This window comes from Clostridium sp. YIM B02569 (genome assembly GCF_022320765.1).
Lineage (GTDB): Bacteria > Bacillota > Clostridia > Clostridiales > Clostridiaceae > Clostridium > Clostridium beijerinckii.
In genome coordinates, this window is record NZ_JAKJJX010000039.1 from 1 (window position 1) to 42429 (window position 42429).

31 protein-coding genes are annotated in these 42429 nt (G+C 31.5%); 25 read left to right on the forward strand and 6 right to left on the reverse strand.

What is annotated here, in order from left to right; all coding sequences use genetic code 11:
• Position 1 precedes the first annotated feature (1 nt).
• The 10 genes from L3B96_RS25105 (at position 2) to L3B96_RS25150 (ending at position 15195) form a co-directional block, all read left to right on the forward strand.
• Positions 2 to 1003, forward strand: a complete 1002-nt coding sequence (locus L3B96_RS25105) for an electron transfer flavoprotein subunit alpha/FixB family protein (protein WP_238948902.1) — start codon at positions 2 to 4, stop codon at positions 1001 to 1003.
• Between the two features lie 72 nt (positions 1004 to 1075).
• Entirely contained in the window at positions 1076 to 1501 is a 426-nt protein-coding gene (locus tag L3B96_RS25110) for a MaoC family dehydratase (RefSeq protein ID WP_077830696.1), read from the forward strand.
• Between the two features lie 318 nt (positions 1502 to 1819).
• Entirely contained in the window at positions 1820 to 3526 is a 1707-nt protein-coding gene (locus L3B96_RS25115) for a sigma 54-interacting transcriptional regulator (protein ID WP_171781171.1), read from the forward strand.
• Between the two features lie 432 nt (positions 3527 to 3958).
• On the forward strand, positions 3959 to 5515 hold the full coding sequence (locus L3B96_RS25120) for an acyl CoA:acetate/3-ketoacid CoA transferase (RefSeq protein ID WP_238948903.1): 1557 nt from the start codon (positions 3959 to 3961) through the stop codon (positions 5513 to 5515).
• Between the two features lie 188 nt (positions 5516 to 5703).
• Complete coding sequence (locus L3B96_RS25125) at positions 5704 to 7098, forward strand: GntP family permease (protein ID WP_077856815.1); 1395 nt, start codon at positions 5704 to 5706, stop codon at positions 7096 to 7098.
• Between the two features lie 1072 nt (positions 7099 to 8170).
• Positions 8171 to 9046, forward strand: coding sequence for an AraC family transcriptional regulator (locus L3B96_RS25130; protein WP_238948904.1), 876 nt, complete (start codon positions 8171 to 8173; stop codon positions 9044 to 9046).
• 1144 nt (positions 9047 to 10190) lie between these two features.
• Positions 10191 to 10970: a class I SAM-dependent methyltransferase gene (locus L3B96_RS25135; RefSeq protein WP_343073118.1), complete on the forward strand. Its 780-nt coding sequence runs from the start codon at positions 10191 to 10193 to the stop codon at positions 10968 to 10970.
• A gap of 422 nt (positions 10971 to 11392) precedes the next feature.
• Entirely contained in the window at positions 11393 to 11890 is a 498-nt protein-coding gene (locus L3B96_RS25140; RefSeq protein WP_238948906.1) for a chemotaxis protein CheB, read from the forward strand.
• 389 nt (positions 11891 to 12279) lie between these two features.
• Positions 12280 to 14814: a CheR family methyltransferase gene (locus L3B96_RS25145; RefSeq protein WP_238948907.1), complete on the forward strand. Its 2535-nt coding sequence runs from the start codon at positions 12280 to 12282 to the stop codon at positions 14812 to 14814.
• A gap of 189 nt (positions 14815 to 15003) precedes the next feature.
• Positions 15004 to 15195 carry a YwbE family protein gene (locus L3B96_RS25150; protein ID WP_238900846.1) on the forward strand — a complete coding sequence of 64 codons (192 nt, stop codon included), beginning with the start codon at positions 15004 to 15006 and terminating at the stop codon, positions 15193 to 15195.
• 261 nt (positions 15196 to 15456) lie between these two features.
• Here the strand turns inward: L3B96_RS25150 and L3B96_RS25155 are convergent, their stop codons facing one another.
• Complete coding sequence (locus L3B96_RS25155; RefSeq protein ID WP_238948908.1) at positions 15457 to 16038, reverse strand: TetR/AcrR family transcriptional regulator; 582 nt, start codon at positions 16036 to 16038, stop codon at positions 15457 to 15459.
• 198 nt (positions 16039 to 16236) lie between these two features.
• On the opposite strand from L3B96_RS25155, the gene L3B96_RS25160 reads away from it, so the two are divergent.
• The 6 genes from L3B96_RS25160 to L3B96_RS25185 all read left to right on the forward strand — a co-directional run bounded on the left by L3B96_RS25160 (position 16237) and on the right by L3B96_RS25185 (position 23389).
• Positions 16237 to 16416, forward strand: coding sequence for a hypothetical protein (locus L3B96_RS25160; protein WP_009170585.1), 180 nt, complete (start codon positions 16237 to 16239; stop codon positions 16414 to 16416).
• Between the two features lie 63 nt (positions 16417 to 16479).
• Positions 16480 to 17322 carry a nitroreductase family protein gene (locus L3B96_RS25165; protein ID WP_238948909.1) on the forward strand — a complete coding sequence of 281 codons (843 nt, stop codon included), beginning with the start codon at positions 16480 to 16482 and terminating at the stop codon, positions 17320 to 17322.
• A gap of 976 nt (positions 17323 to 18298) precedes the next feature.
• Entirely contained in the window at positions 18299 to 18976 is a 678-nt protein-coding gene (locus L3B96_RS25170; protein ID WP_238948910.1) for a response regulator transcription factor, read from the forward strand.
• Position 18977: 1 nt separating this feature from the next.
• On the forward strand, positions 18978 to 19979 hold the full coding sequence (locus tag L3B96_RS25175; protein ID WP_238948911.1) for a HAMP domain-containing sensor histidine kinase: 1002 nt from the start codon (positions 18978 to 18980) through the stop codon (positions 19977 to 19979).
• A gap of 135 nt (positions 19980 to 20114) precedes the next feature.
• Complete coding sequence (locus L3B96_RS25180) at positions 20115 to 20798, forward strand: ABC transporter ATP-binding protein (RefSeq protein ID WP_238948912.1); 684 nt, start codon at positions 20115 to 20117, stop codon at positions 20796 to 20798.
• Positions 20795 to 23389: an FtsX-like permease family protein gene (locus tag L3B96_RS25185; protein WP_238948913.1), complete on the forward strand. Its 2595-nt coding sequence runs from the start codon at positions 20795 to 20797 to the stop codon at positions 23387 to 23389. Before L3B96_RS25180 ends, L3B96_RS25185 begins: the two co-directional genes overlap by 4 nt.
• Before the next feature lie 110 nt (positions 23390 to 23499).
• Here L3B96_RS25185 and L3B96_RS25190 read toward each other — a convergent pair whose 3' ends face one another.
• Positions 23500 to 24438, reverse strand: a complete 939-nt coding sequence (locus L3B96_RS25190; RefSeq protein WP_238948914.1) for an FAD:protein FMN transferase — start codon at positions 24436 to 24438, stop codon at positions 23500 to 23502.
• Complete coding sequence (locus L3B96_RS25195; protein ID WP_238948915.1) at positions 24431 to 25378, reverse strand: LysR family transcriptional regulator; 948 nt, start codon at positions 25376 to 25378, stop codon at positions 24431 to 24433. Before L3B96_RS25195 ends, L3B96_RS25190 begins: the two co-directional genes overlap by 8 nt.
• Before the next feature lie 276 nt (positions 25379 to 25654).
• Here L3B96_RS25195 and L3B96_RS25200 point away from each other — a divergent pair, with 276 nt between their 5' ends.
• The 5 genes from L3B96_RS25200 (at position 25655) to L3B96_RS25220 (ending at position 32313) form a co-directional block, all read left to right on the forward strand.
• Positions 25655 to 26254, forward strand: a complete 600-nt coding sequence (locus L3B96_RS25200) for an NADPH-dependent FMN reductase (RefSeq protein WP_236898642.1) — start codon at positions 25655 to 25657, stop codon at positions 26252 to 26254.
• Positions 26255 to 26268: 14 nt separating this feature from the next.
• The gene (locus tag L3B96_RS25205; protein WP_023975709.1) at positions 26269 to 28692 is read left to right on the forward strand and encodes a flavocytochrome c; all 2424 of its coding nucleotides are present in this window, start codon (positions 26269 to 26271) and stop codon (positions 28690 to 28692) included.
• Positions 28693 to 29187: 495 nt separating this feature from the next.
• Positions 29188 to 29913, forward strand: coding sequence for a DsbA family oxidoreductase (locus tag L3B96_RS25210; RefSeq protein ID WP_238948916.1), 726 nt, complete (start codon positions 29188 to 29190; stop codon positions 29911 to 29913).
• A 220-nt stretch (positions 29914 to 30133) separates the two neighbouring features.
• Positions 30134 to 31453: an SEC-C metal-binding domain-containing protein gene (locus L3B96_RS25215; protein WP_238948917.1), complete on the forward strand. Its 1320-nt coding sequence runs from the start codon at positions 30134 to 30136 to the stop codon at positions 31451 to 31453.
• A 251-nt stretch (positions 31454 to 31704) separates the two neighbouring features.
• The gene (locus tag L3B96_RS25220) at positions 31705 to 32313 is read left to right on the forward strand and encodes a hypothetical protein (protein ID WP_077830676.1); all 609 of its coding nucleotides are present in this window, start codon (positions 31705 to 31707) and stop codon (positions 32311 to 32313) included.
• A 294-nt stretch (positions 32314 to 32607) separates the two neighbouring features.
• Here the strand turns inward: L3B96_RS25220 and L3B96_RS25225 are convergent, their stop codons facing one another.
• Positions 32608 to 32745 (reverse strand): hypothetical protein, encoded by a 138-nt coding sequence (locus tag L3B96_RS25225; RefSeq protein ID WP_238948918.1) that lies wholly within the window; start codon positions 32743 to 32745, stop codon positions 32608 to 32610.
• 368 nt (positions 32746 to 33113) lie between these two features.
• On the opposite strand from L3B96_RS25225, the gene L3B96_RS25230 reads away from it, so the two are divergent.
• Together L3B96_RS25230 and L3B96_RS25235 are read left to right on the forward strand one after the other, a co-directional pair.
• On the forward strand, positions 33114 to 34358 hold the full coding sequence (locus L3B96_RS25230) for an ammonium transporter (RefSeq protein WP_236898636.1): 1245 nt from the start codon (positions 33114 to 33116) through the stop codon (positions 34356 to 34358).
• Between the two features lie 500 nt (positions 34359 to 34858).
• Positions 34859 to 35254, forward strand: coding sequence for a hypothetical protein (locus tag L3B96_RS25235; protein WP_077829865.1), 396 nt, complete (start codon positions 34859 to 34861; stop codon positions 35252 to 35254).
• Positions 35255 to 35436: 182 nt separating this feature from the next.
• On the opposite strand, the gene ppsA is transcribed toward L3B96_RS25235, so the two are convergent.
• Entirely contained in the window at positions 35437 to 38061 is a 2625-nt protein-coding gene (gene ppsA, locus L3B96_RS25240) for a phosphoenolpyruvate synthase (protein ID WP_238948919.1), read from the reverse strand.
• 58 nt (positions 38062 to 38119) lie between these two features.
• A complete protein-coding gene (locus L3B96_RS25245; protein WP_238948920.1) occupies positions 38120 to 38707 on the reverse strand; it encodes a TetR/AcrR family transcriptional regulator in 588 nt (195 codons plus the stop codon).
• Positions 38708 to 39002: 295 nt separating this feature from the next.
• On the opposite strand from L3B96_RS25245, the gene L3B96_RS25250 reads away from it, so the two are divergent.
• Both L3B96_RS25250 and L3B96_RS25255 read left to right on the forward strand, forming a co-directional pair.
• On the forward strand, positions 39003 to 39617 hold the full coding sequence (locus L3B96_RS25250; RefSeq protein WP_238948921.1) for a TetR/AcrR family transcriptional regulator: 615 nt from the start codon (positions 39003 to 39005) through the stop codon (positions 39615 to 39617).
• Positions 39618 to 39631: 14 nt separating this feature from the next.
• On the forward strand, positions 39632 to 42286 hold the full coding sequence (locus L3B96_RS25255; RefSeq protein WP_238948922.1) for a phosphoenolpyruvate synthase: 2655 nt from the start codon (positions 39632 to 39634) through the stop codon (positions 42284 to 42286).
• Positions 42287 to 42429 lie beyond the last annotated feature (143 nt).

Consider the following 42429-nt stretch of genomic DNA (forward strand, 5'->3'; position numbering starts at 1 on the left):
TATAGCAGATTACAAAGGCGTTTGGGTCTTTGCTGAACAAAGAGAAGGCGAATTACAAAAAGTATCTTTAGAATTACTTGGTGAAGGTAGAAGAATTGCTGATGAATTAGGAGTAAATCTTACAGCTTTATTATTAGGTAGCAACATAGAAGGATTAGCAAAAACTTTAGCAGAGCACGGTGCAGATGAAGTTTTAGTTGCTGATGATAAAAACTTAGAACACTATACAACTGATGCTTACACAAAAGTTATTTGTGATTTAGCAAATGAAAGAAAACCAGGAATATTATTCGTAGGAGCTACTTTCATCGGAAGAGATTTAGGTCCAAGAATAGCTGCTAGATTATCAACAGGATTAACAGCAGACTGTACATCAATTGATGTTGATGTTACAAATGGCGATCTTTTAGCTACAAGACCAGCATTTGGTGGTAACCTAATGGCTACAATTGCTTGTCCAGAACATAGACCACAAATGGCAACAGTAAGACCAGGAGTATTTGCAAAGATTACAACTGATCCATCTAAATGTAAAATTGAAAAAGTTGATGTTAAATTAGAAGATAGCGATGTAAGAACTAAAGTTTTAGAAACTATAAAAGCTAAGAAAGATATCGTTGATATAGCTGAAGCAGATTTCATCGTATCAGGTGGTAGAGGAGTTGGAAACAAAGAAAACTTCCAATTACTTAAAGAATTAGCAGAAGCTCTAGGCGGAACTGTGGCTGGATCAAGAGCAGCTGTAGAAAAAGGATGGATTGATGGAGCATATCAAGTAGGTCAAACTGGTAAGACTGTTAGACCTCAAATATATATAGCTTGTGGTATTTCTGGAGCTATCCAACACGTTGCTGGTATGCAAGATTCAGATTTAATCATTGCTGTAAATAAAGATGATTCAGCTCCAATAATGAAAATTGCTGACTATGCAATAGTTGGTGATCTTACTAAAGTAGTACCAGAATTAATAGCTCAAGTTAAAGAAATAAAGAGCGCTGAATAATATAATTTATTAATTAAAATGATTTAATCCGTAGTTAGAATGTATAGATTAAAATAATAGGAGGTTAAAATAATGCAAGGATTAAGTATTGATAAGATAAAAGTAGGAGACAAAACTTCAGTCGTAAAGACTATTGGTGAATCAGATGTATATTTATTTGCTGGAATTACTGGAGATTTAAATCCAGCACATACAAATCAAGTTACAGCAAAAGAAACAATATTTAAAGGGAGAATTGCACATGGTATATTAGTATCAGGTCTTATTTCGACATGTTTTGGTATGCAGCTTCCAGGACCAGGTACAATTTATTTATCACAAAACCTTAAATTTACTGCACCAGTTCACTTTGGAGATACAATAACAGCAGAAATAGAGGCTATAGAAGTGATTGAAGATAGAAATAGAGTAAAGTTCAAGACAGTATGTACTAATCAGGACGGAAAAGTAGTTATTGACGGCGAAGCAATGGTTATGCCACCTAAAAAAATAGCATAAATGATTAAAGAACTGAATAAATAGAATATAATAACAAAAGTCTTTTGCATTAGTTTGCTAAAAGACTTTTGTTATTGTATATATATCAAAATTTGACGATTCTTTATAATTTTTCTTAAGTGTAGTATAATAATATTCAAATATAAGATATATTTGGATTTTCATTTCTTTTAAAAACACAAATAAACACTAGTTGAAAATTTCTTTGAAAACGTATAAAAAGTTATTGTTATAAATCAATAAAGAGAGATTTATGACTGTTTAATTGCTGTTAATGAAATGAATTATTACAAAATATAATTAAATAGGGAGGTAATTATGTTTTTAGAAGAATGTTTTGAACTAATAATTCAAAATGTAAATGAAGCTTTAATAGTGATTGATAAAAAAGGAATTATATTAGTTATAAATAAAAAGGCAGAAGACATGTTTGGAATTAGTTCAGAGAGAAATCTTGGTAAATATATAGGTGAGGTGTTACCTGAAATACAAATACCAAAAATCACAAAAGCAGGAAAAGCTGAATTATCTCAGATGGTTTTTATTAATGGAAAAGAAATTATTTCAAATAGAATTCCTATAATTAAAGATGAAAGGGTAGAAGGTTCAATAGAAATATTTACTGATATTACAGATCAAAAAAAAATGCAGAATAAGATAAACCTAGATAAGGATTATATTGATGCGCTACTTACTGTAATGGATGCTTTTAATGAATGGTTTGTGGTAATAAATGAAAAAGGTATAATTACCAGTATCAGTGATGATTATAAAGAATTTTTAGGTTGCGATAATCCTATAGGAAAAAAAGTAGAGGATATAATAGAAAATACAAAGATGGGGAAGGTCTTAAAAACAGGGATTGCAGATATAGGTGGTATTCAGGAAATAAAAGGTAATAAAATGATTGCTATGCGTGTGCCTATAAAAAAAGATGGAAAGGTTATAAGTGCTGTAGGTAAAGTAGTATTTAAAGATATTAGCGATTTTCATGCTCTAAGTAAAAAGTTGCTCGACTTAGAAAAAGAGGTTGAATTTTACAAAAGCAAAATTGCTGAAAATAAAACGGCGAAGTATTCTGTAGAAAATATTATTGGACATTCTAATAAAATAAGAAAAGTAAAAGATTTAATAGGAAAAGTTGCAAATACAAATTCAAATGTTTTAATAAACGGTGAAAGTGGTACAGGCAAAGAAATGATTGCCCATTCTATTCATAATAGCAGTAAAAGATACTTAGCTCCATTTATAAAGATAAACTGTGCCTCTATTCCAGCAGAATTATTAGAATCAGAATTATTTGGTTATGAAGAAGGTGCTTTTACTGGAGCCAAAAAAGGTGGAAAAAAAGGAAAGTTTGAACTAGCAAATGGCGGGTCAATATTTTTAGATGAGATAGGTGACATGAATATAAACATGCAGGCTAAAATTTTAAGGGTAATTCAGGAAAGGGAGATTGAGAGTATCGGAGGCAGCGGAGTAAAAAGCGTTGATGTTAGAATAATTACTGCGACAAATAAAAATCTTGAGGAGCTTGTTAAAAAAGGGGAGTTTAGAGAAGATCTGTATTACAGGCTAAATGTTGTGAAAATTGTTTCACCTCCTTTAAGAGAGCGGAAGGAAGATATTCCTGCATTGGCAAATGCATTGAGAATTAAAATAGCAAAAAGATTAGATGTATATGTAGAGGGGATATCTAAAGATGCTATAGAGTGTTTAGGCAACTATGATTGGCCAGGTAACATTAGAGAACTTGAAAATGTTATTGAAAGAGCAATTAATTTGTTGGATTCCAATATAATGATAAAAACAGAACATTTGTCTGAAAGATTTACAAGTGCTAAATACAAAAGATATAGTGATAAAAATGAATACTTGAAAACCATAGTTGAAGAGGTTGAAAAGGAAGTTATTCTAGAGTGTTTAAATAGAAACAATTGGAATAAAAATAAAACAGCTCAAATATTAGGAATAAGCAGGGCGGGGTTATATAAGAAAATAGAAGAATTTAATTTAAAAGTATAATTAAGTAGGGATTTTAAAAAGTTCCTACTTAATTGTTTTTTACCCTATATTTAAAATACTTATGCAATTAGTATTCAATAAAATAGGTTACATAATATTAGTTTAAACATTGATAGAAATTTTGAGAATAGCCTATTTATAAGCTTTTATTAATTCATAAAAAAATATGTATAAAAAAAATACATGTAAAGGAAATAAACATTAACAAAGATTATATAATATTAATCTTATGGGGGAAAATCTTTAAAAGTGTACAAAAAAAACACATATTTTTCTGATTTATTTTATTTAAGAAGGTAAATAGAATTAATAGTAAACAGTTTAAAAAAATAATATTTAAAGAGTTTAGTAGATTTGGAAAAGGTTTTCGACTTTTGGAAAGAAACTTGGCATCCTAATTGCTCTATAAAAAGGTATGAGGAGGGATTATGAATGAAATCTAAATCTAAAGTTATGTCAAAAGAGCAAGCTGTCGCTTTAATAAAAAATGGAGATACTATTGCAGTGGGTGGATTTGTTGGCTGTGCTCATCCAGAAGAAATTACAGCAGAAATCGAAAAATCATTTTTGAGTAAACAGTTACCTAGAGATTTGACATTAATATATGCAGCAGGTCAAGGTGACGGGAAGGATAAGGGTTTAAATCATCTTGGTTATGAAGGGCTGCTTAAAAGAATAATAGGTGGACACTGGAATTTAACACCAAAGCTTCAAAAACTAGCTATGGAAAATAAGGTAGAAGCATACAATTTACCGCAGGGAACAATATCACAGATGTACAGAGATATTGCTGCTGGAAAACCAGGGACATTAACTCATGTTGGATTGAAAACCTTTGTAGATCCTAGAATAGAAGGTGCAAAGCTTAATAAACTTACAACAGAAGACATCGTAAGTTTAATCAACATAGATGATAAGGAATATTTGCTTTATAAAACTTTTCCTATAGATGTTACCATTTTAAAAGCAACATACGCAGATGAGGATGGATATGCAACAATGGAAAAGGAAGCACTAACACTTGATGCAACTGCAATGGCTCAAGCAGCTAAAAATTCTGGTGGAATAGTAATTCTTCAGGTTGAAAAGATAGTTGCTAAAGGATCCCTTGATCCAAGAAAAGTCAAAATTCCAGGAATATATGTTGATGCAGTAGTTGTTGGTTCTCCTGAAAATAACATGCAAACATTTGGTGAAGCATTTAACCCAGCATATTCTGGAGATGCTAGAGTGCCAGTAGATTCAATAGTACCATTAGAGATTAATGAAAGGAAAGTAATAGCAAGAAGATGTGCTATGGAGCTTGTACCTGATGCTGCAACAAATCTAGGAATTGGTATGCCGGAAGGAATAGCTATAGTTGCTAGTGAAGAAGGTATTGGAGATAAAATGACTCTAACTGTAGAGCCGGGAGGAATAGGCGGAGTACCTGCAGGTGGCTTAAACTTTGGAGCTACAACTAATCCATTATGTATAATGGACCAAGCTACTCAGTTTGATTTTTATGATGGCGGTGGTCTTGACGTAGCTTTCTTGGGATTAGCACAATGTGATAAAGTTGGTAACATAAATGTTAGTAAATTTGGTCCTAAGATTGCAGGTTGTGGTGGATTTATAAACATAACTCAAAATTCTAAAAAAGTTATATACTGCGGCACATTTACAACAGGGGGACTAAAACTAAAAATAGATGAAGGTAAGCTAACAATACTAAATGAAGGTAAGGTTGATAAGTTCGTAAATAAAGTTGAACAAATTACTTTCAGTGGTGAATACGCATCCAATATTGGACAGCCTGTACTTTATGTTACAGAAAGAGCAGTATTTAGATTATCTAAACATGGCTTAGTTCTAATAGAGATAGCACCAGGAGTAGATTTGGAGAAGGATGTATTGGCTCACATGGAATTTAAACCAATAATATCACCAGATTTAAAACTTATGGATAAAAGTATATTCAAAGCAGAACCGATGGGATTAAAAATTTAAATATTAAGTTAGTATGTTATGGACTGATAGATAAAATTAGTTATAGGGTTCTGCAATGAGAATTAAACAAAAGAATATCATTGAGTTCTAGTTAGTGAATATATTCACAATATAAATTTAATCATCCATGAGGAACCCTATATGAACATATAGGAATAAAGAAAAAATATATATGGAGGTATTATAATATGGCGGTTTTAGGAATTTTCTTAGCATTAGGACTACTAATTTTTTTAGCGTATAAGGGCTTCTCAGTTGTAGTTATGGCTCCAGTGTGCGCACTAGTAGCTGTTTTATTATCTGGAATGTCTATTTTACCAAGTTACACAGAAATATTCTTACCTAATTTAGCAAACTATCTAAAAGTTTATTTCCCATTCTTCTTATTGGGAGCTATATTCGGTAAAGCAATGGAGGAATCCGGCGCAGCAAAAGCTATTGCTAAAGCAATAGTAAACAAATTAGGTAAGGAGAGAGCAATTTTAGCAGTTGTTTTATCTTGTGCAATTCTTACTTACGGTGGCATAAGTCTTTTCGTTGTTGCTTTTGCTGTATATCCATTTGCTGCTTCTGTTTTCAAAGAAGCAGATATACCAAAGAGACTTCTCCCAGTAACTATTGCATTAGGAGCATTCACATTTACTATGGATGCTTTTCCGGGAACACCACAAATACAAAACTCAATACCAATGAAGTTCTATAACACAGACCTTTATGCGGCTCCAGTTGTTGGTATCATAGCAACAATTATCATTTTATGCGGAGGTTTGGCTTATATAGAGTGGCGTAAACGTACAGCTCAGGCAAAGGGAGAAGGATATGGTACAGGGCATAAAAACGAACCTGAATTTGATGAAAATGAAGCTTTACCAAGCTTTGGTATGTCACTATTACCGTTGGTATCTGTGCTTATAGTTACTTTAGTTCTTCAAAAAGTAGTTTTTCCAAATTGGAATATCGCATCTTGGGCAACTCAAGCGCCATATAATATGGCTGAAGGCGGAATTACAGGAACAATGAATAACTGGGCACTTATTATCGGGCTTCTTGTTGGTAGTATACTTGCATGTTTATCAAATCCAAAAACTATGAAAGTTACTATACCTAAAGCTATCAACTTAGGTGCGATTGGTTCATTCTTAGCTATACTTAACACATCTTCAGAAGTTGGTTTTGGTAATGTTATCAAATCACTTCCAGCATTTAAATCTATAGCTAATGCTTTAATAGGAATTAATTCTAATGGTAGTCCGCTTCTTTCTGAAGCAGTTGCTGTAAATGTTCTTTCAGGGACAACTGGTTCAGCATCAGGCGGTATGAGTATAGTTCTTGACATGTTCGGTGAAAAATATATGGCATGGGCAGCAGCTACAGGTACGAGTCCTGAATTACTTCACCGTGTAGCTTCAATGGCTTCAGGCGGTATGGATACATTACCGCACAATGGAGCTGTTATTACACTTTTAGCAATTACAGGGTTAACTCATAAGCAAGCATACAGAGACATTTTCTTTATAACTGTATTAAAAACAGGGACATGTTTCATAATGATATTCCTTCAAAGTTTCTTACACTTTGTATAAAAATTGAAAGCAGAGAGGATTACGAATATTGTAAACCGTATTTTTAAGTTTTCATAAGATCAATATAAAGAGACAATTATAAGTGATGGTGTTACAATAACAAGCATAAGAGTAGAGGCTTAATAATAAATAGTTCTATAGAGTAGTGTGAAATCTACTCTTTTTTATTCTCTAGGAATTTATATTCAAATTAAATAGGTGGATAAGTTATGGAAAAGACAGATTAAGAAAGTTATGAGTTGTAAAGAGAATAAAAAGGAAAATATATTCGCCTGCCAAATTTTTCTCACATTCGTTCGAAAAGGCAGATGCGTAAAAAAAATCTACACCTATGAAAAGAGTTCGGAGCACAATACGGAACTTAACCACAGTCGCCTGCGATTTTGTTCTTTTTATATAGGAGTGTTTTATTATTCTATTAGTATATAGTGTGAGAAAAAAGTCATCTCTACATTAAGTACATGGGGTAAAAAATCATACATCTCCAACGTAGGTGTATAAAAATGAAAAATTTTATTTACAAGAGCAAATTAGGATAATGAAATAGCAAAAACTTTAAATGTAGAACTATATGTCAAAAGCAGAGTTTGAAAAAATATGAATAGGAATGAGATTCTAGAAAAATATAATCTAGAGACATATATTAACACTGAATTAAGTCAGAATTATAAAGATTTAGAATTTATACTAAAGATATATTGAAAAAGATGGAGAAGAAAATCTGGATTTATTTTCTGAAATGTTTTGTGCTGATAAAAGTGATAGTATCAGTAATTTAAAGAAAGAATTAAATTGGAAAGAGTAAAATGCACAAGATGTCAAAATCAATTGATGTTATATAGAAATGAGGATATTCTTACTTATACAATATTTTATGGAAAATGTTCACTTTTAATCAATTTCAGACATAAATCCTCATGGAGAACCTGCAGGGGGGCAGTTATAAATTCATGACCAACACCTCAGAGGTCCAGAAAATTTTGTGATAAATTAACCCTACATAATTGTGCAGGAATAGTCGGATGGATAAATATGATTTCTGATATTCTATAGATGAAAGGAAGGTTACTAAATGGATTCGATAAAAAAAATGAATGAAGTATTAAATTATATTGAAGAAAATCTTGATGGTGAAATTGATTTTAAAAAAGTAGCAAGATTAGCATTTTGTTCAGAATATCATTTTCAAAGAATGTTTTCTTTTCTTGCAGGAGTTTCACTGTCTGAGTACATTCGTAGAAGACGTTTTACCTTAGCAGCTTTTGAACTTAATAATAGCAATATAAGAATAATTGACTTGGCCGTTAAGTATGGATACCAGTCAGCAGATTCATTTACAAGAGCGTTTCAAAATTTGCACGGGATAACGCCATCGGAAGCTCGATATAATGGAAAATCATTAAAATCATATCCAAGAATGACTTTTCGTTTATCAATTGAAGGAGGAAATGAAATGAACTATAAAATTGAAGAGAAAGAAGCATTTAATATAATTGGTATTAAGAAAAGAGTACCTATAATTTTTAATGGAGTAAATCCTGAAATTGCTAAGATGTGGCAAAGCTTAACTGTTGAAAATATCAATGAATTGAAAGAATTATCTAATACAGAACCAAGGGGACTAATAAGTGCATCTTTAAATTTTTCAGAAGGACGAATGGAAGAAAAAGGAGAGCTTGACCATTATATAGGTGCAGCGACTACCAAAGAGTGTCCAGATAACTTATCAAAACTTGAAGTTCCTGCTTCAACATGGGCAGTATTTGAAGCTGTAGGACCATTTCCAGATACATTGCAAAATATTTGGGGACGCATCTATTCTGAATGGTTTCCATCTTCAAACTACGAACAAAAACAAGGGCCAGAGATCTTATGGAATGAGAATAAAGATGTAACTTCACTAACTTTTAAAAGCGAAATATGGATACCGGTTATAAAAAAGTGCTAGTATAGATAAGTAAAAAAATAAAGAAGAAGCAGAAATATCACATTATTCAGAAATGAATTTTGTGGTATTTCTTTATACAGCAGATGTCAAGAAAATTACCGTTACTCAAGGAAATGTATCTTGTGGAATTTAAGGTGAGAAATGAATATAAAAATATTAAATATACAGTCTGGTAATATGTTATAACTTGTAAGCCCCACACCCCTATCAACTCCTATAAATATTATTTTTTATAACTTGTTAAGCTTTTTTAATTTAGGATAAAAAATTGGAATTTTAAATTAGGACCTCTGGGGTAATAGTAGTGAGTTTAAGAATGACTTGATATCTGATATAAATAACAATATTAAGAAAGTAAAAAAAACAATATTCAGTATGGTTATCGAACTGAATATTGTTTTTTAAAAGAGCATAACAATCTTAACTAGCACAATAAAAGATAGTTTATTATCATATAAAAATCTTTCGACTAATAATACAACAAATCACAACCTAATAATCATGTTTTGCTCCACCAAACAACATATTTACTCAACTCAATATAACCTCACGGCTATATAAAATCAATTCAACACATTGAATAATGTTAACTCGACCTTAAATAATAAGTTGGAGTACTATTATAATAGATATAAATCAACTATAATAAAACTTTTCCCCATCATATAAAATCTTATCGCCGACTAATATAACAGCCATAATATTATGACCATTATATAATCTTTGTTCGACCTATATACACCCTAACTCAAGAGCATATATAAATCTTTGCTCAACTGTTATGTTCCTTATAATATTAATATGTGTAATTTTAGTTATAGTATACACAAAATAAAATTGTAACTTATGGAAGTGGATGAGGACTATTTTCTAGCAATATGTGAGGACTTTTCCTTTACTTTTAGCTTCTATGTCAAAATCAAGAAAGATAATATTTTTAATTATTTAGTGCGATAACTCTATAGAATACTATGAGTTATTTGTGTACAATGTCATATTATATTTCAGTATTTATAAAGAAAACTCATATTTCAACTGAAATATAGTATAATGTTTGTTAGAACAAAAGAATAACAATATATTTTGTAATTATAAATTCACAATTATTTTTGCAACATATATGAAGAAAGACAGAGAGGGAAAAATGAAGATTGCAGTTACTACTACAAGAGATGCAGATGAGAGCTTAAATTATAAAGCAAAAGGTGTATCTAAGGATTTAAATATATCATATATAAAAAGAGGTAATTTTAGTATCAAAGAAACAATTTTGAAAGATGGTTTTGACTATTTATTAATAGTTGAAAGAGACAAGATTGTTATAAAGGGAGAAGATAGTGCACTGTTTTGGCATCCTAATATGTCAGAACTTAAGGTTAAATCAATAAGACAAGGAAATAAGGAAGCCATAATAGAGGCAACAAAATTAGAAGAAGGAAATAGTATATTGGATTGTACATTAGGTCTTGCAGGTGATTCTCTTGTCTTTTCAGCAGTTGTTGGAGAAAAGGGATATGTAGTAGGGACGGAAATTAATAAGTATATAGCTTATTTAAGTAAATGTGGATTAGAAAACTATAATGGTGTTAATGGTAAAAATATAGATAATATAAAGGTTGTTAATGAATCATATGAAGATTATATTTTAAAGCAGGGAGATAATAGTTTTGATGTAGTATATTTTGATCCTATGTTTAAAGAACCAAATAGAAAATCAACATCAATAAATTCCTTTAGGGATTTTGCAGATCACAAAGGGTTAACAAAAGATATTTTAATGGAAGCACTTAGAGTATGTGCAAAAAGAGTTGTTATTAAAGAAAGACAAGGCTCTAATGATTTTGAAAAGCTAGGAATAGAAAAATATTATGGCGGCAAAAAAAGCGGTTCAATTATTTATGGAGTAATTGAAAAAACTATATAAAAAATTTAGATATAAATGAGAAATAGGCTGACACCAAAGGGGTTGAAGGTTTTTAAGTAAATATTGAAGTGTGTTTTATGTTCCCTCAGACTATTAGGTTTGGGGGAATTTTGCTTTAGGGGTCTAACATTTATGCAGAACTTGGGATATTGTGCTAAGGTTTGGATTTGGCGTAATTGTGTTTTAATGTTCCATCAATATTAAATTCAGATTCAGTACTAAAGTACTTATGCTTTTCAGATAGAGGATAGATTAAAAAGCTGATATTTTAAAGCCGATAAATAAAGGAGGATGAAGATGAAAGTAAGTGGCATTATTAGACCTTAATACTCATATATAAGAGTGTAAAAAAAGTCGAATGTATGGTATAATTTGTATTATATAGATGATTTTTTATATAAGACCTTGACGGGGAGGACGAAATGATAGATTTAAGCAACTTTGATGAGGAACAGACTAAAATAGTTCAACCAGAATTAGATAAGAGTAGTTCAGCTACAGAAATCGGGGATTTTTATGTTGTGGGTATTGGAGCATCGGCTGGGGGACTGGAAGCACTGGAACAGTTTTTCGCAAACATGACACCTGCCAGTAATATAGCTTTTGTAGTAATTCAGCACTTATCTCCTGAATTTAAAAGCCTTATGCCAGAAATACTATCCAGAAAAACGGAAATGGAAGTATATCAGATAAAGAATGGAATGAAAATTTCACCGGGGTGTGTTTACCTGAACCCCCCAAAGTTTAATGTTAAAATATCACAGGGGCAGTTTTTACTTGAGGAACAGGACCCAATACACAAGATTAATCTCGCTATAAACACTTTTTTTGAATCACTAGCTGAAGATATAAATGAAGAATCCATAGGAATCATACTTTCAGGTACAGGAAGTGATGGTACACGGGGGCTAGGGCAATAAAGGAAGCTGGCGGCATTGTAATAGCACAAGATATTAAGACTGCAAAATTCAACGGAATGCCTAAAAGTGTAATTGCCGCCAATATCTGCGATTTTATTTTATCTCCCTCAAGCATACCTGAAAAGTTGCTAAGATATACAAACCAATCTTCGATGATAAATGTAATAGAGGACGAAGCGGAAAAGGTTGATGAAACAACGGATATTTTATTGCAAATTTACAATATAATTAAAAATTTGCATTCCACTAATTTCAGCCTCTATAAGCAGGGGTATGTCCTTCGATGCCTTAATAGAAGGATAAGAATATGTCAAATACAAACACTAGAGGGGTATCTTTCGTACTTAAAGGAAAATCAAGAAGAGATTGAGTGTTTATACAATAGTTTATTGATAGGAGTAACAAGATTTTTTAGGGACTTCAATGCTTTTGAGCTGATAAAAAATGAAGTTATCCCTGAAATTATTGGCAAGAAGACAGACAATGCTGTTGTCAGGGTTTGGGTGGCTGGATGTTCTACTGGGGAGGAAGCATATTCACTTGCAATATTATTTAAAGAGTATATGAATAGAATCCAAAGAAATATAAATATAAAGATTTTTGCTACAGATATTGACATTAAATCAATAGAATATGCCAGCAAGGGAGTTTATCCAGAGAGTATCTCTGAAGATTTATCACTTGAGCGTTTGAACCGTTACTTCATAAAAAAAGGGGACGGCTACCATGTTTCAAGATACCTTCGTGAAATGATTATTTTTTCAAGCCATAACGTAATAAATAATCCGCCTTTTTATAAAGTTGATCTCTTAACTTGTAGAAATCTGTTAATATATTTCCAACCTGATCTTCAAAAAAGGATTATTTCAACTTTTCAGTTTGCTCTTGAAACAAATGGATTTATGTTTTTAGGGACAAGTGAAACTACCGGAGAAATGGGTAAATATTTTTCTACCTTTGATGCAAAGTGGAAAATTTATAAAAAGAAGGATATAAAGAAGCGTCCACTCATAGACGATTTTTCCGTTATATCCACAGGTATAAAGGTAATTAAGTCAAAACCTGAAGAAGATTATTTTACTCCAGTGGAAAGGAACAAGCGAGAAATGGAAGATATCAATACAATTTTAATAGAAGAATGTCTACCACCAAGTGTGCTGGTTGATGAGAATGGTAGGCTTGTACAAATTTGTGGTGATGTGGATAAATACTTGAAGATGCCTAGGGGAATGATATGCTATGACATTCAAAAGATGGTGCCTAAGGAGCTATCAACTGCTGTTGGAACTGCAATCAGCAAGGTTAGAAAAGAGAGAAAAACCGTTGCTTATTCAAATATTAAAGTCAGGTTAGTCCGAGAAGAAAATAACATTAATCTTGTTGTTAAACCACTGTTTACAAAGAAGAGTGGTTTACTTATTCTTGTAATATTTGAAGAAATTAATAGTGTCGGCAGCCACAAAGACTATGTTGAAGATTTTGATACAGTAAGTGAATTGCATAGCCGTATAGCTGACTTAGAACAAGAGCTTCAGTATACCAAGGAGAGCCTTCAATCCTCCATAGAAGAGTTAGAGACTTCAAGCGAAGAGCTCCAATCAGCCAATGAGGAATTGTTGGTTTCAAACGAGGAAATGCATAGTACCAACGAAGAACTTCAATCCGTCAATGAAGAATTAATGGTTGTAAACACACAATACCAGTATAAGCTACAGGAACTCGCTGATTTAAATAACGATATGACAAATTTCTTAAATAGTACAACTATAGGTACTTTGTTTTTAGATATTAACCTACGTGTAAGGAAGTTTACACCAGCTATTGCAAAGGAAATTAATCTTATAGAACAGGATATCGGCCGCCCAATTGGCCATATAGCACATAACTTTAAAAATGAGGATTTAATTGAAATATCTCGTAATGTGATGGATAACCTAATTTCAGTTGAAAAGGAAGTAAAGAGCATAAGCAATAAGTGGTATATACTAAGGTATTCTCCATTCCTTACAAATGAAAATGTTATTAAGGGTGTTGTTATCTCTCTTGTTGATATTACATCTCGGAAGGAAGCAGAAGAAAGTCAACGTAAAAGTAAAGAAAAGTTACAGGAGGCAATTTCATTAGATCAATTGAAAGCTGATTTCTTTAGCAACCTTTCCCATGAGCTTAGGACGCCGTTGAATGTTATTATGAGTACCTTGCAGCTTTTAGAAAGCCAAAGGAAAGCTATAGAGGATAAGGATGTAGCTGATAAGCAAGAGAAGTATTTTAATATCATGAAACAAAACTGTTACAGACAGTTAAGACTTGTAAATAATATGATTGATAGCACAAAAATTGATTCAGGTTTTTTTGAAATCTGTAAGCAGAATCATAATATTGTAGAGATTGTTGAAAATATTACATTGTCAGTAGCAGACTATATTGAAAACAAAGGCATAGAACTGGTATTTGATACAGATGTAGAAGAAAAGATTACAGCCTGCGACTTAGATAGCATTGAAAGAATTATACTAAACCTTTTATCAAATGCGATAAAGTTTACTGACCAGGGTGGCATTATAAATGTGGGTATAAAAGATAAGGGTGAAACTATTGAAATTTCTGTAAAGGATTCGGGTATTGGTATACCAGAAGACAAACAAAAGATTATTTTTGACCGATTTAGACAAGTAGACAAATCTCTTACTAGAAATCATGAAGGTAGCGGTATAGGATTATCACTAGTTAAATCCCTAGTTATTATGCATGAAGGTGAAATTTCAGTCCAAAGTGAATACGGTAAAGGAACAGAGTTTCTCATTGAAATACCGGTAAAAACAGTTACAGAAGAAAATACTGCAATAAAAGCAGAAATCAAACAGGAGGGAAATGTGGAAAAGATAAATATAGAGTTTGCAGATATTTATAAATTAAAAAAGTAATTACTATGTATCAACTAAAAAAATTCAGATAGATATAAATTGATGATTGTATTAAAATAAAACCTTGGTTTTGACTATTTATCATATAAATGGTGATACTCAAAAGAAAGGACTTTATGAAAGGTTTAAATAATAGTTAGTTTAGTGTACAATGGGATAAATATTAATCATAGATGAGAGGAAATTGAAATGAACGGAACAAAGAGAAGCAATATTAAAATAGGAGCAACGGTTTTAGTTGTTCAAAAGCAGGATCAACGTACAGGAAAATTGACAGAAGGAATAGTGGCGAAGATACTTACTAATTCACCAGAGCATCATCGTGGCATAAAAGTGATGCTTGAGAGCGGTATTGTGGGCAGGGTAAAAGAGATAAAGTAACAGTTATTATATTATGTAACTTATGAACAATCAATGGAAGCAGTAGGAGTAACCTGAGGAGAAATTATAAACATTGATTATAGTTGGAGCGATATAAATATTTATCATAAAGATAGTGTCATATATGAAAGTATGGATTGCTGTGAGTCAAGCATTTAAGAACTTGAGGTTTAGTATAATAAAATACAGTGAATATTATTGATAAAAACTTAATGAAATTGGCACAATAAAAATGAAAAACACTATTAGATATAGTGTTTTTCATTTTTTTAAAGTATCCATACCTGTAAAAACAAACCCAATAATCTCATAAATTAGAAGTTCTTGAGGGATTGGTCTCTTCTGAACTTCCCATTTGTAAATTACATTATAAATAGAAGTGCTCATCATTGTTGCAACTAATTGGGCACGTATTTGTTCATTTTCAGCTAATTCATGTTCTTTTATAAGTAATGCATAAATCGTAGAATATAGCTCACAAGATATTTTATCTCCTATTAAAGGTAAAATAGAGTCAAAACCGCATTTGCAGATGCTTTTTACCATTTCGAAGTACTCACAAACGCAAAGAATGAGGATTCGTATAGTATTCTCATTTAGGCGCATCTCGCCTAGGAGTTTATGGGAAAAGATCTCAGAGAATTTCTCTACTATGACGGTGTCCAGTAGTGCATATTTATCTGCAAAATGTGCATAGAAGGTCGCACGGTTTATGGTCGCTGTGGTAGTAATATCCTTAACTGTAATGGAGTCAAAGCCTTTTTTAGTAACCAATGAAATAAAAGCATTGATAATAAGATCACGGGTTCTTTTTACTCTAGGATTATTTATATTTACTGACATATCATTACCTCATTTAAAAGAATTTTAGTTAAACTCATATTGTAAATAAAGTGTTTTATAAGCAACACTTTATAAATTTTGTTGGTTGAAAAATATATAAGCTAATTTTATAATCATTATAAGCAACACGAGTTGTTTTTGCAATATAGGTTGCTAGAATAATTGTTTGAAATAAATATCTATTACTAGGAGGTAAATATGTCAACTATAAATCCGAATTGTAAATGTATAAATAAAAGCTGTAAAAATCACGGGAATTGTAAAGCCTGTCGAGAGGCTCACAAATCACAATCATATCTTAATCAAACATATTGTCAGGCTGGTGCAGTTAAATTCATAACTAAAGGATTAATATCTAAGTTAAAGTTACATTCTTAGCATATAACCTAGCAATTCAACTACGGACTTACTATAAAATAAAAAGGGTGTGAGTGTTGAAATATGAATTTAGATAATCCGATTTTCAAGAAGTCAATTATAGAAGTTATTAAAGCAAGAACATCTATGAGGTCATATAATGGAGTGCCTTTGGACAAAACAATTGGCGATAGCATAATAGATGTTATAAATCAGGTTAAAGCACCTTTTGGCACAAATATACGAGTTAAGCTGATAGACTCTAAAGATTCAAATTTAAAGCTTGGAACTTATGGTGTTATAAAAGGAACTTCTACCTTCATAGTCTCATCAATTTCAAAATCAGATAATGCATTAGTTGATTTAGGATATTCATTGGAAAGAGCAGTATTGTATGCAACTGGTTTAAATTTGGGTACATGTTGGTTAGGTGGGACCTTTAATAAAGGTCAATTTGCAGAGGTTATGGAGCTTAAAGATAATGAAATCCTTCCAATAATTATACCTGTAGGGTATCCCAGTGAATCAAGAAGAGGCATGGATACTTTCGTTAGGTTTATGGCAGGTTCTAAAAATAGAAAAGCCTGGTCTAAACTATTTTTTGATGTAGATTTCAATACACCTTTAAAGGAGCTTGAAAGCTTAGAGTATTTTATTCCCCTTCAAATGGTAAGGCTTGCACCTTCAGCAGCAAACAAGCAACCTTGGAGAATAATTAAAAGTTCTAATTCATACGATTTCTATTTAGAACAAAGTAAAGACTCAAAAAGTGATAGTTATAATGATATGCACAAAGTTGATATTGGCATAGCTATGTGTCATTTTGAGTTAACTTCAGCAGAATTAGGGTTAGTGGGACATTGGGAGAAACTACAACTTTCCTCTCAAGATAATAAAAAATATATTATTTCTTGGGTTAGAAAATAGGGAAGGAGATTACATATATTTGTCTTAACTAAGGAAACATTAACTACTCACATTAGTAGATGAATTGATGGAAACAAAATTACTTAAGATAGCAGAAATTGCCAGACAAAATCCAAAAGAAAAATTTACATAATTATACCACTATATCAATAAAGAAATGCTTCTGAAATGCCATAAGCAATTGTTAGGAAATAAAGCGACGGGGATACATGACGTAGCAAAACAAGAATATTCTAAAGAACTAGATGTGAATGTGAAAGTTATTAAACTTGGAGAATAGAGCAGGGGTTAGGTACGCTTCGCCTCCACCAAATAAGAACTAGGATTTTGATACAATGCAAAGCCACTGATTTCAGTGTTTCTTTGATAAACTCTGGCAGAAGGTTTTAAGATTTAGAGTTAGCTGTGGTGTGTACTTTTTAGCGATTAATAAATAGAAATATTTCAATAGTGTATGTTATTAATGATATAGAGTGAGTTTTGTGTCAAATTCTATTAACTTAATGGGTTTGTATGGAGAAGGATTATATGTTTTGGTAGAATTGTAGAAGGTTGCACTAGTTTTGTAAGAATTTTGTCAGAAGTGCATTTTAGAATATGTACATGAAGATATGATCTTCGTAATTATATAATGTTTCAAAATACAAGATTAGAGAAATTGCTGGAGGTAACCTAAGTGAGAAAGCGTAATAAAAAAATTATATTAATGTTAATATCCTTATTTTCATTAACGCTATTGAGTGGCTGTAATAAAAAAGAAATTAAAAATGAAGATGTCAAATAACTCTAAGATTGTAATGGCAGGTTTAAGCTCAATTTGCAGGTTATTTCGTTGCAAAATTATTAAATTGCAGTTGTTTTAGTTACTTTTTAGGAGACTAGAATAATTGCAATTTTTGTTTTATTACAATTTAGTCACTTAAAAATCGTATAGGCTGTTATAATAGTGTTAAATCTATAAGAGAGGTGATATAACTTGAAAATTTTACTAGTTGAAGACGATAAAATTATTGCATCTGGACTAGAATATTCCTTGAAGCAGGAGGGGGTTGATACAATGGTTTGTTATGATATTTCCTCAGCTAAGGGTGTTATAGAAGATAATAAATTTAATCTATGCTTATTTGACTTATCGCTGCCCGATGGAAGTGGATATGAACTATGTAAGATAGTTAGAGAAAAAGATGATACACCTGTCATATTTCTAACTGCTTGCGATGATGAAGTTAATGTAGTAATGGGACTTGATATTGGTGCAGATGATTATATAACAAAGCCTTTTCGTATCAGAGAACTTATTTCTCGCATAAGGTCTGTAATACGTAGATATGGTAAGGACAGCAGTTCAAAAGCAATATTAGAATTAAATAATATTCGTATTAATACTCTTGATGCAAAGGTATATAAAAATGATGCAGAAATTACTTTAACAGCGCTTGAATATCGTCTATTGCTAATCTTTGCAAATAATGCAGGGCAGGTTTTATCAAGGAATCAACTCTTAGAAGGAATATGGGATGTAGCAGGAGATTTCGTAAATGATAATACGCTAACAGTTTATATAAAAAGGATAAGAGAAAAGCTAGAAGATGATCCACAAAAGCCTATAATTATAAAGACAGTCAGGGGTTTGGGATATAAGGTTGGTGATTAAAATGATAAGAAATAGAGAGGTTAGAGTGTACTTTATTATTGCTTTTATAGTATCTACGATAGTAGCAGCCTGTATTTTTTTCTTGAATGTTCTAGCAGGAATAATTTCTTTTATAGCCTTTGTTATCTTGTTTGTTAGTAGTTTTTGGTTTATTAAAAGAGAATATGGAGAGCTTGAGAAACTCTCTGGTTATTTGAGGCGTATTTGCAATGGAGAGTATTCACTGGATATTAGAGATAATGAAGAGGGAGAACTAAGCATTCTTAAAAATGAGATTTATAAGGTAACTCTTATGCTTTCAAAGCAAGGGGAACTTCTTAAAAAAGAGAAAATGCAGCTTGCTGATGCAATATCGGATATATCCCATCAGCTGAAGACACCGCTTACATCTATGAGGGTTATGTCAGACTTATTAAGCAATAATGACCTAGAGGCGGAAAAAAGAATTGAATTTACTAATAATATTGAAATGCAGCTTGATCGTATGCAGTGGCTGTTAACTTCTTTACTAAAGCTATCTAAAATAGATGCTGGAACGGTGAGCTTTAAAAAGGATAGAGTAGCTGTATCAGAACTAATTAGAAAATCAACTGAGCCTCTCTTGATTCCTATAGAAATTAAGAATCAAACACTAGTGATAGAAGGCGGTAGTAATGTAAGCTTTACTGGAGATTTATACTGGACTACAGAGGCTTTAATCAACATAATAAAAAATTGCATAGAGCATACTGGAGAAGATGGAAGAATATCTATCTTCTTTGATGAAAATCCTTTGTTTACAGAAATAAAGATTTTAGATAACGGAAGTGGAATAGAAAAAGAAGATTTACCATATATTTTCAAGCGATTTTATAAGGGCAAAAATGCAGGTGAAGATAGCGTGGGAATAGGCCTTGCTATGGCTAAAACCATTGTTACAAGTCAAAATGGAGATATAAATGTAAGCAGTAGGAAAAATGAGGGGACATGTTTTATTATAAAATTTTATAAGGTAACGGTATAAAGGATAGATATTTATATCAAACAAAATTTAAAGCTTAAATATTCATAAGTGACTAAATTGTAATAATAAAGTCACTGTAAAGTCATCTGAACTATATATACTAAAACCATGATAAAAAAACTTGGAGGTTTTAAGATGGAAATACTAAGAATAGAACACTTATCTAAGGTATATGGCAGTGGGGATACTGCGGTGAAGGCACTTAATGATGTATCCTTTTCAGTAGAAAAAGGAGAATTTGTCGCAATTATTGGACCATCAGGTTCAGGAAAATCAACTTTGCTTCATATGCTTGGAGGGGTAGATAGACCGACTAGTGGTAAGGTTTTAGTAGATAATACTGATATTTATAATTTAGATGAAACACAGCTGGCTATCTTTAGGCGCAGACAAATCGGACTTATATATCAATTTTATAATCTTATTCCAGTACTCAATGTAGAAGAAAATATTACTCTTCCACTACTGCTTGATGGACACAAAGTAGATAAGAAGCAGTTTGATGAGATAATAAAAATACTTAACTTAGAGAAAAGGCTCAATCATTTGCCTAACCAACTTTCTGGTGGACAACAACAAAGAGTGTCTATAGGAAGAGCTCTTATAAGTAATCCGGCTATAATGCTTGCTGATGAGCCAACTGGAAATCTAGATAGTAAGAATAGTAGTGAAATAATTGATTTATTAAAAATGTTTAATAAAACTTTTAACCAAACCCTTATAATAATTACTCATGATGAGCGTATTGCATTACAAGCTGACAGAATCATAGCAATAGAAGATGGTGAAATTAAAAAGAATGAGGTGATTCGCTCATGAATATAATAAATAAATTGACTTTAAGGCATTTAAAATTAAATAAAAAGAGAACAATTGTAACTATAATAGGTGTAATTATCTCAGCGGCAATGGTAACTGGTGTGGCTACTCTCGTAGTTTCTTTTATGGATGTAATGCAAAGACAAAGTATAGCTAATGAAGGGGAGTGGCATGTTGTCTATAAAGATATTGATAACGTTCAGCTCCAGTCAATAAAAAGTGATAAAAATACGAAGAATGTTATTTTGAGTAGGGATTTAGGATATGCAGTGTTAAATGGAAGTAAAAATGTTAGTAAACCTTACTTATTTATACAGGAGTACAACAAAGAAGGTTTTAGGAAGTTTCCAGTTGAATTAAGTAAGGGAAGGTTCCCAAAAGCTACAAATGAAGTTGTAATTTCAGAGGACATTATAAACAATGCTAAAGTTAACTACAAAATAGGAGATACTCTAACTGCTGATATTGGAAAGAGATATTCCGACAATAGAGTTTTGACACAGAACGATTATTTTCAAAAGAATAAAGATACTCTTGGAGAAACTTTAATAAAGGAAAATACAAAAACTTATAAAATTGTAGGTATAATAAAGCGTCCTAAGTTTGAGCCCACATGGGCTCCAGGTTTTACAGTACTTGGTTATGTAGATGAAAATAATGTTACTTCGCAGGAAAAAGAAAATGCGTTTGTAATATTAAAAAGTATTAACAGAGGACTATTTGATCATGCAAAAGATATAGCAGTACAAAATAAAATAAAAGCAGTAGAGTTTAATAATAGCTTACTTAGATATCATGGAGTTGTTAAGGATGATTCAATGCACAATATGATTCTTGGTCTATCAGCTATAATGATTATAATAATAATGGTTGGATCTATTTCGCTCATATATAATGCTTTTGCTATTTCTGTATCAGAACGTTCAAGGTATTTAGGAATGCTATCAAGTGTAGGAGCTACTAAAAGACAAAAGAGAGATTCAGTGTTTTTTGAAGGAGCAGTTATAGGAGTAATAGGTATTCCAATTGGAATTATTTGCGGATTTTTAGGTATGAGCCTTACGTTCCTATGTGTAAACTCTATGATTAGGGGTGTTTTGGGAGTTACTGAAAACTTTAGGGTAGTTGTATCGCCATTAATTGTTATTGCTGCCATTGTAGTTTCTGCTCTTACTATACTAATATCAACATATATTCCTGCAAAAAGAGCTTCAAGTATATCTGCTATTGATGCTATTCGTCAAACCTCGGATATAAAATTAACAGGTAAAGAGATAAAAACTTCAAGGTTTACAGAAAAAGTGTTTGGTATTGAGGGAAATATAGGACTTAAGAATTTAAAAAGAAATAAAGGTAGATATAAGGCAACAGTATTTTCTTTGACTATCAGTATGGTATTGTTTTTAAGTGTAAACTCTTTTGCTTCGGATTTAAAGAAGTCTGTTATTTTAAGTCAAGATGGAATAAGTTTTGATATAAATGTATTAATAACAGGTAAAAATGTTGAGGAAAAAAACAATACAATTAAAAAAATAAGCGCTCTTGATAACATAAAAGAGCTCAACCAAGTAAATACTTTTGATGCAAGGGTATGGATTAATGAAAACTCCATGGCAGACTACTTGAAAGGTGATGACAAGAGTATAATGAAAAATGGAGCATATCCTTATAGTATTAATGTAAATGCATTAGATAACGAAGCTCTTAAAATATATGCAAAAGAAGTTGGAGTAGATTTTAACTTATTAAAAGATACAAATAAGATTTCTGCAATAGTTATTGATACAGTTAAATATAAAGATATGCAGACTAAAAAATATATTCAAACAAGGGCCGTAAAAGTAAATAAGGGAGAGAAGCTAGATTTACTTTATCATAACTTTGAAACAGAAAAAGATGAGCCGCTAACATCAGTAGAAATAGCAGCTGCTACAGATAAATTACCGACAGGAGTTTTTTCTCAAGAGGCAAATCCAGGGTTTAACATTATAGTATCTAGAGAAGTATTTGATAAAATAATAGGTGTTCGTGGGAATATAGTTGAAAGCATAGATACAAACTTATTTATAAAGAGTAATGATCCTGTAACGCTTCAGACAGATATTGAAACTATTATAAATGCTGGAGGGGACAATAGAATGTCTATTCAAAATGTATTTATGAATAGACAAAGAGAAAATCAGATCATTGTACTTATGTCAGTTTTTGGATATGGATTTGTTGCACTAATTATAGCTATCTGCGTTGCAAATATACTTAACACAATATCCACTAGTGTCGCTCTTAGAAAGAGAGAGTTTGCCATGTTAAAATCTGTTGGAATGACACCAAAAAGCTTCAATAAAATGATAAACTATGAAAGTATATTCTATGGCATTAAATCACTTGCATATGGACTTCCAGTAAGCATTGGAATAATGTATTTAATTCATAGAATAATCATGGGAAAATTTAATTTTCATTTTATTCTTCCATGGGTAAGCATTTTATCAGCTGTAGTTTCTGTATTTATAATTGTGGGTGTAGCAATGCTTTATTCTAGCTCAAGAGTAAAAAAGGAGAATATTATAGATGCACTCAAGAGTGAATAGTATGAATAGAATTATTTAATATCTATATTATTTGGAATATTAGGCACATGAAAATAAATAACAAGTCCAAATATGCTAGCAGATGGACTTGTTATTTATTTGACTGTACCTTACATTGTTAATGGAGATATTTTTCCTTTAAGATTATCTGTATAGGCTAGTTTTCCATCCACAGTTATTACAACAGCACCCATACCCTTAATTCTATTAACTCTATGAATAATTGAAGATGCATCTAATCCAAACAATTTTGTAGTATATATATCGCAGTCTATGGATTTATCGGCAATAATAGTTAAAGAAGCTATATTACTTTCTATTGGGTAGCCTGTTTTGCTGTCAAATATATGGTGGTATTTAAGTCCATCCTTTTCAAACACTCTTTCATATATTCCTGAGGTTACAACGGATTGATCTTTTATTCTGACAAGTGCCACTGCATTTCCTCTTGGTAGAAACGGATTTTGTATTCCAACCTTCCAGTCACCGCCTTCAGATGGTGATTCTCCAAAGACGAGAACATTACCGCCCATATCTACCATAGCTGAAACAGCGCCATTTTCCTTAAAGAATTCCATAACTTTATCAGCAAAATAGCCTTTAGCTATGGCTCCAAGGTCTATTTCAATGCCTTTTTTTAAGAAGTACACGGTCTTTTTTTCATCATCTAGCTGTATATTTTCAGGCTTTAAAAGTTCCAGTACCTTTGCGATAGCTTCTTTCTCTGGTACATGTGCCTCCTTAAAACCTATTCTCCATAATTTTATTAATGGTCCTATTGCAATATTTAAATATGTATTCTCACATAGGCTATGTTTTTTTCCTATCTTTATCAGCTCATAAAGCTCTGCATTCACTTCTTGCGGAGCTAGTGGAGCTGTTTTTTTTAGCATCGCGAGCTGTGAGTTATCACTGTTAGCACTAAAGACTTCTTCATAATTAATCAGCATATCACAAGCCTTTTCTGCAAGCTTTTCAGCAGCTTCTCCCTTTATATATAGAGAGATTTTTGTTCCCATAAGATATATTATCTTCGTATACTCATTCATTTTGCTCTCCTACAATGTAATTATTTTGTCCATGAATTAGAAATGCATCTATAAGGTCTTTATCAATATCAGTTAGTTTTTTTTCACTATGATATGCTATAAAATAATCTAAACTCAGCTCATCAATTGGAATTTGATATATGTTGTATTCAGATGGACACTCCTTTATATAGACGCTTTCTGGTATAAAAGTCAGTCCTAAATTACTAGCTGCAAGGTTACGTGCAGTATTTATTTCGGTGCTTTCAATTATGATTTTGGGTTCTACCTTATAAACGCTTAATAACTGATCTATCTGCTTTCTTATAGCAGAACCCTTGGAAGTTAGTATCAGCTTTTGAGACAATATCTTGGTTATGTCGATAGTTCCTTCTGGAATAATGGCGACATCTTTCTGATATAGATCACAGCAGCGAGGAATAATAGCACGGTATCCGTGTCTGCCCCAAGTAATAGAGTTTAAGTTCGGAGAAATATTTCTTGAATTTTGTCCAAGCCAAAAATCCAATTCACCATTCAGAATGAGTTTCTCATTTTTTTCTGGTAAAACCTCTGAAAGCTCTATTCTACAGTTTGGATGTATATCCAAAAACTTTGGTAAAAAAAGAGGTAAAAGGTAGGTTCCAAGGCTAGGAAGCACTCCTATCTTTATAACCTTGCTATCTATATCTGACACAGCTGATATTTCCCTAATGAGCCTCGCATAATTATTTTCTATTGAAGTTAAATACTGATAATATATCTTCCCCTGTTCGGTTAATCGATATGGAAGCTTGTTACGACTTATAAGCTCACAGTTTAACTGACTTTCTATCCTTTTAATACTCTGTGTCAAGTGAGGTTGAGAAATATAAAGTGATTTGGCAGCCTTGCCATAATTACTGTACTTTAAAATGGCATCAATATAATATAAAATATCCTGAGAATAGTATTTTGACATTTAATTCATCCTTTTGCGAAATATTTAGGCATATGAAAATAAATAACGAGTCCCCAATAGCCTTGCAAGTGGACTTGTTATTTATGTAATAGTGCCTTAACTCATATATTCTTGTGCTTGATTATAACAAATATGTTATCAAACTTCAATAAATAACTATTAGATATAATATATGTAACATGTTAAAATTATATCAAACAATTATTAAACTTATGAAGTTATGAAGTTATGAAGTTATGAAATTTTGAAATTTTGAAATACAGAAAGGGGATTACTATGAAGTATTTAGCAATTGTAGGCACTAACTCAGACGTGTCAACTAATCGTATGCTGCTTCAATTTATGCAAAAGCATTTTTCGAGTGAGGCAGAGATAGAACTATATGAAATTAAGGATTTACCTGCCTTTAATGAACCAGAGGATTCTGATGTTCCTGAAAAGGTAGCAGAATTATCGGATAAAATTTTAAAAGCAAATGGTGTAATAATAGCAACTCCAGAGTATGATCATGCCATACCTGCAGTTTTAAAGAGTGCTCTTGAATGGATTAGTTATACTAGTCAGGCGCTTACTGACAAGCCTGTTTTAATAGTGGGGGCTTCTCTTGGTACACTTGGTTCTTCTCGTGCACAGGCGCATCTTAGACAAATACTTGATTCACCTGAGCTTGCTGCAAGAATCATGCCAAGTAGTGAATTCCTTTTAGGAAAATCACAGGGGGCATTTGATAGCGCAGGAAATCTTATCTATTCAGATAAGTTATCAGAGCTTGATGAAATTTTCAGAGAGTTTCTTCTATTTACAGATATTACATCAAAACTTTTAGCAGAAAAAGTTTTACATAAAAAAGTTAAAAAATTCACTTGGGAAGAGTAGGAGGATTAATATCAATGAAATTTATAGCAATTGTTGGAACTAGTGCAAAAAGATCATATAATCGTAAACTCCTTCAGTTTATGAAAAAATATTTTGAGTCAAAGGCAGAAATAGAAATACTTGAGATTACTGATGTTCCTATGTTTAATCAATCTGATAATCAGTCTTCAAGTGAAGTTATACAGATGTTTAATAATAAGATTACAGCAAGTGATGGTGTTATTATAGCTACTCCTGAGTATAATCACTCAATTCCATCTAGTCTTAAAAGCTTAATTGAATGGCTAAGCTTTGATCTTCATCCACTTGCTGGTAAACCAGTAATGATCCTTGGTGCTTCTCTTGATGTCCAAGGTTCTTCACGTGCACAATTGCATCTTCGTCAAATCCTAGATGCACCAGGTGTTGATGCAAATGTAATGCCAGGATATGAGTTTTTACTTGGAAGCGCACACAAAGCGTTTGATGAGGAAGGTAATCTAAACAATGAAAGAACAATAGACTTCTTAGAAATATGCTTCCTACGTTTTATGCGTTTTGCAAAGATTTCAAATCAGCTTAATGAAGAAGAAGAGTTTACCTTTAAACCAGGAGTATATGAGGTAGATGCAATAGGTCACAGCGGAAGTCTTCCAATGAAGGTATCTTTTAGTGAAGACAGAATAGAAAGCATAGACATAAATACAGATGGAGAGACAGAAGGACTTGCAGATGTAGTTTTTGTAAGAATACCAGATAAAATAATTGAAGGACAGACATTAAATGTTGATGCTCTTTCTGGTGCTTCAGAAACTAGTAATGCTGTACTAGACGGTGTAGCTAAAGCAGTTAAGCTTGCAGGAGTTAACCCTGACATACTTAAGAGACGTCCAAAACCTGCTAGCAGTCTTATAAAAGAAGACGAAGAATATACTTGTGATGTAGTAGTTGTAGGTGGAGGCGGCGCTGGATTAAGTGCAGCTGCAACAGCGCTACAAAACGGTAAAAGTGCTATTGTTCTTGAGAAATACCCAGCAGTAGGTGGAAATACCATACGTTCAGGTGGTCCTATCAATGCTGCAGATCCAGAGTGGCAGATGCAGTTTGAAGAAAATAAAGGAGAAAGACATACAATTGAAGAGCTACTAGATACAGATGAGAGCTTAATTCATCCAGAATACATAGATGATTTCCGTGCACTTAGAGAAGAGTTTTCTGCTTATAAGGAAAAGTTTGGCACACAAAAGGGACATCTATTTGATTCGCCATTACTTCACAGAATGCAAACATATTTTGGTGGTAAAAGAACTGACCTTAATGGCAACACAATATACGGCCAATATGATCTAGTAAAGATACTTACAGACAGAGCTTTGGAAAGTGTTAAATGGCTAGAAGATATAGGGGTTGAGTATGATAAGAGCATAGTATTTGCTCCAGTTGGTGCACTTTGGCGTCGTGGTCATAAACCTACAAAAAGCCATGGTTCATCATTTATACTTGCACTAACAAAATATGTGCAAGATAACTCAGGAAAAATCATTACTGATAGCCCTGTAAAAGAATTCATCATAGAAGATGGTGAAATAAAAGGAGTTATAGCAACTGGTGTCAATGGCCAAAAGATAACTGTTCATGCAAAAGCAGTAGTCCTTGCAAGTGGTGGTTTTGGTGCGAACACAAAGATGCTAAAAGAATACAACACTTACTGGAGTGAAATAGCTGATGATGTAAAAACTACTAATTCATATGCTATGACTGGTGATGGAATATTACTTGGTAAAACTGTAGGTGCAGCACTTACAGGAATGGGCTTTACTCAAATGATGCCTGTAGCTGATCCTGAAACTGGTGAATTATTCAGTGGAGTTCAAGTACCTCCTGAAAACTTTGTAATGGTAAATAAAGAAGGAAAAAGATTTATTAATGAATTCTCTGGAAGAGATGTTTTAACAAAAGCTGCAATTGAACAGGGTGGTTTATTCTACCTTATAGCTGATGATGAAATAAAGAAAACTGCAGCTAATACAAGTCAAGAAAAGCTAGACCGTCAGGTAGAAGCTGGTACTTTATTTAGAGCGGATACCCTAGAAGAGCTAGCAGTAAAAGTTGGAATGGATCCTGCAGTTCTTGTAGACACAATTAATAAATATAATTCATATGTGGATGCTGGTTTTGATCCTGAATTCCATAAGGATACATTTAGCTTAAAAGTAGAGAAAGCACCGTTTTATGCTACTCCTAGAAAGCCAGCAGTTCATCATACAATGGGTGGGCTTAAGATAGACACTAAAGCTCATGTATTAGATGAAAATGATAAACCAATTAAAAATCTTTATGCTGCTGGAGAAGTTGCTGGAGGTATCCATGCAGGTAACCGTCTTGGCGGTAATGCATTAACTGATATATTTACCTTCGGAAGAATTGCTGGTAAAACTGCAATTGATGAAATGAAATAGTTAAGGCAAATGGGCTTATTATTTATTTGATTGTGCCTGATGTTTAGATAAAGAGCCAGATACAAAGACGAAGAGCCTATAACACGCATAAGTGAAAATGCTGTTATAGGCTCTTTCTCTTATTCTTCAATAGATATTGTACATTATAAAAATTAAGTTTTCTTTTAAATGTTCGGTAGAGTATACATGATATCGAAATTGGTAAAAGGACTGCAGATAGAGAATAATTGCTACTGAAGTTATGTACTAATTACAGCAAAAATATATTGACAAGTACAATTATATTTATTACAATTAAATTGTAATAAATGCTTAGTGATGCTATAAAAAAGATAAATTTTAGTTTTTGTATTTTTATAAAGCAAGGTGGTTTAGCCATATTAGCAATAATTCTATTAATTTATTTAATGTAGGAATTAACAGGAGAGGATTAAGAGAAGGTTTGATTTTTAATTAAAATTTTATAATATAAATATTAGGAAGGAAGTGTTAGAAATGAAAATAGAAGTATGGTCTGATTTTATGTGTCCATTTTGCTATATAGGCAAAAGGAGATTAGAAATTGCTTTAAATAAATTTGAATATAGGAATGAAGTTGAATTAGTTTTTAGAAGTTTTGAGCTTGATTTAGCAGCTAAAAAGAAATTTGATGGAAGTATTCATGAAATAATAGCAAAAAAGTATGGCATATCAGTAGAGCAAGCTAAAGTATCAAATAATCAAATTGTTGAACAAGCTAAGGCTATTGGTCTTGACTATAATTTTGATAATTTAATCCCAACTAATACTTTTGATGCACATAGGATAACACACTATGCAAAAACAGAAGGAAAGATGAATGAATTAGCAGAAAGAATTTTAAAAGCATACTTTATAGATTCTCTAAATATATCTGATTATAAAGTATTGGCTGGCCTAGCTGGTGAAGTTGGTCTTAATACTCATAAAGCATTAAATGTATTGGAATCAGATAAGTATGGAGCGGAAGTGAGAAGGGACGAAGAAATCGCCTCAAAGCTTAAAATAAACAGTGTTCCTTACTTTGTATTTAATAATAAATATGCAATATCTGGTGCGCAACAACCTGAGTTGTTTTTAGAGATATTGGAGAAAGTAAGAAAAGAAGAACTCTCATTACCAATAGAGAAATTTACAGTGGAAGAACAAAGTCAAGAAAATAATAGTTTAGGAACTTGTTCAGATGGCAAGTGTAAAATTTGAGACTGTATTGGAATGATTAATTTCTTAAAAAATTAATAAAGAACTAAGAGTTGGCTATTTCAAAATAGGAATTTAATTTCAATTTTGAAATAGCCTTTGATATTTTATCAGATAAAATAGAAAGTACTAATGAGTTGTTGACTTAAATTTAATTTATATATAAAATCAAATTTGTACTTAGGAATTAGCTTGATTTTATATACAGAGGAGATCGAATTATTTGAAGAAAAAGGATGATTATAATAAACAAATGAAAAATGGGAAAGAAGATACAGGTAAATGCATTGAGATGAAAAAGTTCAATGAAGAGGAAAAAGAAAATAATATATGCAAAAACTGTGGAGAACAAGCAAGTTATTTTAGTGATGAAAATAATGGTTGGCTATGTGAGGAGTGCAGGAGCATAGAAGATGGGTTAGATAAACTTGCTGATAAAATAGAGAAAAAGCTAAGTAAAAGAGTTTATTCTTTTGATTTAAATGAATTAATAAATTGTTTATCTAAAGATGAAATATATAATATAGCAAGAAATCTTGGAGTAAATAAGATATCAGGTTTAAATAAAGAAAAATTAATTGAAACATTACTTAAAGAATATAAGAATTTAGTTGAAAAAAGAGCTTTATTTTTTGACGAAGAAAGATATAAGATTTTAAAAAGTTATGTGGATAGCAAAGGTGTAAAACTTTTTGATGATATTGATGAAGAGGAAGCAGATAAGAGCGTATATTTTATACAGCAAGGAATGCTCTTTCCAATTGCAAAAGATGGGGTATCAATATTTTTAATGCCTGAAATAGTACAAGCATTAATAAAAGAAAGAAATAATATTGAATATAGACGTGTAATAAAATTTAATAGTGAAATTGTAAATATCTTTAGGGCAATGAATAAAGTATATGGTATTTTAAAATTAAAAGATGCTAAAGAAATGATAGAAAGATATTTGAATATAGAAAATTGTGAATTTGAAGAGTTAATTAGGGAGGCAACATATTACTACAATGAATATAGAGAAGAAGGAATATTTATTGTTAATAATGAAATAGATAAATTTGAGGAACTATTAAAGGATATAGATACAGAAAAAGATTTGAGTTATGCCATGATTTCGAAAGAAGAATTATTAAATATGTTAGAAGAAAATTGGGTTTATAATAGTAAAGCAGGAAAAATTTTTTATAAAGAGTTTACTAATATGTTTAGAGTAGATAGAGACATGCTAATAGCTATGATGGAAGATTTAATTTTTGATATTCAAGAAAATGAACCTAAAGATGCAGTAGATAAAATGATAGAATTAATTAATATTGAAAATGACGAAGCCAGATATGTTGCATCGAGTATGATGAATAAATTTGTTAAGAAAATTAGGTTATGGAGATATAAGGGTTCAACCACTAATGATATTAAATCAAATGTAGTTAGCTTAAAGGCAAATAAGGATATAAAAAGAAATGATCCTTGTCCATGTGGTAGTGAAAAAAAATATAAAAAGTGTTGCGGTAAAGATGAGAAGGTTATTAATTTATTTGAATAATTATTAGATAACTTTAATTAAGGAACCAGAAATAAAATAACAAATTAAGTATACAAAATATACAAGTATAATTATTAGTTATTTTCTTGACGGTTCCTTGTTAATTTTCAAAATATTATTCATTATAATTGCTCCTTTTATTTTATTGTGATAAAATTATCGCGTACCTTGATAATAATTTAATACAAATATTTTTATGAGTACAATTATTTTAACATATAGTATCTTAAAAGATACCAAGGAGTGTAAGCATGCAAGAAAACTTAAGCTTAGAAAATTTAAATGCAGAAGAAATATGGGAAAAGTTATATAACAAAGAATTAAATTGTAAGAAGAACATTTTAGAATATATTGATATTGCTAAGATACTAAAAAAGGGTGAGGCTGACCCAGAAAAGATTCAAGATACTTATAATTTTATCTATGATAATATTGAGAAGATGTCAGATAAAGTTAAACCTAATACTATTATGTATCTTCAAAATGAATTAAAAAATCAGTTTGGCAAATATGTAGTTGAAAAGGAGCCTAAAGAAGAAGATGCCTTTATAAAATTCTTTAAGGAGGCATACCCTGTAAAAGATAGAAGAAAAGATTTTACTTGGGTTATGATGAATATTAATAACATAGTGGAAGAACAAATTTGGACTACATTAATTCACATTAACAGAGAATATATATGTAAAAGAATTAAATTAGAAGCTGAAGAAAAAGAATCTATAATTAAAATGATAGAAAAGGTAATTAAAAAAGATAATATAAAATATATTAATCGAATAAAAAGTTTAGATAAAGTATTAAATAATTTAAATATTAAAATAGTAAATGACAAGGATAAATTCAAGGTTAAAAAATTATAATTATGTAAAAAGAATTTTAGTAATGCACAAGAGCATTGTTAAAATTCTTTTTTATTCTCTAGGAATTTATATTCGATTCAAATCTGTGGATAACTTATGAAAAGGCTGATTAAGAATGTTATGTTTTATAAAGAGAATAAAAGAGAAAATATATTCGCCTGCCAGATTTTTCTCACATTCGTTCGAAAAGGCAGATGCGTAAAAAAAATCTCCGGCTCCACAGTCGCCTGCGATTTTGTTCTTGATAAAGATTTTTAAAGCTGTAGTCATATTTTTTATATACAAAGTATAAGATTAGTGAAAATGGGCTATTGTTGAGCCTATTTTTGGGGGTTGTTCTTTTACTGGATCTACATGAATTACCATGCAGATATTCAAATCATTAGAAATTTCATTTTCAGCTGCATCAATTGTTTCATTCGTTATGGCCATTGCCCCTATATTAGAATTAGTCCATGTTTTATATATTACTGGAGGATTTAGGCATTATTATGATAATAAAATAAGCATTTGTATTTTTAAATGTAAATAATATTGACAAAATTCCGTGAGAATAATATACTATGAAATAAGAACGACGACGTTCGACAAACATACTTTAAAAAGTATATTTTTCGGATGTCGTTTTTTTATACAAAAAAATAGGACATTATAATTAGTTGAGAAAAAGAATTCAAAAATTAATTTTTAGGTAATGTGCAGTTATTTTTAAGCTAAGGCACATTCAAAAATTAAAAAAACTTATACATAAATAGCTGAAATTTTGTTGTGAGATTTAACATACTTAAGGAGGATTTTATATGGAAATTAATTTAGGCGATTGCAGTTTTATATTGATTTGTTCAGCACTTGTACTTTTAATGACACCAGGACTTGCATTTTTTTATGGTGGAATGGTTCGTAGGAAAAATGTTTTAAATACATTGATGTCTTCATTCTTTGTTTGTGGATTAGCATCAATAATGTGGGTTTTAGTAGGTTATTCATTGTCTTTTGGTAATGATTTTCATGGGATAATAGGTGGACTTAATTTCTTAGGTTTTAATGGGGTAGGAGCAGAGCCTTCGGCATATGCACCTACAATACCTCAAGAGCTTTTTGCTGCATTTCAAATGATGTTTGCAATAATTACTCCAGCGCTTATAACTGGAGCTTTAGTAGAAAGAATGAAGTTTTCAGCATTGTTCATATTTGTAGCTATATGGTCACTTTTAGTATATTATCCAATGGCACATATGGTATGGGGAGCTGGTGGATTAATAAGTTCTTTAGGTGCCGTTGATTTTGCTGGAGGAAATGTAGTTCATATAAGCTCAGGTATTTCAGGCCTTGTAGCTTGTATTATGTTAGGTAAGAGACGTGGACATGGAATTATAGCATATAGACCACATAATATTCCATTTGTAGTTCTTGGAGTAGCATTACTTTGGTTTGGGTGGTTTGGATTTAATGCAGGTAGTGCGCTCGGAGCTGGTCCACTTGCTGTACATGCATTCATGACAACAAATACTGCAGCAGCTGCAGCTATGCTTTCATGGATGTTAATTGAAAAAGTAAAACATGGTAAGCCAACATTACTTGGAGCAGCAACAGGAGCAGTATTAGGGTTAGTTGCAATTACACCAGGAGCAGGGTTTGTTCCACTTTGGTCATCAATTATAATTGGTATAGCAGTATCTCCAATTTGTTTCTTCTTTGTGGAAAAAGTAAAAGCTAAGTTTGGATATGATGATGCACTTGATGCTTTTGGATGTCATGGAATCGGTGGAATTTGGGGTGGTATTGCAACTGGAATTTTTGGACAAACTGCAATTAATCCTGTAGCACAATGGAATGGTCTTTTCTATGGAGATGTTAAACTTTTCATTGCACAAATAATGAGTATTGTAATAACAATAATATTTGCAGGTGGGATGACTTTCTTAATTATAAAAGTTATGAAAATGTTTATGGATATTAGAGTTGATAGCTCAGAAGAAGCTGATGGACTTGATGTAGCTGAACATGGGGAATCTGCTTATCCATCATTTAATGGATTAGACTAGGAATATAATGCATGAATGCATAAGATGGAGAAAGTATAATATTAAAAAATAGAATTAAAAAAATTCTATGGTGGATTTCAAAGGTCGTGCTTCGCCGCCATCATGAAACCCGCGACAATACATTAAGAGGATAACCGCTGCATGGCGGCAATTCACAAAGGGGCTGTCGCACTAAATATGTTAGTTTTGCAACAGCCCCTTTATTTTGCTTTGAAACGTATCCACTGGTGAAAATTTAAACCTTCGAGATATTTAATTTAGTGGTGCAAGAATAAGGTTAAGTTAAATAATCTTTAGAAAATCCTTAGAAATATAGCAAGGTATTCTTTAAAAATTATGCTTATTATTAGAATATAGCTGGTAAAAATAAGATTTTTAGAAGGAAAGATGGCATAGTATTTATATGATCGTAGAATATCTATGATTTATTAAGAAACTAATACATAATTCTTTAAAACTGATTGTATTTTTATCACAATATTTTAATAAAGGAGGATATCATGAAATTAAACTCTTATCAAAAATCTTTTGTATGTATTATACTTTTTGGATTAATTACATTATTATCATGTTACACAGTTATAAAAGAAAATAATAAAACAAAATCAATAACTAGGAGTATGAGTACAAATGGAGAATGGACAGATTCTTCAAAAATTCCTTATACAATTACTTTTAATCAAGGAGATATTATACGATTTAATTATAAATCAACTATTAAAGATGGAAAATTATTGCTAAGATTTGTTGATTCCCAAGGAAACTTAATCTATGAGTTTGATCCAGGGAAAAAGGGAGAAAAGGATATAAAAATAGAGAAAACCGACATATATGAGCTTTTTATAGAAGGAGATAAATTTAAAGGAAATTACGAGATAATATGTGAAAAATCTTGAATAATAAAGTAGCAACTTAGTATGCTATGTTCTACCTTTGAGCACTGCGGCTTATTAATTTTCATTTCTCTTTTCATGAGTATGTACCTCCAGTCTTAGAGTTTAAGAAAGCGGCCCAGATTGGGTCGCTTATATAGTTGTAATTTTTTATTCTTATTGAAATAGAAAATTTTGCCTTCAGGCTATAAGATTTCTATATAACCTTCTGTTCCATTTATTCTAATTCTTTCACCATCATTAATAAGTTTAGTAGCGTCATCTACACCTGCCACTGCTGGAAGGCCATATTCTCTTGCAACAACAGCACCATGAGTCATCATTCCACCTACTTCTGTTACCAAACCTTTAACAAGCACAAAAATTGGTGTCCAGCTTGGATCAGTAAATTTTGTAATTAAAATATCGCCTTCTTCTATTTTTGCTTCATTCATATTTAAAATAACTCTAGCTCGCCCTTCAATAATACCAGAAGAAACAGGTGTTCCAGCTATAGCTCCTTTTGGCATATTACCTGTATCATATTCGCCTGAAATTATTTCTCCATCAGAAGTCATTATACGAGGTGGTGTCAATTTCTTATAAATTTCGTATTCTTCTTTTCTCTTAGTTATGATGCTGTAGTCAACATGTTTTCTTTTAACTGCTTCTTTAAGTTCATCAAAGGTTAGATAATATATATCATCTATGTCTTTGATTACATCATCTTGTTTTAATGTTTCGGCTTCTTTGAGTAATGCCTGTTTTACGATCCAGAAATAACATATTAAAAGATATTTATTGTACTCTCTATAGCCAGCAAAATTACGTAAAACACTTATGACTTTCTTTGTCTTTTTTAACTTCCTATCGCCACCAGGCAGCTGCTTCAAGCGGCTTAATATTTCAGCTTCTTTTTGTTTAGATTCAAGAAGTCCTTGGTCAAATTTAGCACTGTGGGCATTAGGTTCAAAATTCTTTATATTGCTTAGTATTATTGGAACAAGAAGCATTGGATCTTCGTTCCATCTTGTTCGGGTAATATCAATTTCTCCAGAGCAGCGCATACCATATTTTTCAAGATAACTGTGTATAGAATCGCTGACAATATTACCTCCATCTATTTTACTTAAATCTTCAAAGAAAGTTTCTCTTTTTGCATTCTCAAGATATTTAATTACAGCTGGATACTGTCTTATTACATCTGCTACATCAAGGAGCTCTAATCCCATTTCGGAAGTAACGTTGTTTGATACAGATTGAGCGAGGGTATCTGCTACACTTTTTTCATCAAGCCATTTCTTCACATTTTTGTTTATCCAGTTAGAGGCATAAGATCCTGCAAAATAAGATCCATAAACTTTAAACATAGCAGCCTTTATATCCTTCATGTCCTTTACAATGAAATTAAAGAGCTCTTCTCCAGAAATAGAAGAAAATATCTTTTCTTTATTTCTAAGTAATACTTGATTTTCAGCTACAGATTTTTCAACAAAAGATGAATCATTTCTGAGATATTCTTTTATCATCTGAATTCCAAAAGATAGGACACCTCCTTCTACATTCAAAGATGTCTTTCCTTTAGGAAGCGATTTAAGGTATTCTTTACGTTTTTGAAGATTTATAAGTGCACTCTTCATCAAAACATCTACCTTGTCTAAACCACTGATAAAAAGCTTTCTTGCTATTGGTGAAGCAAGATCATGGGATATATCCATATACAATCTTCCGCCTATCACGGGCATATTTGTTTGTATTCCAAATTGTTTAAAGAATATTTGGAAGAAACTCAAACCTAATGGTCTCATGGCTTCTGTCATCATTTGTCTATGAGCAAAGGATAAATAAACATGGTTTTTATTATCATTAACTTGTGGTGTAGGATATAAAGTAGTAATTGGACGACTTTGAACAACATAGAATTTATCATCATAAAGGCACCACTCAATATCCTGTGGACGACCCAAATAAGACTCAATCTTCCTACCCATCTGCTCAAGCTGCAAAATTTGATCATCTGTCAGTGTCTGCATATTTTGACGCTCACCTGTAATTTCTCTTTCCTCAGTACCGCCTTCTTTTAATGCATAAATTGCAAGTTTTTTAGAAGATATCTTTTTATCAATAATTTTATTTCCCTGCACTTTATAAATATCAGAATTCACAAGTCCTGAAACCAAAGCTTCACCAAGCCCAAAGCTGGCATCAATAGATACTATCTTTCTATTAGATGTAATAGGATCAGCTGTAAACATAATTCCTGCAGCTTGAGGAAACACCATTTTTTGAATAACTACAGACAAAATAACTTTGCCATGATCAAAGTTATTTTGCATACGATAGATTACAGCTCTATCTGTAAACAGTGATGCCCAGCACTTACTGATATGCTTAAGAATAGAAGGTTTTCTCATAATGTTTAAATAAGTATCCTGCTGTCCTGCAAATGAAGCTGTTGGTAAATCCTCAGCTGTAGCACTAGAACGTACAGCATAAGCATATTTTTCACCAAACTTTGAAAGATAAAAGGTTATTTCATCATCAATGTCCTTTGGAATTTCTATCTCCTCAATAACCTTACGAATCTTTCCGCTTATTTCACCGATTTTTTCTATGTTTTCTATATTTAAAAGGGATAATTCAATTAATAGTGAATTAAATTCGTTGTTATTTCCAATTATCTTTTTATAAGCTTCAGTAGTTATACAAAAACCTTCTGGTACAACTATTCCATCAATTCTAGATAATTCACCAAGGTTAGCGCCCTTACCTCCAACAATTGCAAGTTTTGTTTTATCAATCTCTTGAAAACCAAGTACATATGGCTTCATAGTTATTTTCCCCCTTAATTCAATGCATAAAACAATTAGATAATTTTATTATTAACCCTTAATTATTTTTGATTCCTTCTTTAATTATATTAATGGCATCGATAACTTTTTTTAAATACTCCTGTTCATCAAAACCACTTTTAAAATATTCCTCTAAGGTGTATGAGAAAAGCATATCTAAAACTATATCAGTGTTAACTTCTTGCCTTATAAGTCCGCGCTCTTTATCATGTTTTAGTTGTTTTCTATACTTTTCAATGGAAGCAGCATGGAATTTTGCGATAAATTCAGAGTTATCCATTTGCATAAGCATACCTATCTTGGTGTATTCAGGTTTAGCTTTACCTAATTCAAGTGAATCTTTAGTTTTTTGTATAAAAGTTTCAGAAAAATCATCATCTGGGTTTAAAACTCTTTCAGGGATAAGCTTTTTCTTTTGATTTGAAATTTCTTCTATCATATATAAGTAGAGGTCTTCTTTATCACTAAAGTATTGATAAAAGCTTCCACGCGGTATTCCGGCAGTTTTAATAATCTGGTTTATAGATGCATCGCTGAAAGAACAAGTAGAAAATTCTTGTACAGCTGCATCAAAAATTCTTTGCTTTTTGTCTTCATTCAAATTTTTAAAAGTATCTTTAGGCATAAAATCATCTCCTCTTGAGGACATCATAGCATAAATTTTTTCGCATGACAAGTATGTCATATGACAAAGTTGTCATGTAAAAAAATGAATTATTGAGCATGAGGGATAAGAAAAGGTGAAGAATTACGTCCATCAATACAGTTTAAAGTTTAGGATTATTAATAACCATCTTTTGGTCGTGGTTTTTATTTTAAAGTCTTAATATAGAGAATATTGACTTCTAAAAATATTTGATGTAGTATAAAATTATACGGAGTTCAAAAATATACGGAGTATAAAAATTGGAGAGATTTTGATGGTAAATAGAAGAGAACGTAAAAAAGAATTGACTAAGGAAATAATAATCGATAGTGCATTAGCTCTTTTTGAAGAAAAGGGTTTTCAAGAAACCTATATGGAGGAAATAGCAACGAAATCGGATATTTCTAAGGGGACGTTATATAATTATTTCCAAGATAAAGAGTCAATATTATCAGCTTATTTTCAGGCCCTTATAAATAATCATGATAATAATTTTAATGAAGTTAGTGAAAAATTCAAAGAAACAAGAGATATAAAAGAAACATTGAATAAGATATTAGATTTCATAAATCATATATTTAGAGAAAATATTCAATATACAGCAATTTATTTTAGATACAGACTCCAAACACTTTTTAACGCTAATCCCATAGATAATCCTAATAGAAGCGGATTGGAAAATTTGATTTCAGAAGTTATAAAAAATGCACAAGAAAATAACCAGCTTAGAAATGACATTTCTTCAATAATAATGGCAAGAAATTTTCAATTCATGTACATGAATTATTTTATTTCAAGTATTTATGGAAATGATAATATCGATTTAGAATTATCAAAGAGCCAAATTATAGAATTATTTTTAAATGGAGCAAAGCTTCAAAAAAATTAGGGGAGATGATCACTATGGTAAATAAGTATACATTGTACTTTGATGAAATAGATAAGAAAGATTTATCACTTGTAGGAGGGAAGGGTGCAAATCTGGGAGAGATGACTAAGGCTGGTTTTCTAGTTCCTTTTGGATTTTGTGTAACTACAGAAAGTTATAAGGAATTTATAAATTATAATAAACTTTATAGTTTTATTGTAGAAGAAATTAAAGATGCAAATCTTGAAAATATTGCTACCATAGGGATTAAATTAAGAGAAAAAATAGAACAAGCAGAAATGCCTAGAAAAGTAGAAGAAGAAATCATTAAAGCTGCTGATAAGATTGGGATTGATAACTATTATGCTGTTAGATCAAGTGCTACAGCAGAAGATCTAGCTTTTGCCTCTTTTGCAGGTCAGCAAGATACATATCTTAATATTAAAGGAAAAGATTCGCTAATTAATGCAGTAAAAAACTGTTGGGCTTCATTATTTACTGATAGAGCAATACTTTACAGATTGCAAAATAAAATTGAGCATGAAAAAGTGCATATGTCTGTAGTAGTTCAAAAAATGGTTATTCCAGATATAGCTGGTATTATGTTTACTGCAGATCCTGTATCAGGACATAGAGGAATTATTTCTATTGATGCAAGTTTTGGACTTGGAGAAGCTTTAGTTTCTGGTCTTGTATCTCCTGATATATATAAATTTAATAAGAAAAAAGAGGGAATAATAGATAAGACTATAGCAGAAAAGAAACTCGCTATAATGCCAATTCAAGGTGGGGGAACTAAAAAAGTTGATATTACAGGTGAAAAATCTACTAAGCAAGTCATGGCGGATTCTGATATTAAAAGGCTTGCTGAACTTGGAATGAAAATAGAAAAGCATTATGGCTGCCCACAGGATATTGAGTGGTGTTTGGAAAATGGTGAATTGTATATTGTGCAGAGTCGTGCAATTACATCATTATTTCCACTTCCAACCCCTAATAGCAATGATGATAACACTCATGTATATATTTCTATAAATCATCTTCAAGTGATGACCGATCCAATATCCCCTTTAGGGCTTGATTTATTTAGAGATATGCTGCCTTTTGGTAGAAATATTAAAAGAGAAAAAAAATATAAAATTTTAGCTTCAGCGGGTGGTAGGATTTATGCAGATGTAAGTGGTTTTATGAATTCTGAGAGAATAAAGGAAAAGCTTTTAGCTTTATTAACAAATGCAGATGCTTTGATGGCAGAGGCTTTAGGAGAGCTTTTAAAGAGAGAAGAATTTAAGGAAAAGTTTAAAGGAAAGAAAGCTAACTTAAAACCCTTCTTAAAATATATAGCTCCAATAGCAGTTAAAGTTATGAAAAACCTTCTTTTCACTAACCTAACTGGAACGGTGGAGTTTATGAATAATTATATTAAGCAGCGTGAAGAAGATACCTTGAAGGCTATTTTAAATTCAAAGAAAGGTACTGAAAAGTTAAATATAATACATGAAAAAGCAAGTCTTTATGAGGATGCTAAAATAATAGTACCATATTTAGCTCCAGGAATTATTGCCTTTAAGCTTCTTGAAAAGCTGGAAATGAAGCTTTTAGGAACAAATAATTATAGTAATATAATTGCAAAAGGTTTAGAAGGAAATATTACAACAGAAATGGGATTACTTACTGGAGATTTGGCGGATATGTTGAGAAAATCTCAAAGTTTAATTGATGAATTTGAAAATGAAGATTATGAAACTTTGGTTTCAAGAATAAATGAAATTAAAGGTAATGAGGAATTTAAGAGCTTTTTTAATGATTTTATAAATATGTACGGAGTGCGTGCTTCAGGAGAAATAGATATAGCTAGAGATAGATGGATTGAAAATCCTGAGCCACTTGTAAAATCAATACTTGCAACTATTAAAACTTCAGAGGAAGGCGCTCATAGGGAAGAATACAAAAATACTATAAAAAAAGCAAAAATAGCAGCAGAAAATATGGTAGAAGAAATACAAAGAAAGCATGGCAAAATTAAAGCGAAAATTGTAAAAAGGCTTATATTTGTTTTAAGAAATTCTTTTCCAATACGAGAACATCACAAATTTATGATGATGAGACTTTGTATGATTTTTAAGAAGGAATTGCTAAAAGAAGCAGAAGACTTGGTTGTTAAAGGTTATTTAAATGAAGAAAAGGATGTTTTTTATGTAACATTCAGTGAATTATATAGAGCAATTGAAAATAATGAGAGTCTTAAAACAATAGTAGAAAAAAGAAAAGAAGAATATGAACATTATAAAAAGTTAAATGCTCCTCGTGTTATTACAAGTGAAGGAGAAGAAATAAAAGGTGGCTATAAGATAGGGAATCTTCCCAAAGGAGCACTTCCGGGTATTCCTGTTTCCTCAGGAGTTATTGAAGGAGTTGCAAAGGTAATAACTGATCCTTCAAAGGCATCCTTGAACAAGGGAGAGATTCTTGTAGCACCATTTACGGATCCAGGATGGACGCCGCTTTTTATAAATGCAGCTGGATTAGTTATGGAAGTTGGAGGACTTTTAACGCATGGAACTGTAGTAGCTAGAGAGTACGGAATACCAGCAGTTGTTGGAATTTCAGATGCTACTAAAATGATAAAAACAGGTCAAAGAATCAGAGTAGACGGAAATAGCGGATATGTAATAGTTCTAGAAGAATAGAAGGTGTTTTCCATGATAGGTTTTATAGGCGTGCTTTTAAGCATGTTTGCCATGGGAATGATGCAGCTAGTAGAGTCTGTCAAGACTTTCGTGTAAACTTCAAAAAGTAATATGTTTATTTTATAAGGTTGGAGGTAGAATAA

Excerpts from the sequence above, each read along its gene's own strand:
- L3B96_RS25120 (WP_238948903.1), top strand. The coding sequence starts at position 3,959 with ATGAAATCTAAATCTAAAGTTATGTCAAAAGAGCAAGCTGTCGCTTTA.
- L3B96_RS25135 (WP_343073118.1), top strand. The coding sequence starts at position 10,191 with ATGAAGATTGCAGTTACTACTACAAGAGATGCAGATGAGAGCTTAAAT.
- L3B96_RS25255 (WP_238948922.1), top strand. The coding sequence starts at position 39,632 with ATGGTAAATAAGTATACATTGTACTTTGATGAAATAGATAAGAAAGAT.
- L3B96_RS25125 (WP_077856815.1), top strand. The coding sequence starts at position 5,704 with ATGGCGGTTTTAGGAATTTTCTTAGCATTAGGACTACTAATTTTTTTA.
- L3B96_RS25185 (WP_238948913.1), top strand. The coding sequence starts at position 20,795 with ATGAATATAATAAATAAATTGACTTTAAGGCATTTAAAATTAAATAAA.
- L3B96_RS25110 (WP_077830696.1), top strand. The coding sequence starts at position 1,076 with ATGCAAGGATTAAGTATTGATAAGATAAAAGTAGGAGACAAAACTTCA.
- L3B96_RS25175 (WP_238948911.1), top strand. The coding sequence starts at position 18,978 with ATGATAAGAAATAGAGAGGTTAGAGTGTACTTTATTATTGCTTTTATA.
- L3B96_RS25115 (WP_171781171.1), top strand. The coding sequence starts at position 1,820 with ATGTTTTTAGAAGAATGTTTTGAACTAATAATTCAAAATGTAAATGAA.
- L3B96_RS25190 (WP_238948914.1), bottom strand. The coding sequence starts at position 24,438 with ATGAATGAGTATACGAAGATAATATATCTTATGGGAACAAAAATCTCT.
- ppsA (WP_238948919.1), bottom strand. The coding sequence starts at position 38,061 with ATGAAGCCATATGTACTTGGTTTTCAAGAGATTGATAAAACAAAACTT.
- L3B96_RS25250 (WP_238948921.1), top strand. The coding sequence starts at position 39,003 with ATGGTAAATAGAAGAGAACGTAAAAAAGAATTGACTAAGGAAATAATA.
- L3B96_RS25195 (WP_238948915.1), bottom strand. The coding sequence starts at position 25,378 with ATGTCAAAATACTATTCTCAGGATATTTTATATTATATTGATGCCATT.
- L3B96_RS25160 (WP_009170585.1), top strand. The coding sequence starts at position 16,237 with ATGTCAACTATAAATCCGAATTGTAAATGTATAAATAAAAGCTGTAAA.
- L3B96_RS25210 (WP_238948916.1), top strand. The coding sequence starts at position 29,188 with ATGAAAATAGAAGTATGGTCTGATTTTATGTGTCCATTTTGCTATATA.
- L3B96_RS25205 (WP_023975709.1), top strand. The coding sequence starts at position 26,269 with ATGAAATTTATAGCAATTGTTGGAACTAGTGCAAAAAGATCATATAAT.
- L3B96_RS25155 (WP_238948908.1), bottom strand. The coding sequence starts at position 16,038 with ATGTCAGTAAATATAAATAATCCTAGAGTAAAAAGAACCCGTGATCTT.
- L3B96_RS25230 (WP_236898636.1), top strand. The coding sequence starts at position 33,114 with ATGGAAATTAATTTAGGCGATTGCAGTTTTATATTGATTTGTTCAGCA.
- L3B96_RS25180 (WP_238948912.1), top strand. The coding sequence starts at position 20,115 with ATGGAAATACTAAGAATAGAACACTTATCTAAGGTATATGGCAGTGGG.
- L3B96_RS25220 (WP_077830676.1), top strand. The coding sequence starts at position 31,705 with ATGCAAGAAAACTTAAGCTTAGAAAATTTAAATGCAGAAGAAATATGG.
- L3B96_RS25225 (WP_238948918.1), bottom strand. The coding sequence starts at position 32,745 with ATGGCCATAACGAATGAAACAATTGATGCAGCTGAAAATGAAATTTCT.
- L3B96_RS25140 (WP_238948906.1), top strand. The coding sequence starts at position 11,393 with ATGATAGATTTAAGCAACTTTGATGAGGAACAGACTAAAATAGTTCAA.
- L3B96_RS25165 (WP_238948909.1), top strand. The coding sequence starts at position 16,480 with ATGAATTTAGATAATCCGATTTTCAAGAAGTCAATTATAGAAGTTATT.
- L3B96_RS25245 (WP_238948920.1), bottom strand. The coding sequence starts at position 38,707 with ATGCCTAAAGATACTTTTAAAAATTTGAATGAAGACAAAAAGCAAAGA.
- L3B96_RS25235 (WP_077829865.1), top strand. The coding sequence starts at position 34,859 with ATGAAATTAAACTCTTATCAAAAATCTTTTGTATGTATTATACTTTTT.
- L3B96_RS25130 (WP_238948904.1), top strand. The coding sequence starts at position 8,171 with ATGGATTCGATAAAAAAAATGAATGAAGTATTAAATTATATTGAAGAA.
- L3B96_RS25200 (WP_236898642.1), top strand. The coding sequence starts at position 25,655 with ATGAAGTATTTAGCAATTGTAGGCACTAACTCAGACGTGTCAACTAAT.
- L3B96_RS25150 (WP_238900846.1), top strand. The coding sequence starts at position 15,004 with ATGAACGGAACAAAGAGAAGCAATATTAAAATAGGAGCAACGGTTTTA.